This is a genomic window from Geodermatophilus ruber (assembly GCF_900114385.1).
Taxonomy (GTDB): domain Bacteria; phylum Actinomycetota; class Actinomycetes; order Mycobacteriales; family Geodermatophilaceae; genus Geodermatophilus; species Geodermatophilus ruber.
Genome location: NZ_FOSW01000006.1, coordinates 55895 through 113135, shown reverse-complemented (window position 1 = coordinate 113135; position 57241 = coordinate 55895). Strand labels below are relative to the sequence as shown.

53 protein-coding genes and 1 riboswitch (1 of these 54 only partly in view) are annotated in these 57241 nt (G+C 74.0%); of the genes, 36 read left to right on the top strand and 17 right to left on the bottom strand.

Translation table 11 applies throughout. The features are described 5' to 3' along the window. The 9 genes from BMZ50_RS11540 to BMZ50_RS11500 all read left to right on the top strand — a co-directional run. Positions 1-1778: the 3' portion of an ATP-dependent Clp protease ATP-binding subunit gene (locus BMZ50_RS11540; RefSeq protein ID WP_091324441.1), read on the top strand. The gene continues 742 nt to the left of window position 1, outside the view; only the last 1778 of its 2520 coding nucleotides appear in the window; its start codon lies off the left edge, out of view; it ends in the stop codon at positions 1776-1778. 103 nt (positions 1779-1881) lie between these two features. After that, on the top strand, positions 1882-2715 hold the full coding sequence (locus BMZ50_RS11535) for a helix-turn-helix transcriptional regulator (protein ID WP_091324439.1): 834 nt from the start codon (positions 1882-1884) through the stop codon (positions 2713-2715). Beyond that, positions 2712-4154: a Fe-S cluster assembly protein SufB gene (gene sufB / locus BMZ50_RS11530; RefSeq protein ID WP_091324438.1), complete on the top strand. Its 1443-nt coding sequence runs from the start codon at positions 2712-2714 to the stop codon at positions 4152-4154. The genes BMZ50_RS11535 and sufB overlap by 4 nt, the downstream gene beginning before the upstream one ends. Continuing rightward, a complete protein-coding gene (sufD, locus tag BMZ50_RS11525) occupies positions 4154-5371 on the top strand; it encodes a Fe-S cluster assembly protein SufD (RefSeq protein ID WP_218146212.1) in 1218 nt (405 codons plus the stop codon). The genes sufB and sufD overlap by 1 nt, the downstream gene beginning before the upstream one ends. A gap of 2 nt (positions 5372-5373) precedes the next feature. Then, entirely contained in the window at positions 5374-5727 is a 354-nt protein-coding gene (locus tag BMZ50_RS11520; protein WP_091324436.1) for a Rieske (2Fe-2S) protein, read from the top strand. A gap of 15 nt (positions 5728-5742) precedes the next feature. Continuing rightward, positions 5743-6516, top strand: a complete 774-nt coding sequence (sufC, locus tag BMZ50_RS11515; RefSeq protein WP_091324435.1) for a Fe-S cluster assembly ATPase SufC — start codon at positions 5743-5745, stop codon at positions 6514-6516. Continuing rightward, a complete protein-coding gene (locus tag BMZ50_RS11510) occupies positions 6513-7850 on the top strand; it encodes a cysteine desulfurase (protein WP_091324433.1) in 1338 nt (445 codons plus the stop codon). The genes sufC and BMZ50_RS11510 overlap by 4 nt, the downstream gene beginning before the upstream one ends. 2 nt (positions 7851-7852) lie before the next feature. After that, positions 7853-8335: a Fe-S cluster assembly sulfur transfer protein SufU gene (sufU, locus tag BMZ50_RS11505; protein WP_091324430.1), complete on the top strand. Its 483-nt coding sequence runs from the start codon at positions 7853-7855 to the stop codon at positions 8333-8335. Continuing rightward, positions 8332-8718 (top strand): metal-sulfur cluster assembly factor, encoded by a 387-nt coding sequence (locus tag BMZ50_RS11500; protein WP_091324428.1) that lies wholly within the window; start codon positions 8332-8334, stop codon positions 8716-8718. Before sufU ends, BMZ50_RS11500 begins: the two co-directional genes overlap by 4 nt. Before the next feature lie 71 nt (positions 8719-8789). On the opposite strand, the gene BMZ50_RS11495 is transcribed toward BMZ50_RS11500, so the two are convergent. Together BMZ50_RS11495 and BMZ50_RS11490 are read right to left on the bottom strand one after the other, a co-directional pair. Further along, positions 8790-10556: an SCO7613 C-terminal domain-containing membrane protein gene (locus BMZ50_RS11495; protein WP_143087158.1), complete on the bottom strand. Its 1767-nt coding sequence runs from the start codon at positions 10554-10556 to the stop codon at positions 8790-8792. Between the two features lie 66 nt (positions 10557-10622). Next, the gene (locus BMZ50_RS11490; RefSeq protein ID WP_091324422.1) at positions 10623-12731 is read right to left on the bottom strand and encodes an SCO7613 C-terminal domain-containing membrane protein; all 2109 of its coding nucleotides are present in this window, start codon (positions 12729-12731) and stop codon (positions 10623-10625) included. Between the two features lie 125 nt (positions 12732-12856). Here BMZ50_RS11490 and BMZ50_RS11485 point away from each other — a divergent pair, with 125 nt between their 5' ends. The 6 genes from BMZ50_RS11485 (at position 12857) to BMZ50_RS11460 (ending at position 18925) form a co-directional block, all read left to right on the top strand. Further along, positions 12857-14458 (top strand): ABC-F family ATP-binding cassette domain-containing protein, encoded by a 1602-nt coding sequence (locus BMZ50_RS11485; RefSeq protein WP_091324419.1) that lies wholly within the window; start codon positions 12857-12859, stop codon positions 14456-14458. Between the two features lie 198 nt (positions 14459-14656). Next, the gene (locus tag BMZ50_RS11480) at positions 14657-14884 is read left to right on the top strand and encodes a helix-turn-helix domain-containing protein (protein WP_091324416.1); all 228 of its coding nucleotides are present in this window, start codon (positions 14657-14659) and stop codon (positions 14882-14884) included. Between the two features lie 23 nt (positions 14885-14907). Continuing rightward, complete coding sequence (locus BMZ50_RS11475) at positions 14908-15657, top strand: enoyl-CoA hydratase/isomerase family protein (RefSeq protein WP_245753576.1); 750 nt, start codon at positions 14908-14910, stop codon at positions 15655-15657. Between the two features lie 63 nt (positions 15658-15720). Next, the gene (locus BMZ50_RS11470) at positions 15721-17613 is read left to right on the top strand and encodes an ABC transporter ATP-binding protein (RefSeq protein WP_091324411.1); all 1893 of its coding nucleotides are present in this window, start codon (positions 15721-15723) and stop codon (positions 17611-17613) included. Positions 17614-17630: 17 nt separating this feature from the next. Beyond that, complete coding sequence (locus tag BMZ50_RS11465; protein ID WP_091324409.1) at positions 17631-18095, top strand: SgcJ/EcaC family oxidoreductase; 465 nt, start codon at positions 17631-17633, stop codon at positions 18093-18095. Further along, positions 18092-18925, top strand: coding sequence for a sulfurtransferase (locus BMZ50_RS11460; protein ID WP_091324405.1), 834 nt, complete (start codon positions 18092-18094; stop codon positions 18923-18925). The genes BMZ50_RS11465 and BMZ50_RS11460 overlap by 4 nt, the downstream gene beginning before the upstream one ends. A gap of 43 nt (positions 18926-18968) precedes the next feature. Here BMZ50_RS11460 and BMZ50_RS11455 read toward each other — a convergent pair whose 3' ends face one another. The 4 genes from BMZ50_RS11455 to BMZ50_RS11440 form a co-directional block, all read right to left on the bottom strand. Further along, on the bottom strand, positions 18969-19283 hold the full coding sequence (locus tag BMZ50_RS11455; RefSeq protein ID WP_091324402.1) for a DMT family transporter: 315 nt from the start codon (positions 19281-19283) through the stop codon (positions 18969-18971). Positions 19284-19293: 10 nt separating this feature from the next. Then, positions 19294-19361, bottom strand: a riboswitch (guanidine-III (ykkC-III) riboswitch). Positions 19362-19436: 75 nt separating this feature from the next. After that, positions 19437-20144: a sirohydrochlorin chelatase gene (locus BMZ50_RS11450; RefSeq protein ID WP_091324399.1), complete on the bottom strand. Its 708-nt coding sequence runs from the start codon at positions 20142-20144 to the stop codon at positions 19437-19439. Then, positions 20144-20890, bottom strand: a complete 747-nt coding sequence (locus tag BMZ50_RS11445; RefSeq protein WP_091324397.1) for an SDR family oxidoreductase — start codon at positions 20888-20890, stop codon at positions 20144-20146. Before BMZ50_RS11445 ends, BMZ50_RS11450 begins: the two co-directional genes overlap by 1 nt. A 6-nt stretch (positions 20891-20896) precedes the next feature. Further along, positions 20897-23725 (bottom strand): aconitate hydratase, encoded by a 2829-nt coding sequence (locus BMZ50_RS11440; protein ID WP_091324394.1) that lies wholly within the window; start codon positions 23723-23725, stop codon positions 20897-20899. Positions 23726-23971: 246 nt separating this feature from the next. Here BMZ50_RS11440 and BMZ50_RS11435 point away from each other — a divergent pair, with 246 nt between their 5' ends. From BMZ50_RS11435 to BMZ50_RS11405, 7 genes are all read left to right on the top strand, one after another. Beyond that, on the top strand, positions 23972-24994 hold the full coding sequence (locus BMZ50_RS11435) for a phosphatase PAP2 family protein (protein WP_177212757.1): 1023 nt from the start codon (positions 23972-23974) through the stop codon (positions 24992-24994). After that, a complete protein-coding gene (locus BMZ50_RS11430) occupies positions 24991-25740 on the top strand; it encodes an SIR2 family NAD-dependent protein deacylase (protein ID WP_091324393.1) in 750 nt (249 codons plus the stop codon). The genes BMZ50_RS11435 and BMZ50_RS11430 overlap by 4 nt, the downstream gene beginning before the upstream one ends. 127 nt (positions 25741-25867) lie before the next feature. After that, positions 25868-27403 (top strand): AMP-binding protein, encoded by a 1536-nt coding sequence (locus tag BMZ50_RS11425; RefSeq protein ID WP_091324390.1) that lies wholly within the window; start codon positions 25868-25870, stop codon positions 27401-27403. Positions 27404-27540: 137 nt separating this feature from the next. Beyond that, positions 27541-28962, top strand: coding sequence for a C40 family peptidase (locus BMZ50_RS11420; RefSeq protein ID WP_245753574.1), 1422 nt, complete (start codon positions 27541-27543; stop codon positions 28960-28962). Positions 28963-29393: 431 nt separating this feature from the next. Continuing rightward, positions 29394-30620, top strand: a complete 1227-nt coding sequence (locus BMZ50_RS11415) for an AAA family ATPase (RefSeq protein ID WP_177212756.1) — start codon at positions 29394-29396, stop codon at positions 30618-30620. Continuing rightward, positions 30617-31636 (top strand): DUF58 domain-containing protein, encoded by a 1020-nt coding sequence (locus BMZ50_RS11410; protein WP_091324388.1) that lies wholly within the window; start codon positions 30617-30619, stop codon positions 31634-31636. The genes BMZ50_RS11415 and BMZ50_RS11410 overlap by 4 nt, the downstream gene beginning before the upstream one ends. Continuing rightward, positions 31633-32589 (top strand): VWA domain-containing protein, encoded by a 957-nt coding sequence (locus tag BMZ50_RS11405; protein ID WP_091324386.1) that lies wholly within the window; start codon positions 31633-31635, stop codon positions 32587-32589. Before BMZ50_RS11410 ends, BMZ50_RS11405 begins: the two co-directional genes overlap by 4 nt. Positions 32590-32638: 49 nt before the next feature. Here the strand turns inward: BMZ50_RS11405 and BMZ50_RS11400 are convergent, their stop codons facing one another. From BMZ50_RS11400 to BMZ50_RS11390, 3 genes are all read right to left on the bottom strand, one after another. Continuing rightward, positions 32639-34120 carry a glycosyltransferase family 2 protein gene (locus tag BMZ50_RS11400; protein WP_091324384.1) on the bottom strand — a complete coding sequence of 494 codons (1482 nt, stop codon included), beginning with the start codon at positions 34118-34120 and terminating at the stop codon, positions 32639-32641. Continuing rightward, positions 34117-34665: a hypothetical protein gene (locus tag BMZ50_RS11395; RefSeq protein WP_091324381.1), complete on the bottom strand. Its 549-nt coding sequence runs from the start codon at positions 34663-34665 to the stop codon at positions 34117-34119. The genes BMZ50_RS11400 and BMZ50_RS11395 overlap by 4 nt, the downstream gene beginning before the upstream one ends. Positions 34666-34973: 308 nt before the next feature. Beyond that, positions 34974-35945: a quinone oxidoreductase family protein gene (locus BMZ50_RS11390; RefSeq protein ID WP_091324378.1), complete on the bottom strand. Its 972-nt coding sequence runs from the start codon at positions 35943-35945 to the stop codon at positions 34974-34976. Between the two features lie 334 nt (positions 35946-36279). Here BMZ50_RS11390 and BMZ50_RS11385 point away from each other — a divergent pair, with 334 nt between their 5' ends. Next, on the top strand, positions 36280-36972 hold the full coding sequence (locus tag BMZ50_RS11385; RefSeq protein ID WP_143087156.1) for an alternative oxidase: 693 nt from the start codon (positions 36280-36282) through the stop codon (positions 36970-36972). A gap of 238 nt (positions 36973-37210) precedes the next feature. Here BMZ50_RS11385 and BMZ50_RS11380 read toward each other — a convergent pair whose 3' ends face one another. Continuing rightward, complete coding sequence (locus BMZ50_RS11380; RefSeq protein ID WP_245753573.1) at positions 37211-38026, bottom strand: type 1 glutamine amidotransferase domain-containing protein; 816 nt, start codon at positions 38024-38026, stop codon at positions 37211-37213. Between the two features lie 236 nt (positions 38027-38262). Here BMZ50_RS11380 and fabG point away from each other — a divergent pair, with 236 nt between their 5' ends. Genes fabG through BMZ50_RS11365 form a run of 3 tightly spaced genes read left to right on the top strand, consistent with a single transcriptional unit; the run spans position 38263 to position 40876 of the window. Then, complete coding sequence (gene fabG / locus BMZ50_RS11375; protein ID WP_091324370.1) at positions 38263-38967, top strand: 3-oxoacyl-[acyl-carrier-protein] reductase; 705 nt, start codon at positions 38263-38265, stop codon at positions 38965-38967. Further along, complete coding sequence (fabI, locus tag BMZ50_RS11370) at positions 38967-39734, top strand: enoyl-ACP reductase FabI (protein WP_091324368.1); 768 nt, start codon at positions 38967-38969, stop codon at positions 39732-39734. The genes fabG and fabI overlap by 1 nt, the downstream gene beginning before the upstream one ends. Positions 39735-39748: 14 nt before the next feature. Beyond that, entirely contained in the window at positions 39749-40876 is a 1128-nt protein-coding gene (locus tag BMZ50_RS11365; protein ID WP_091324366.1) for a ferrochelatase, read from the top strand. 39 nt (positions 40877-40915) lie between these two features. On the opposite strand, the gene BMZ50_RS11360 is transcribed toward BMZ50_RS11365, so the two are convergent. Next, positions 40916-41656, bottom strand: a complete 741-nt coding sequence (locus BMZ50_RS11360) for a hypothetical protein (protein ID WP_091324364.1) — start codon at positions 41654-41656, stop codon at positions 40916-40918. Between the two features lie 83 nt (positions 41657-41739). On the opposite strand from BMZ50_RS11360, the gene BMZ50_RS11355 reads away from it, so the two are divergent. Beyond that, positions 41740-42183 carry an NfeD family protein gene (locus BMZ50_RS11355; protein WP_091324361.1) on the top strand — a complete coding sequence of 148 codons (444 nt, stop codon included), beginning with the start codon at positions 41740-41742 and terminating at the stop codon, positions 42181-42183. A gap of 49 nt (positions 42184-42232) precedes the next feature. Beyond that, positions 42233-43444, top strand: coding sequence for an SPFH domain-containing protein (locus BMZ50_RS11350; RefSeq protein WP_091324359.1), 1212 nt, complete (start codon positions 42233-42235; stop codon positions 43442-43444). Positions 43445-43549: 105 nt separating this feature from the next. Here the strand turns inward: BMZ50_RS11350 and BMZ50_RS11345 are convergent, their stop codons facing one another. Both BMZ50_RS11345 and BMZ50_RS11340 read right to left on the bottom strand, forming a co-directional pair. Then, a complete protein-coding gene (locus tag BMZ50_RS11345) occupies positions 43550-44521 on the bottom strand; it encodes an RNA polymerase sigma factor SigF (RefSeq protein ID WP_091324356.1) in 972 nt (323 codons plus the stop codon). After that, entirely contained in the window at positions 44518-45015 is a 498-nt protein-coding gene (locus BMZ50_RS11340) for an ATP-binding protein (protein ID WP_091324353.1), read from the bottom strand. The genes BMZ50_RS11345 and BMZ50_RS11340 overlap by 4 nt, the downstream gene beginning before the upstream one ends. Before the next feature lie 398 nt (positions 45016-45413). On the opposite strand from BMZ50_RS11340, the gene BMZ50_RS11335 reads away from it, so the two are divergent. Then, positions 45414-46421 (top strand): DNA topoisomerase IB, encoded by a 1008-nt coding sequence (locus BMZ50_RS11335; RefSeq protein ID WP_245753571.1) that lies wholly within the window; start codon positions 45414-45416, stop codon positions 46419-46421. Positions 46422-46499: 78 nt separating this feature from the next. Here the strand turns inward: BMZ50_RS11335 and BMZ50_RS11330 are convergent, their stop codons facing one another. Beyond that, positions 46500-46898, bottom strand: coding sequence for an STAS domain-containing protein (locus BMZ50_RS11330; RefSeq protein ID WP_091324351.1), 399 nt, complete (start codon positions 46896-46898; stop codon positions 46500-46502). A 332-nt stretch (positions 46899-47230) separates the two neighbouring features. Here BMZ50_RS11330 and BMZ50_RS11325 point away from each other — a divergent pair, with 332 nt between their 5' ends. Beyond that, a complete protein-coding gene (locus tag BMZ50_RS11325) occupies positions 47231-48157 on the top strand; it encodes a hypothetical protein (RefSeq protein WP_091324349.1) in 927 nt (308 codons plus the stop codon). Between the two features lie 34 nt (positions 48158-48191). Here BMZ50_RS11325 and BMZ50_RS11320 read toward each other — a convergent pair whose 3' ends face one another. Then, positions 48192-48620, bottom strand: coding sequence for a hypothetical protein (locus BMZ50_RS11320; protein ID WP_091324347.1), 429 nt, complete (start codon positions 48618-48620; stop codon positions 48192-48194). Positions 48621-48785: 165 nt separating this feature from the next. Between BMZ50_RS11320 and BMZ50_RS11315 the strand changes: the two genes are divergently transcribed. The 6 genes from BMZ50_RS11315 (at position 48786) to BMZ50_RS11290 (ending at position 54814) form a co-directional block, all read left to right on the top strand. Beyond that, on the top strand, positions 48786-49361 hold the full coding sequence (locus BMZ50_RS11315; RefSeq protein ID WP_091324346.1) for a DUF1360 domain-containing protein: 576 nt from the start codon (positions 48786-48788) through the stop codon (positions 49359-49361). A gap of 129 nt (positions 49362-49490) precedes the next feature. Further along, positions 49491-50501, top strand: a complete 1011-nt coding sequence (ku, locus tag BMZ50_RS11310) for a non-homologous end joining protein Ku (protein ID WP_091324344.1) — start codon at positions 49491-49493, stop codon at positions 50499-50501. A gap of 1 nt (position 50502) precedes the next feature. Continuing rightward, positions 50503-51471 (top strand): non-homologous end-joining DNA ligase, encoded by a 969-nt coding sequence (ligD, locus tag BMZ50_RS11305; RefSeq protein WP_245753570.1) that lies wholly within the window; start codon positions 50503-50505, stop codon positions 51469-51471. Positions 51472-51478: 7 nt separating this feature from the next. Next, complete coding sequence (gene ligD, locus BMZ50_RS11300) at positions 51479-52399, top strand: non-homologous end-joining DNA ligase (RefSeq protein ID WP_091324342.1); 921 nt, start codon at positions 51479-51481, stop codon at positions 52397-52399. Between the two features lie 85 nt (positions 52400-52484). After that, positions 52485-53381 carry a formyltetrahydrofolate deformylase gene (gene purU / locus BMZ50_RS11295; RefSeq protein WP_218146211.1) on the top strand — a complete coding sequence of 299 codons (897 nt, stop codon included), beginning with the start codon at positions 52485-52487 and terminating at the stop codon, positions 53379-53381. A gap of 155 nt (positions 53382-53536) precedes the next feature. Beyond that, on the top strand, positions 53537-54814 hold the full coding sequence (locus tag BMZ50_RS11290) for an MFS transporter (RefSeq protein WP_091324340.1): 1278 nt from the start codon (positions 53537-53539) through the stop codon (positions 54812-54814). Between the two features lie 12 nt (positions 54815-54826). On the opposite strand, the gene BMZ50_RS11285 is transcribed toward BMZ50_RS11290, so the two are convergent. After that, positions 54827-55777: a proteasome assembly chaperone family protein gene (locus BMZ50_RS11285; RefSeq protein WP_091324338.1), complete on the bottom strand. Its 951-nt coding sequence runs from the start codon at positions 55775-55777 to the stop codon at positions 54827-54829. Positions 55778-55854: 77 nt separating this feature from the next. Further along, positions 55855-57165 carry an AI-2E family transporter gene (locus BMZ50_RS11280; protein WP_091324335.1) on the bottom strand — a complete coding sequence of 437 codons (1311 nt, stop codon included), beginning with the start codon at positions 57163-57165 and terminating at the stop codon, positions 55855-55857. Positions 57166-57241 lie beyond the last annotated feature (76 nt).

Here is a 57241-nt window from a genome sequence, read left to right as displayed (position 1 = left end):
CGCAGATCGCCGACGACGACGTCCCCGAGACGCTGCGCGGCCGGCGGGTGGTGGAGATCGACCTGACCGGCCTGGTCGCCGGCACCCGTTACCGCGGTGACTTCGAGGAGCGCCTCAAGAAGGTCATCGAGGAGATCAGGGAGCACTCCGACGAGCTGCTCGTCTTCATCGACGAGCTGCACACCGTCGTCGGGGCGGGTAGCTCCGAGGGATCGGCCGGCGCGGGGAACATGCTCAAGCCGGCCCTCGCCCGCGGCGAGCTGCACATCGTCGGCGCCACGACGCTGGAGGAGTACCGCCGCAACATCGAGAAGGACGCGGCGCTGGAGCGGCGGTTCCAGCCGGTCCTGATCTCCGAGCCGAGCGTCGAGGAGACCGTCGAGATCCTCCGGGGGCTGCGCGACCGCTACGAGGCCCACCACGAGGTGCGGTTCACCGACGAGGCGCTCGTGGCGGCGGCAGAGCTGTCGGACCGCTACATCACCGACCGGTACCTGCCCGACAAGGCGATCGACCTCATCGACCAGGCCGGGGCGCGGGTGCGGCGGCGGGTCAAGACCCCACCGACCGGCCTGCGGGGCCTCGAGTACGAGGTCTCCCGGTTGCACCGGGAGAAGGACCAGGCGGTGGCAGCGGAGCAGTACGCGCGCGCCTCCCAGCTCAAGGAGCAGCTCACCGTGGCGCAGCAGCGCCTGGACGAGGCCCGTGGGAGCGGGGAGACCGTCGTCCCGGAGGTCGGGGTGGAGGACATCGCCGAGGTCGTGTCGCGGGCCACCGGCATCCCGGTCAGCCAGCTCACCGAGGAGGAGATGGAGCGCCTGCTGCACCTGGAGCAGCACCTGCACGAGCGGGTGATCGGGCAGGACGAGGCGGTCGAGGTGGTGGCCGAGGCGGTGCGCCGTTCCCGGGTGGGCCTGGGGGATCCGAACCGGCCGATCGGCAGCTTCCTGTTCCTCGGCCCGACAGGTGTGGGGAAGACCGAGCTGGCGCGGGCGCTGGCCGCCGCCCTGTTCGGCTCCGAGGACCGGATGATCCGGCTGGACATGAGCGAGTTCCAGGAGCGGCACACGGTCAGCCGGCTCGTCGGCTCGCCGCCCGGCTACGTCGGGTACGAGGACGCCGGGCAGCTCACCGAGGCGGTGCGCCGCCGCCCCTACTCGGTGCTGCTCCTCGACGAGATCGAGAAGGCCCATCCCGATCTCTTCAACACCTTGCTGCAGGTGCTCGACGACGGTCGGCTCACCGACTCCCAGGGCCGCACCGTCGACTTCCGGAACACCGTCCTGATCATGACCAGCAACCTCGGCTCGGAGCTGATCGTCGGGCGCCGGGAGCCTCTGGGCTTCACCGGCAGCGGCGTGCAGCAGCAGGACACGCTGCGCGAGCAGCTCATGCGGCGGCTGCGGGAGTCGTTCCGGCCGGAGTTCCTCAACCGGATCGACGAGATCGTCGTCTTCCAGCGACTGGAGGCCGAGCAGCTCCGGCAGATCACGGACCTGCTGCTCGACCGGACGCGCCGCCGGATGACGAACCAGGGGCTGCAGGTCGAGTTCACCCCTGAGGCGGTGGACTGGCTGGCCGAGCACGGCTATCAACCGGAGTTCGGCGCGCGGCCGCTGCGCCGGCTGATCCAGCGCGAGGTCGAGAACCCGATCTCCCGGTTGCTGCTGGAGGGGCGGGTGCAGCAGGGTCAGCGGGTGCGCGTCACCGTCCGGGACGACGCCCTGGCCTTCGACGTGGTCGAGGAGCGGGAGCCGGCGGCCTCCGGCCAGACCTGAACCGGCCGGAGCCCGGTCCGGGGGCGGTGACGCAGATCATGGGCCAGGCGCGGCTTAGGTCACCCTTGCTTGCGAGGTCGCCGAAATAGGACACACTTGTGTTGTGGAAAGCCTCGCGGTGCACCTGCGCCCGTCGGTCGCGGCCGACGACGGGCGCACGCGTGCCCGCGTCACCGCACTCCTCCTCGAGCACGGGGCGCAGACCGCCGCCGAGCTCGCCACGCGGCTGGGCGTCTCGCCGGCCGCCGTCCGCCGGCACCTCGACGCGCTGGTGGCCGCCGGCCGGGTCGAGGAGTGGCACGCGCCGGGTACCCGGCGCGGTCGCGGCCGCCCGGCCCGCCTGTTCCACCTGACCGACGCCGGCCGCTCGGCGTTCCCGCACGCCTACGACGACCTCGCGCTGACCGCGCTGCGCCACGTCGCCGCGCACGGCGGCCCCGAGGCGGTGCGGGAGGTGGCCGAGCAGCAGCTCTCCGGCCTGGAACAGCGCTGCTCGACCGCGGTGGAGCGAGCCACGAGCGACGGCGCGGGGGCCCCGGTCGACCGGGCTCAGGTACTGGCCGCGGCGCTGACGGCCGAGGGCTACGCTGCCTCGGCCTCGGCCATCTCCAGTGGTGGGCAGCTCTGCCAGCACCACTGCCCGGTGGCGCACGTGGCGGCGGAGTTCCCGCAGCTGTGCGAGGCCGAGACCGAGGTGATCGGCCGGCTCGTGGGCACCCACGTGCAGCGGCTGGCCACGATCGCCCACGGCGACGGCGTCTGCACCACACACATCCCCGGCCCCGTGCCGGCGGATGCAGGCGGCCGGGACCACACGCGTACGGGGAACAGATCCGCCCCCGCGCGCCCTGTACCAGGTGAGCAGGGAGCGCGGACTCCGCGCACCGCACAGTCCACCAGCTTCACCCCCACGAATCGGGAGAGGACGCCCGCATGACCAGCACCCAGCAGCCGGTGACCAGCGCGCCGCTGACGCAGGACGAGCAGATCGATCAGCTCGGCCGCTACCAGTACGGCTGGGCTGACGCCGACGTTGCCGGTGCCTCCGCCCGCCGCGGCCTCTCCGAGGACGTGGTCCGCGACATCTCGCGCCGCAAGAACGAGCCCGAGTGGATGCTCGAGCGGCGGCTCAAGGCCCTGAAGCTCTTCGACCGGAAGCCCATGCCCGACTGGGGCTCGGACCTCTCCGGCATCGACTTCCAGAACATCAAGTACTTCGTGCGCTCCACCGAGGCCCAGGCGACCTCGTGGGAGGAGCTGCCCGAGGACATCAAGAACACCTACGACAAGCTGGGCATCCCGGAGGCCGAGAAGCAGCGGCTGGTCGCGGGTGTCGCCGCCCAGTACGAGTCCGAGGTCGTCTACCACAAGATCCGTGAGGACCTCGAGGAGCAGGGCGTCGTCTTCCTCGACACCGACACGGCGCTGAGGGAGCACGAGGACCTCTTCAAGGAGTACTTCGGCTCGGTCATCCCGTCCGGCGACAACAAGTTCGCCGCGCTGAACACCGCCACCTGGTCGGGTGGCTCGTTCATCTACGTGCCGAAGGGCGTGCACGTGGAGATCCCGCTGCAGGCCTACTTCCGGATCAACACCGAGAACATGGGCCAGTTCGAGCGGACGCTGATCATCGTCGACGAGGGCGCCTACGTGCACTACGTCGAGGGCTGCACCGCGCCGATCTACAAGTCGGACTCGCTGCACTCCGCGGTCGTCGAGATCATCGTCAAGAAGAACGCCCGCTGCCGGTACACGACCATCCAGAACTGGTCGAACAACGTCTACAACCTGGTCACCAAGCGGGCGATCGCCCACGAGGGCGCGACCATGGAGTGGGTCGACGGCAACCTCGGCTCCAAGGTGACGATGAAGTACCCCGCGGTCTGGATGACCGGCGAGCACGCCAAGGGCGAGGTGCTCTCGATCGCCTTCGCCGGCGAGGGCCAGCACCAGGACGCCGGCGCCAAGATGGTGCACGCCGCCCCGAACACCTCCTCGACCATCGTGAGCAAGTCGGTGGCCCGCGGCGGCGGCCGCACCTCCTACCGCGGCCTGGTCCAGATCGACGAGGGCGCCCACGGCTCCAAGTCGACGGTGAAGTGCGACGCGCTGCTGGTCGACACGATCAGCCGGTCGGACACCTACCCCTACGTCGACGTCCGCGAGGACGACGTGGCCATGGGGCACGAGGCGACCGTCTCCCGGGTCAGCGAGGACCAGCTGTTCTACCTGATGAGCCGCGGCCTGTCCGAGGACGAGGCGATGGCGATGGTGGTGCGCGGCTTCGTGGAGCCGATCGCCCGCGAGCTGCCCATGGAGTACGCCCTCGAGCTGAACCGCCTGATCGAGCTGCAGATGGAAGGTGCCGTCGGCTGATGTCAGCCCCTGCAAACACCAGCACCACGTCCGAGGGCCTTCCCGCGGGCGCCCACTCGCACGGCGGGCCGGTGCCGACCGGTTCGCCGGCCGAGCGGTTCACCTCGACCGACCCCGACGCCTTCGGCGAGCCCACCGGCCGGGAGGAGGAGTGGCGCTTCACCCCGATGCGCCGCGTCCGCCCGCTGCTGAAGGGTGCGCCGTCGGACGCCTCCCTGCAGTGGGACACCGACCTGCCCGAGGGGGTCGAGCTGACCCGCGTCGAGGCCGACGACCCACTGCTCAAGGGCCTGCCCGAGCCGGTCGACCGGTTGGCCGCGCTCACCCGGCAGCGCAGCGGCGGCGCCGCCGTCATCCGCGTGCCGGCCGAGGCGCAGCTGGACCGCCCGGTCACCCTGCGGCTGTCGGGCACCGGCTCCGACGACGTCGTCTGGGGTCAGCTGGTCGTCGAGGTCGGCGCCTTCGCCGAGGCGACGGTCGTCCTCGACCACGCCGGCCTGGCCCGCTACTCCGGCGGCGTGGCCGTGCTCGCCGGCGACGGCGCGCAGGTCACCGTGGTGTCGGTCCAGGACTGGGCCCCGGGCGCGGTGCACGGCGGGCAGTTCGACGCCGTCGTCGGCCGGGACGCGACCGTCAAGCAGGTCGTGGTCACCCTCGGCGGCGACCTGGTCCGGCTGGTCAGCAACGTGCAGTACGCCGGCCCCGGCGGCACCGCCGAGCTGTACGGCGTCTACTTCGCCGACGAGACCCAGCACCAGGAGCACCGGCTCTGGGTCGACCACGCGGTGCCCAACTGCACCAGCAACGTGCTCTACAAGGGCGCGCTGCAGGGCGAGGACGCGCACACCGTGTGGATCGGCGACGTCCGCATCCGCCCGGCGGCCACCGGCACCGACACCTACGAGCTCAACCGCAACCTGGTGCTCACCGACGGCGCCCGCGCCGACTCGGTGCCCAACCTGGAGATCGAGACCGGCGAGATCGTCGGCGCCGGCCACGCCAGCGCCACCGGCCGGTTCGACGACGAGCAGCTGTTCTACCTCTGCTCGCGCGGCATCGACGCCGAGACCGCCCGCCGCCTGGTGGTGCGCGGCTTCTTCGCCGACGTCGTCCAGCACATCGGCGTCCCGGCGCTGCAGGACCGCCTGATGGGCTCGATCGAGGCCCGCCTCGGTGCCCTGCCGGGCCTGGACGAACAGCCGGTCGAGGTGGCCTGATCATGGCCTTCGAGCGGGTCTGCGCGCTGTCCGACGTCCCCGAGCCGGGCGCGCTGCGGGTGGAGCTGGACGACGTCGACATCGCCGTCGTCCGGTTCGAGGGCGAGATCTACGCGCTCGAGGACGTCTGCTCGCACGCCGAGGTCCCCCTGTCCGAGGGCGAGGTCGAGGAGTTCAAGGGCGCCCCGACCATCGAGTGCTGGCTGCACGGGTCGTGTTTCGACCTGCGCAGCGGCGCACCCATCAACCCGCCGGCCACCGAGCCGGTCCCCGTCTACCCGGTCCGCGTGGAGGGGGAGGACGTGTACGTCGACGTGTCGGTCGACGACAGCCTCCCCGCCGCGGCCAGCAACTGAGGAGCGAGAAGAAGAGTGTCCGTGCTGGAGATCCGCGACCTGCACGTGAGCGTCGGCGAGGGTGACGACGCCAAGGAGATCCTCCGTGGCGTCGACCTGACCGTCCGCTCCGGCGAGACGCACGCGATCATGGGCCCCAACGGGTCGGGCAAGTCCACCCTGGCCTACTCGATCGCCGGCCACCCCAAGTACACGATCACCGGTGGCACGGTGACCCTCGACGGCGAGGACGTCCTCGCGATGAGCGTCGACGAGCGGGCCCGCGCCGGCCTGTTCCTGGCGATGCAGTACCCGGTCGAGGTCCCCGGCGTCTCGGTGTCGAACTTCCTGCGCACCGCCGCCACCGCCGTGAAGGGCGAGGCGCCCAAGCTGCGCAGCTGGGTCAAGGACGTCAAGACCGAGATGGCCGGTCTGGAGATGGACCCGGCGTTCGCCGAGCGCAACGTCAACGAGGGCTTCTCCGGCGGTGAGAAGAAGCGCCACGAGATCCTGCAGATGCGGCTGCTCAAGCCGCGGGTGGCGATCCTCGACGAGACCGACTCCGGCCTGGACGTCGACGCGCTGCGGATCGTCTCCGAGGGCGTCAACCGCACCCGCGCCGACGGTGACGTCGGGGTGCTGCTGATCACCCACTACACGCGGATCCTGCGCTACATCAAGCCGGACTTCGTGCACGTCTTCGTCAACGGCCGGATCGTCGAGGAGGGCGGCCCGGAGCTGGCCGAGAAGCTGGAGAACGAGGGCTACGCCTCGTACGTGAAGGGCTCCACGGAGGTCGCATCCGCATGACCGCCACCGTCTCGCGTCCCGGAGCCGGGGCGCAGAGGACGCCCCTGCCTCTGGACGTCGAGGCGATCCGGGCGGACTTCCCGATCCTGTCGCGCACCGTCCGCGACGGGAAGCCACTGGTCTACCTGGACTCCGGGGCCACCTCGCAGAAGCCCCGCGCGGTGCTCGACGCCGAGCGGGACTTCTACGAGACCTGCAACGCCGCCGTCCACCGCGGAGCCCACCAGCTCGCCGAGGAGGCCACCGACCGCTACGAGCACGCCCGGCGGACCATCGGTGCGTTCATCGGCGCCCCCGAGCGGGAGATCGTCTTCACCAAGAACACCACCGAGGGCATCAACCTGGTGGCCTACGCGCTCTCCAACGCCGCGACGGCGAAGGAGGAGCAGTTCCGCCGCTACGCCGTCGGCCAGGGTGACGAGATCGTGGTCACCGAGATGGAGCACCACGCCAACCTGGTGCCCTGGCAGCAGCTGTGCGAACGGACCGGCGCCACGCTGCGCTGGCTCGGGCTGACCGACGACGGCCGGCTGGACCTCTCCGACCTCCACACCGTGGTCAACGAGCGGACCAAGCTGGTCGCCGTCACCCAGCAGTCCAACCTGCTGGGCACGGTGAACCCGCTCGAGCCGATCGTGGCCCGCGCCCGCGAGGTCGGCGCGCTCGTGCTGGTCGACGGCGCCCAGTCGGTGCCGCACCAGCCGGTGGACGTGACCGAGCTCGGCGCGGACTTCCTGGTGTTCTCGGGGCACAAGATGCTCGGCCCCTCGGGCATCGGCGTCCTGTGGGGCCGCTACGAGGTGCTCGACGCGCTGCCGCCGTTCCTCACCGGCGGCTCGATGATCGAGGTGGTCCGCATGGAGGGCAGCACCTTCATGCCGCCGCCGCAGCGGTTCGAGGCCGGCGTGCCGATGACCGCGCAGGCGATCGGGCTGGCCGCGGCCGTCGAGTACCTGCAGGCCCTCGGCATGGACGCGGTCGAGGAGCACGAGAAGGCGCTCACCGCCTACGCGCTGGAGAGGCTCGCCGAGATCCCCGGCGTCACGGTGATCGGCCCGCCGGACACCGTCGCCCGCGGGGGAGCGGTCTCCTTCACCGTCGAGGGCATCCACCCGCACGACGTCGGCCAGGTCCTCGACGACCGCGGCGTGCAGGTCCGGGTGGGCCACCACTGCGCCTGGCCGGTCATCCGCCGCTTCGGCGTCCCGGCCACGACCCGGGCGACCTTCTACGTGCACACCGGGTACGACGACATCGACGCACTGGCCGACGGCGTCCGTGCGGCCCAGCAGTTCTTCGGGGTGGCCCCGCAGGACCCGGCGGAGGTGAACTGAGCTTGCAGCTGCAGTCGATGTACCAGGAGATCATCCTGGACCACTACCGGAACCCGCACGGCCGCGGGCTGCGCGAGCCGTTCGAGGCCGAGGTGCACCATGTCAACCCGACCTGCGGGGACGAGGTGACCCTGCGGGTGCACCTGGACGGTGACACGCTCGCCGACGTGTCCTACGAGGGCATGGGCTGCTCGATCAGCCAGGCGTCGGTCTCGGCGATGTACGACCTGGTGATCGGGAAGACGGTCCCGGAGGCGCTGGCCGTCGGTGAGGACTTCATGACCCTCATGCAGTCCAAGGGGGACACCACCGTCGCCGACAAGCTCGAGGACTCCCTCGAGGACGCCGTCGCCTTCGCCGGGGTGTCGAAGTACCCCGCACGCATCAAGTGCGCACTGATGAGCTGGATGGCCCTGAAGGACGCCAGCGCCCGGGCTCTGTCGGTCGCCCACCCCACCACCCCGACCGGAGGAAGCACCGCATGAGCGAGACGACCGAGAACGCCACCGGCCACGGGACCTCGGCCGAGCTGCCGGCGTACAAGTCGGCCCTCCTCGAGGACGTCGAGGAGGCCATGCGCGACGTCGTCGACCCCGAGCTCGGCGTGAACGTCGTCGACCTCGGTCTGGTCTACGGCATCGACGTGGACGACAACAACGTCGCGGTCCTGGACATGACGCTGACCTCGGCGGCCTGCCCGCTGACCGACGTCATCGAGGACCAGGCCCGCCAGGCGCTGACCGGCGGCCCCGGCCCCGGCCTGGTCGACGACATCCGGATCAACTGGGTCTGGATGCCGCCGTGGGGCCCGGACAAGATCACCGACGACGGTCGCGAGCAGCTGCGGGCCCTGGGCTTCCGCGTCTGATCCCGGCCTCCTGACGGCCCGCGTCCCCGCCCGGGGACGCGGGCCGTCGTCGTCCCACCCCCGCGGCTGGGTCAGCGCATCTCGGCGAGGCGGGCGCCGAAGCCGGCGACCGGACGGCGCTCCCGCCGGGCGCCCACCGCCACGAGCGCGGCGCCCACGAGCAGCGCGCCGGTGACCGGCGCCGGCAGCGCGACCAGCGCCAGCCCCGCGGCCAGCGCGAGCGCGGTACCGGCGCCGACCACCAGCGGAGCGCGCACCGCCCGCCACGCCGCAAGGCTCATCACCCCGGCCGCGACCAGCAGCACCAGCACCGGCCGGACGCTGCCCGGCGCGGCCACCGCTGCGACCACCGAGGGCACGGCGGCGACCAGCAGGCCCGGCCCCCACGCGGGCCAGGAGGGCCCGCTGACCAGCCGCGGGCCGGCGGCGATCAGCACCCCCAGCGCGGCCGGCAGCGTCCAGACCTCGGGGACCGACCAGCCGGCGAGTGCGGTGGTCGTCCAGGCGGCCAGCACCAGCTGGGCGGCCCCGGCCCGGAGGGCGAACGCGCCGTGCCCCGCCGCGCGGGCCCACACGCAGGTGAGCGTGCCCTGGACGGCCAGCAGTGCGGCCAGCGGCCCCCGGGCGCCGGCGGCGACGAGCACGGCGACCGCCAGGGCCGCGCACACCGCTCCCACGGCGAGGGTGGGCCGGCGGGCGGACCGCTCCAGCACCCACGCAGCACCGAGGGCGGCGGCGTACAGGACGCCGAGCGCCCCGGCCGCCGCGGCGGGGCTCAGCACCTCTGCCGGCACCGCGACCAGCGCGGCGCCGGCCAGGCAGCCGACCGCGGTCGGCACGGCCGCCGGCCGCTCGTCGGGCCGCAGGACGGCCACCAGCTGGCATGGCAGCGCGGTGAGCACGAGCAGCAGCGCCAGCGCCGGCCACCGGCCCCCGGCGACCAGCTGCCCGACGCTCAGCGCGACCAGCGTGCCGCCGGCCGCGGCGGCCGCCGGCAGCAGCAGACCGCGCGGCCAGCCGGTCAGCCGCGCCGCCGCCCACGCGGTCAGCAGCACCCCGGCGTACCCGGCGAGGACGACGCCGCCCGGCCCGGGGGCGGACAGCGCGCCGCCGGCCCCGGCCGCGGCGACCGCGCCGGCCAGCGCCGGGACGGTGACCGGGGGGCCGAGCAGCGGCTCGAGGTCCCGCGCCAGCCGGGCGACGAGCAGCCCCGCGGCCGCCACCACCGTGAAGGCGGCGCACGCCCAGCGGTCGGGTGCGGCCCCGGTCCAGGCGGTCGCCACACCGCCGAGGGCCCCGGCGGCCCACCACGGCGCCGTGGTGACCAGCGCGGCGCGGGCCACCAGCCGCCGTCCGGTCAGCGCGACGCCGAGCCCGACGAGCGCGACGGTCAGCAGCGCGAGGGTCCGCGGGACGCCGGCGGGCCCGGCGTCCAGGGCGCGCAGCGCGGCCAGCTGCCCCACGGCCCAGGCGGCCAGCGGCCAGCTCACCGGGCGGGGCAGCAGCCGGGAGAGCAGGAGGAACACCCCTCCCAGCGCCAGCGGTGGGAGGACCGAGCCGCCCAGCAGTGAGGTCTCGGCAGCGGCGCCCAGCACGGCGAGCGCGACGGCGGCGGCGGCCAGGATCTCCTCGGTGCTGCGCAGCCGGAGCCGGGATGCCCACGCCGAGGCGCCCGCCGCAGCGGCGGCCAGCGCGAGCAGCAGGATCCGCGCCGAGCCGCCGCCGAACACCGCGGCCGCCGTCGCCCCGGCGCAGACCACGAGCACCGCGCCGACAACGAGCAGCAGCTGGGCCGGGCGGGCGCGGTAGGGGAGCGGCGGCACCGGCGCAGAGCCCACGACGTCCCCCTCCCGCGTCCGTGCGTGCGGTCCACGCTAGGGGGACCACACCCGGCCCGCCCGCCGTCAGCGCATCTGCACCACCCAGGCGAACGCCTCGCGGGCCTGCTGACGCCGGCGCTCGTAGGTCGCGCCCGCCAGCAGCAGCGCCAGCCCCACGACGGCGAGCGTCAGCCAGCGCGGGACCAGCGGGGCGTACGGCGACAGCCGCCCCACGACGACGAAGGCCAGCGCCGCGGCGCCCACCACGAACGGCGCCTGGCGGTGGGTGAGCGCGCCGGCCACGGTCACCGCCGCTGCGGCCACGACGACGAGCAGCAGGCGCAGCGCGGACGGCTCGGCGACCGCGACCAGCGCCGAGGGCACCAGGGCGGTCCCGGCGGCCGGCCCCTCCGCCGCCCACGACCGGGGGCCGGCCCGCAGCTGGGGGACGGCGACGAGCAGCAGCCCCGCCGCGGCCGGCAGCGTGTAGGCCTCCGGCGTCTCCACCGCGGCACCGGCCGCCGCGACCCAGCTCGCGACCACCAGGTCGGCGACCGCGAGCGCCGCGACATCGCGGCGGTGGGCGACCAGCGCGTAGCCCCCGGCCGCGGCGCCGGCCAGGCCCAGCTGCAGGGCCGTCTGCCCCCACGCCCCGCTCTCGGCCGTCGTCAGCGCCGCGACCAGCGTGGCCAGGGCGGCCGCCCCGGCGGCGGCCCGTTCCTCGGGGGTGGCGGCCCGGACGGCGGCCAGCGCGAACCCGGCCACGGCCACCAGCACGCCGAGCAGCCCGGCGACGGCGGTGCCCAACCAGCCCTCCTCCCGGGCGAGCAGCACCGCCCCGGCCGGGCACAGCAGCGCGGCGACCACGGCCCGCGGGCGCAGGCCGGGCAGCCGGACCGCGGCCAGCGCCGCGGGCACGGTGCCCGCGAGCACGACGAGGGCCAGCACGCCGTACCGGCCCTCCAGCGCCAGCAGGCTTCCACCGAGCAGGGTGAGCACCCCGCCGCCGGGAAGCAGCGCGGCCGGCGCCACCGGCCGGCGCACGACGACGACCGCCGCAGTGAGCAGGACGACGCCCGTCGCCGCGGCCGCGGTCCAGCCGGCGACGTCGTAGCGGGCCAGTGACCCGGCCAGCGCGACGGCGGGCACCGCGGCACCGGCCCCCGCGGCCGGCACGGCCCCCGGTAGCCGCTGCGCCAGCCGCGGCTCCCGCCGCAGCAGCGGCACGACCGCCCCCGCCCCGCCGAGCAGCGCGGTGACGGTCCACGCGTCGACCGTCGTGCCGGCCCAGGCGACGGCCGCGCCGCCGAGCGCCGCGATCACCCCGGCCAGCCCCGCCAGCACCTGGGCGACCGGCGCCAGGACCGGCCGCAGCCGGACCAGCACGATCACGTCGAGCAGCGCGGTGCCGAGGGCGGCGGCGACCGCGGCCGCCTCGGCACCCGCGGGCACCAGCAGCAGCGGCACCGGCTGGGCGGCCAGCAGGGCGGCCAGCGGCCACGTGACCGTGCTGCGGGTCAGCCGGCCGAGGGCCAGCGCGGCGCCCGCGACGGTGAGGCACGAGACCGCCGTCCACAGCCGCGGCGGCACGCCGTCGAGGCCCCAGAGCCCGAGTGCGTGCGCCGCGCCGAGGTCGACGGCCAGCAGCGCTGCCCCGGCCCCGGCCAGCGCCTCCTCGGTGGCCCGCAGGCCGCGACGGGCCGTCCACGCCGAGGCGCCGCAGGCCGTCGCCGTGACGGTGCCCATCACCGCCGCCTGGAAGACCAGGCCGAGCCGGGTCCAGGCCACCGCGACGAAGGCGAGAGCGGCGGCCACCACGAGCAGCGCGCCCAGGCCCAGGAGCACCTGCTGCGGGCTGACCCGGCTCGCCGGTGACGGCGGGACGGCGGGCAGCGGTTCCTCGATCGAGAGCCGCCGCGCCGGGGCGGGCGGCTGCGGCGCCGGGGCGACCGGTCCGGGGACCGGGGAGGGCGGCGGCGCCGGGGGAGCCGCGGCGGCCCGCAGCGTGGCCACCAGCCGGTCGCGGTCGCGGGCCAGCTCGTCGATGGTCGCGCCGATGCGGGCCACCACACGCGCCGCCTCGCCGGCGGCCGGCAGGCCGCACGACGGGCAGGGCGCCGGCCCCGCACCGGTGCTCGGCGCGCCGCACACCGGGCACGGCGGTGCCCAGGCCGGACCGTTCGGCGAGGTCATGCGGGGATCGTGGCGTGCCGCGCGCCCGCGCGGGAGGGCCGGGAGCGCGCCTGTGGACAACCGTGCTGCCCATGTCACCCGGCCATTCGGGGAAGCGGGCGGGAAGACCGCCTATCCTGGGATCAGTGATCACGACGACCGGTCTCGAGCTGCGCGCCGGTGCCCGCATCCTCATCAGCGAGGCCACGCTGCGCGTTCAGCCCGGGGACCGCATCGGCCTGGTCGGCCGCAACGGCGCCGGCAAGACGACGACCCTCACCACCCTCGCCGGGGAGCGGCTGCCGCACGCCGGCACCGTGGAGGTCTCCGGGGAGATCGGCTACCTGCCGCAGGACCCGCGCAGCGGCGACCTGGACATCACCGCCAGCGACCGGGTGCTCTCGGGACGCGGGCTGGACGAGCTGCGGGCCCAGATGACCAAGGCGCAGGTGGCCATGGCCGAGCCCGCCGACGACGCGGAGCGCGACCGCGCGGTCCGCCGGTACGGCCGCCTCGAGGACCAGTTCGCCGCCCTCGGCGGGTACGCGGCCGAGAGCGAGGCGGCGCGCATCTGCACGGCGCTGGGCCTGCCCGACCGCGTGCTCGCGCAGCCGCTGCGCACCCTCTCCGGCGGCCAGCGCCGCCGCGTGGAGCTCGCCCGCATCCTCTTCTCCGACGCCGAGACGCTGCTGCTCGACGAGCCCACCAACCACCTCGACGCGGATTCCATCAGCTGGCTCAAGGGCTTCCTGGCCGCGCACAAGGGCGGGCTGATCGTGATCAGCCACGACGTCGAGCTGCTCGACGCCGTCGTCAACAAGGTGTGGCACCTCGACGCGAACCGGGCCACCGTCGACGTCTACAACCTCGGCTGGAAGCCCTACCTGGCCCAGCGCGAGACCGACGAGCGCCGGCGCAAGCAGGAGCGGGCCAACACCGAGCGCAAGATCGACGCGCTCAGCGCGCAGGCGGACAAGATGCGGGCCAAGGCCACCAAGGCCAAGGCCGCGCAGAGCATGGACAAGCGCGCCCAGCGGCTGGCCGCCGGGCTCGAGGCCGTGCGGGTCTCCGACCGCGTGGCCAAGCTGCGCTTCCCGACCCCCACCCCGTGCGGGAAGACCCCGCTGACCGCCGAGGGGCTGTCCAAGAGCTACGGCTCGCTGGAGGTCTTCACCGACGTCGACCTCGCCGTCGACCGCGGCACGCGGGTCGTCGTCCTCGGGCTCAACGGCGCGGGGAAGACCACGCTGCTGCGCATGCTGGCCGGCACCGAGACTCCGGACACCGGCGAGGTCAAGGCCGGGCACGGCCTGCGGATCGGCTACTACGCGCAGGAGCACGAGACCCTCGACCTGGACCGCTCGCTGCTCGAGGTGATGCGCTCGGCCGCCCCGGACAGCACCGACACCGAGCTGCGGCGCATCCTGGGCGCGTTCCTGTTCTCCGGCGACACCGTCGACCAGCGGGCCGGCACGCTCTCCGGCGGCGAGAAGACCCGCCTGGCCATGGCCACCCTGGTGATCTCGGGGGCCAACGTGCTGCTGCTCGACGAGCCCACCAACAACCTCGACCCGGCGAGCCGCGAGCAGGTGCTCGAGGCGCTGCGCACCTACACCGGGGCGATCGTCCTGGTGACCCACGACGAGGGCGCGGTGCGGGCCCTGAACCCGGACAAGGTCATCCTGCTGCCCGACGGCACCGAGGACGCCTGGAGCGAGGACCTCGCCGACCTGGTCGAGCTGGCCTGACACCTCGTCGTCCTCCGGACGTCACCGCGGTCGGTTGCCGTCCCGCCGGGGACGTCGTCGCTCTTCACGTGGCCGGAGTCGCGGGCCTGGGTGATCATGGGTCGCGGGATGCCGAGGTCACCCGGACCCGGCGCCATGGGGACGAGCAGCCTCGGCGGATCACCCCGGTCCGCGGACGGCCGCTGACGGAGGGGAGTCATGGCCGACTCGAACACTGCGGACCTCGGCAAGGGCAAGCGCATCACCGGGGGCGACCGGAGCTCCCTGGCCGACGAGCTGCGCAAGCGGTACGACGGCGGGGAGAGCATCCGCTCGCTGGCGACCTCCACCAACCGGTCCTACGGCTTCGTCCACCGTCTCCTGTCGGAGTCCGGGGCGACCCTCCGCAGCCGCGGGGGTGCCAACCGGAATAGTAAGAAGGCGTGACCGGAGGAGAAGCAGACGGCTGGGTGAGGGCGGACCGTGCGGGGGCCGTCCTCACCGTCACGCTGGACCGCCCCGACCAGCTCAACGCGCAGACGGCGGCCACCTGGCAGGCGCTGGCCGCCGTCGGGGACTCCCTCGACGACGAGGTCCGGGTGGTGGTGCTGCGCGGGGCCGGCCGGTCCTTCTCCGCCGGCCTGGACCGGGGCCACCTCACGCCCGGGCATCCGCTCGCCGCCGGCTTCGCCGAGCTGGTCGCGCTGCCCGCCGAGGAGGCCCAGGAGCGCATCCGCGGCTACCAGGCCGGCTTCCGGTGGCTGCGCTCGCCCGGCATCGTGTCGATCGCGGCCGTGCAGGGGCACGCGATCGGCGCGGGCGCGCAGCTGGCGCTCGCCTGTGACCTGCGGGTCCTCACCGACGACGCGCAGCTGCGGCTGCCCGAGGTCACCCTCGGCCTGGTGCCCGACCTCACCGGCACCAGCACGCTGGTCGAGCTGGTCGGCTACGCCCGCGCGCTGGAGCTGTGCCTGACCGGGCGTCCCGTCGACGCCGCCGAGGCCCGGGCCATGGGCCTGGCCAACGCCGTCGTCCCGCGGGACGAGCTCGACGCCGCCGTCGCCGGGTTCGTCTCGGCCGTGTGCGCGCCGCCGGCCGGCGCCAGCCGGGAGACCGCGGCGCTGATCCGCTCCGCCGTGCACAACGGCGCGGTGGCCCAGGACGCCGCCGAGCGCGCCGCGCAGGTCCGGCGGCTGCACGATCTCGTCGGAGGACGCTGAGACACTGCCCCCGGAACAGGCCGACCACCCGCGGTGTTGGCCGCTCGAAAGGAGGTGGTGGACATGAACGGCTCCATGACCTCCATGGCAGCGATGCGTTCCTTCCGCCGGGACCCCTCGGTGACCGCGCGCGAGCTGCCCAGGGGCACGGTGCGCCGCATCCTCGGCGTGGCCCGCCCCTACCGGCGGGACCTCACGTTCTTCGTGCTGCTCGTGATCGGCTCCTCGGTCATCGGGGTGCTCACCCCGCTGCTGGCCGGGCAGATCATCAACCGGATCGCCGGTCTGGACGGGACGGCGGGCGACATCGTCCGGATCGCGCTGGTCATCGCCGGGCTGGCGGTGCTCGACGCCGGCATCTCGCTGGCCACCCGGTGGTTCTCCGCCCGCATCGGCGAGGGCGTGATCTACGACCTGCGCAGCCGGGTCTTCGAGCACGTCCAGCGGATGCCGGTGGCCTTCTTCACCCGCACCCAGACCGGCGCGCTGGTGAGCCGGCTCAACAACGACGTCATCGGCGCCCAGCAGGCGTTCACCTCGACCCTGTCCGGCGTGCTGTCCAACGTCATCGGGCTGGTGCTCACCGCCGCGGTGATGTTCTCGCTGTCCTGGCAGATCACCGCCCTCTCGCTGGTGCTGGTGCCGGTCTTCGTGCTGCCCGCGCGGCGGATCGGCCGGCGGCTGCAGGAGATCACCCGGGAGTCCTACGGGCTCAACGCGTCGATGAACGCGACGATGACCGAGCGGTTCAACGTCGCCGGGGCGCTGCTGGTCAAGCTGTTCGGCCGCCCCGCGGTCGAGGCCGAGGGGTTCCGCGGCCGGGCGGCCCGGGTGCGCGACATCGGCGTCCTGTCGGCGATGTACGGGCGCACCTTCTTCACCGCGCTGACCCTGGTCGCGGCGCTGGCGACGGCCCTGGTCTACGGCATGGGCGGCTGGCTGGCCTTCACCGGGTCGCTCAGCCCCGGTGACGTCGTCGCCCTGGCGCTGCTGCTCTCGCGGCTGTACGGCCCGCTGACGGCGCTGTCCAACGTCCGGGTCGACGTCATGAGCGCGATGGTCAGCTTCGACCGGGTCTTCGAGGTGCTCGACCTCCCGCCGATGATCCGCGAGGCCGACGACGCGGTGCCGGTCCCGGCCGGGGACCGGTCGATCGAGTTCGAGCACGTGTCGTTCAGCTACCCGGCGGCCGCCGAGGTCTCCCTGCCCTCCCTGGAGGAGGTCTCCCTGCCCGAGCACGGCGGGCCCACGGCGGTGCTGCACGACGTCTCCTTCCGCGTCGAACCCGGCCAGCTGGTCGCGCTGGTCGGGCACTCGGGCGCGGGCAAGTCGACGATCGCCCACCTGGTGCCACGGCTCTACGACGTCACCGGCGGCGCCGTGCGCGTCGGTGGGGTGGACGTCCGGCGGGTCACGCTCGACTCGCTGCGCGACGCGATCGGCGTGGTCAGCCAGGACGCCCACCTGTTCCACGACACGATCGGCGCCAACCTGCGTTACGCGCGGCCGGAGGCGACGGACGAGGAGCTGTGGGCGGCCCTCGCCGGGGCCCGGATCGCCGGCCTGGTGCGCTCGCTGCCCGACGGCCTGGACACCGTCGTCGGGGACCGGGGGTACCGGCTCTCCGGCGGTGAGAAGCAGCGGTTGGCGATCGCCCGGGTGCTGCTCAAGGCGCCGGGGATCGTCATCCTCGACGAGGCGACGGCGCACCTGGACAGCGAGTCGGAGGTGGCGGTGCAGCACGCGCTGGACACCGCCCTCACCGGCCGGACCTCGCTGGTCATCGCCCACCGGCTGTCCACCATCCGCAGCGCCGACCGGATCCTCGTGGTCGACGACGGTCGCATCATGGAGTCGGGCACGCACGAAGAGTTGCTGGCGCTCGGGGGGCGCTACGCCGACCTGTACCGCACCCAGTTCGCCGACGGCGAGCATCGAACGGTCGGCGCGGCCTGACCACTAGCGTCACTCCCGTGACAGCCGTACACCCCGCCGAGGACCGGATCACCGCGCTCTACACCCAGTTCATCGACGGCTGGAACAGGCGGAGCGGCGCAGCGGTCGCTGCCGGGTTCGCCGACGACGGGGACATCATCGGGTTCGACGGCACCCACCACCGCGGCCGGCTGTCGATCGCGGCCGATCTGCGGCAGGTCTTCGGCAGCCACCAGACGCCCTCCTACGTGGCCCTCGTCCGCTCCGTGCGGCCGGTCGCCCCGGGGGCGGCGATGCTGCTGGCCCACGCGGGGATGATCCCGCCGGGCGGCAGCGACCTGGACCCCGACCTGCACACGGTGCACACGATGGTCGCGGTCGACGAGGGCAGCGAACGCTGGCGGATCGCCCTGCTCCAGGCCACCCCGGCGGCCTGGCACGGCCGGACGGCGGCCCGCGACGCCCTCACCCGGGAACTGCGCGGGCTGCTGGCCCCGTCATGAGCGTGCTGGTGCCGGCGGGGGAGCTGCTCGGGCGTCCTGACCGGGGCGTGCTGCTCGACGTCCGCTGGGCCCTCGGGGACCCACACGGCCACGACCGCTACCTCGCCGGTCACCTGCCCGGGGCGGTCTACGTCGACCTCGACACCGAGCTGAGCGATCCGCCGTCGGCCGCGGAGGGCCGGCACCCGCTGCCGTCGTTACAGCGGCTGCAGTCCGCGGCGCGGCGGTGGGGGTTGCGCGACGGTGATCCGGTGGTGGTCTACGACGACGCCGGGGGATCGGCGGCGGCACGGGCCTGGTGGCTGCTGCGCTGGGCCGGGCTGGAGGACGTCCGGCTGCTGGACGGCGGGCTGGCGGCCTGGCGCCGCGCCGGCGGCCCGATCGAGTCCGGGCACGTGCAGCCCGCGCCGGGCGACGTCACCCTCACCGGCGGGGGCATGCCGGTCGTCTCGATCGACGAGGCGGCCGCGCTGCCGACCTCCGGCGGCGCCCTGCTGGACGCCCGGGCCGGCGAGCGGTACCGCGGGGAGGTCGAGCCGGTCGATCCGCGGGCGGGCCACGTGCCGGGTGCGGTGAGTGCACCGGCGACGGACACCCTGGCCGGCGACGGCACGTTCCTTCCAGCCGCTGTACTCCGTGAGCGGTTCGCCGAGCTGGGGGCGCGGCCGGGACAGCCGGTCGCCGCCTACTGCGGCTCCGGGGTCGCGGCCGCCCACGCAGTGGCGGCGCTGGCGGTGGCCGGGATCGAGGCGGCGCTGTGGCCGGGGTCGTGGTCGCAGTGGGCGAACGACCCCGCCCGCCCGGCGGCCACCGGCCCCGAACCGGGCTGACCGGCCCGGCGGCCGGGTCAGCGGGGAGCGGGGAGGCCCCGGCTCAGTGCAGCAGCTTGAGCCCGACCACGCAGCCGATGATGCCGGCCAGGAGCAGCACCTTCACCGCGGTCACCGCCTCCTGGCCGGAGACCATGGCGATGACCACGGTGAGCACCGCGCCGATGCCGACCCACACGGCGTAGGCCGTCCCCACCGGCAGCTCGCGCATCGCGTAGGCCAGCCCGGCCATGCTCAGCACGAGCCCGACGGCGAAGACGATCGAGGGGGTCAACCGGCTGAAACCCTCCGAGCGGCCGAGCGCGGTGGCCCAGACGGCCTCCAGCACACCCGACAGCACCAGGACAACCCAGGCCACGACGCCTCCACGGGCGCCGTCTTGTCGCTCACCGGGTACGGCACCGCTCGTCCGGGGGCCGGTCGGGGCCCGCACTCATGCTCTCACCACCGGCGCAGGCGGCTTCCCCGGGCAGGCCGTGGCCACGGCGCAGGGCGGGTCGGGCGGGCGGGGTCAGGCGGGCGGGGGTGGGGCGAGGGCCGCGTCGTAGCGGTCGAGCAGCACGGCGGCGATCCGCTGGTCGGGCAGCAGCGGGGCGGTGACCGCGTCGGCGCCGGCCGCGGCCAGTTTGTCGTGGAAGTGCCCCGGCGCCAGCAGGTAGGCGGCCAGCACGACCCGGTCCGCGCCCGCCCGGCGGGCCGCGGCGACCGCGTCGGGCACCGCCGGCCGCGCCGCCGAGCCGTAGCCGATCGTCACCGGCCCGGCCCAGCGCTGCTGCAGCAGGGCCGCGGTGCGCTCCACGTCGGCGACCGACCGGCGATCGCTGGAGCCGGCGGCGGCCAGGACGACCGCCGTCCGCGGGGCGCCGGGGTCGGCGCCGGCATCGAGCAGCCGGTCGTGCAGGACGTCGACCAGCCGCGGGTCGGGCCCCAGCGGCCGCGCGGCGCGGGCACCGGGCGCCGACTCCACGGCCCGCGCGATGTCGACGTGCACGTGGTAGCCCCCGGACAACAGGAGGGGCACGACGACGGCGGGCCGGCCCTCCGCGGTGAGCCCGGCCACGACGTCGGCCACGGTGGGGGGCTGGACGTCGACGAAGGCCGCCGTCGTCACCAGGCCGGGCCGTTGCGCCCGCGCGGCGAGCGCCAGCTCGGCGACGAGCCGCCGCCCGGTGGCGTTGCGGGTGCCGTGCGCGCAGGCGACCAGCACCGGTGCGGTCATCAGGGAGACCGCAGCATGCCGCCGTCCACCGGGACCATCGTCCCGGTCACGAACGACGCGGCGGGGGAGAGGAGGAAGGCCGCGACCTTGCCGAACTCCTCCGGGCGGCCGACGCGGCGCAGCGGGATATCGGCGGCCACCCGGGAGAGCCCCTCGGTGCCGTACACCCTGGTGGTCCGGTCGGTGGCGATCGTGCCGGGCAGCAGCCCGAGCACCCGGATGCCGCGGGGCCCCAGCTCGTCGGCCAGGGCCTTCGCCGTCATCGCCAGCCCCGGACGCAGCCCGTTGGAGATCGCCAGGTGCGGGATCGGCTGGCGGACCGACGTGGAGAGCACGAGGGCGATGGCAGCGCCCTCGCCCAGGTGCGGGACCAGGCACCTGACCACCCGCAACGTGCCCAGGAAGACGCTCTCGAAGGCGGCCCGCCAGTCCTCCTCCCCGGTCTCGAGCACGGTGCCGGCCGGCGGGCCGCCCACCGAGATCAGCGCGCCGTCGACCCGGCCGAGCCGCTCCCGGGCGCCGTCCACCAGCCGCTCGGCGGCGCCGGGATCGGCCAGGTCGCCGGCCAGCCCGTGCGCCGCCGGCGCCCCGCCGAGCGCGGCGACGGCGGCGGCCACGGAGTCCTGCGAGCGCGAGCTGACCAGCACCCGCGCCCCGTCGTCGACCAGGGCCCGGGCGGTCGCGAAACCCAGCCCTCGGCTCGCGCCGGTGAGCAGGTAACCGCGACCGCCCAGACCCAGGTCCATCCGGGATCAGGCGCTGCGCAGCGAGCGCAGGACGTACTGCATGATCCCGCCGTTGCGGTAGTAGTTCGCCTCGCCGGGGGTGTCGATGCGGACGCGGGCGTCGAACTCCACGTCGCCGGCCTTGACCTTCACCGTCCGGGGCGTGCGCCCCTCGTTGAGCTCGGTGATCCCGGTGATCGTGAACTCCTCGTCGCCGGTCAGGCCCAGCGACTCGCGGTTCTGGCCCTCCGGGTACTGCAGCGGCAGCACGCCCATGCCGATCAGGTTCGACCGGTGGATGCGCTCGTAGCTCTCGGCGATGACCGCCTTGACGCCCAGCAGCGCGGTGCCCTTGGCCGCCCAGTCGCGCGACGAGCCCGAGCCGTACTCCTTGCCGGCCAGGACGACCAGCGGGATGCCGGCCTCCTGGTAGGCCTGCGAGGCGTCGTAGATCGTCGTCGTCTCGCCGGTCAGGTGGTTCTTGGTGACGCCGCCCTCGGTGCCCGGCACCAGCTGGTTGCGCAGCCGGATGTTGGCGAAGGTGCCGCGGATCATCACCTCGTGGTTCCCGCGCCGGGAGCCGTAGGAGTTGAAGTCGCGGCGGTCCACGCCGTGCTCGCGCAGGTACTTGCCCGCGGGGCTGTCGGCCTTGATCGAACCGGCCGGGGAGATGTGGTCGGTGGTCACCGAGTCACCGAGCACCGCGAGGGTGCGGGCGCCGGTGATGTCCTCGACCGGGGCCGGCTCGGCCGGCATCCCCTCGAAGTACGGGGGACGCCGGACGTAGGTGCTCTGCTCGTCCCACTCGAAGGTGTCGCCCTCGGGGGTGGGCAGCGCCTGCCACTGCTCGGTGCCGGCGAAGACGTCCTCGTAGCTGCGACCGAACTGCTCCGCCGAGACGGCGTGGTCGATGACCCGCTGGACCTCCTGCGGCGAGGGCCAGATGTCGCGCAGGAAGACGTCGTTGCCCTCGGTGTCCTGCCCCAGCGGCTCGGTGGTGATGTCGATGTCCATCGAGCCGGCCAGCGCGTAGGCGATGACCAGCGGCGGGCTGGCCAGGTAGTTCATCTTGACGTCGGGGTTGATCCGGCCCTCGAAGTTGCGGTTGCCCGAGAGCACCGAGACGACGGCGAGGTCGGCCTCGTTGACCGCGGCCGACACCGGCTCCGGGAGCGGGCCCGAGTTGCCGATGCAGGTCGTGCAGCCGTAGCCGACGAGGTAGAAGCCGAGCTTCTCCAGGTACGGGGTGAGCTCGGCCTTCTCGTAGTAGTCCATGACGACCTTCGACCCGGGGGCCAGCGTCGTCTTCACCCACGGCTTGCTGGTCAGGCCACGCTCGACGGCGTTCTTCGCCAGCAGCGCCGCACCGATCATCACCTGCGGGTTCGAGGTGTTGGTGCAGGAGGTGATGGCCGCGATGGTCACGTGGCCGTGGTCCACGTAGGTCTCCGTCCCGTCCTCCAGGACCACCTTGGTGGGCTTGGACGGCCGGTCGGCGGCCGCGGTGGGGAGGGTGACGTGGTGGGGCCTTCCGGCCTCGCCGTTGCCGTGGGTCTCCGCGATCGGGTCGGAGGCCGGGAAGGTCTCCTCCAGCGCCTCGTCGATCTGGGACTCGGTGTCACGGGGGGCGTCGTCCGGGTCCTGCTGCATCTGGTCGACCGGGGCGTAGGTCGGCAGCGCCTCGCGGAAGGACGCCTTGGCGTCGCTCAGCGACACGCGGTCCTGCGGGCGCTTCGGGCCGGCGATGGAGGGGACGACCGTGGACAGGTCGAGCTCCAGGTACTCGGAGAACGCCGGCTCGCGTGACGGGTCGTGCCAGAGGCCCTGCTCCTTGGCGTAGGCCTCGACCAGCTTCACCTGCTCCTCGGAGCGGCCGGTGAGCTTCAGATAGGTGATGGTCTCCTCGTCGATGGGGAACATCGCCGCGGTGGAGCCGAACTCCGGGCTCATGTTGCCGATCGTGGCGCGGTTGGCCAGCGGCACGGCGGAGACGCCGGCGCCGTAGAACTCGACGAACTTCCCGACGACGCCGTGCGCGCGCAGCATCTCGGTGATGGTGAGGACCAGGTCGGTCGCGGTGGCGCCGTCGGGCAGCTCACCGGTCAGCTTGAAGCCGACCACGCGGGGGATGAGCATCGAGACGGGCTGGCCGAGCATCGCGGCCTCGGCCTCGATGCCGCCGACGCCCCAGCCCAGCACGCCCAGGCCGTTGACCATCGTGGTGTGCGAGTCGGTGCCGACGCAGGTGTCGGGGTAGGCGACGGTGCGGTCGCCCTCCTGGCGCGGGAAGACCACGCGGGCCAGGTGCTCGATGTTGACCTGGTGCACGATGCCGGTGCCCGGGGGGACGACCTTGAAGTCGTCGAACGCGCCCTGGCCCCAGCGCAGGAACTGGTAGCGCTCGCCGTTGCGCTCGTACTCGATCTCGACGTTGCGCTCGAAGGACTCCGGCGTGCCGAAGACGTCGGCGATGACGGAGTGGTCGATGACCAGCTCGGCCGGGGCCAGCGGGTTGATCTTCTGCGGGTCGCCGCCGAGCTCGGCCATGGCCTCGCGCATGGTGGCGAGGTCGACGATGCAGGGGACGCCGGTGAAGTCCTGCATGACCACGCGGGCCGGGGAGAACTGGATCTCCTGGTCGGGCTCGGCGTTCGGGTCCCAGTTGGCGATCGCCCGGATGTGGTCGGCGGTGATGTCCGCGCCGTCCTCGGTGCGCAGCAGGTTCTCGAGGAGGACCTTCAGGCTGAAGGGCAGCTTCTCGGCGCCCTGCACCGCGTCGAGCCGGTAGATGTCGTAGTCGGTGCCGTCGACGCTCAGCGTCGACCGGGCTCCGAAGCTGTCCTTGCTGGCTGCCACTGCTGCGCCTACCCCTCGCTGGATCGCTGCGGCCTCTTGACCACCCCCGATCATCCCAGCCCGGCAGCGGCAGCACGCGGTGAGGCGACCCTGACCTTCGCCCGTGACCCCGCTCACTGGTCCTGGCGACGGGCGCGGGGCCGGCCTCGTCCCAACCGCCCCGGGCGCACCAGGGATGACGCCACCGGGTGAACGGAACGGTGAGTCGCTGGTCGGGGGCCCGTCCGCGCCCTAGCGTCCCCCGCCATGACCGCGGTCGACCCCACGGCGCCGACCACGGCGATCCCAGCCACCCCCATGGCGGTCGAGGGGGCGGGGAACCCGAGCCCGCGCAGCCGGCACCTGCGGCGACTGCTCTGGGCCGGGCTGGCCCTGGCCTTCGCCACCACCTGCCTGGTCACGGGGCTCCCCACCGACCGCGTCGTCCTGCTGGGCTGGGTGCTGGCCGGGCTGGCGGTGCACGCCGTCGCCGGGGGGCTCCGCTCGGTCTACCGGCTGCTCGCCGACTGGCTGCCCCTGGTGGCCCTGCTGCTCGTCTACGACGTGAGCCGGGGACTGGCGGACGGGCTGGGGGTGCCCGTGCACATCACGGAGCCCGCGGCGGTCGACCGGTGGCTCGCCGGCGGCGCCCTCCCGACGGTCGTGCTGCAGCAGCACTGGGCCGCCACCTGGTGGGAGGCGTTCGCGGCGCTGGTCTACGGCAGCCACTTCGTCGTCACCCCGCTGGTGCTCGCGGTGCTGTGGGTGCGGGACCGGGCACGCTGGCTGCGGTTCGCCCGGCTGGTCGTCGCCCTCTCCGCCGCCGGGTTGGTCACCTACGTCCTCTACCCGGCCGCGCCCCCGTGGCTGGCCGCCCGCGACGGGGTCATCGAGCCGGTCGAGCGGCTCAGCGGCGTGGGCTGGGAGGCGCTCGGCCTGCCCCGGGCCGGCGCGCTGCTGGCCGCCGGCCAGGGGCAGGTCAACCAGGTGGCGGCGGTGCCCTCCCTGCACACGGCGTTCGCGGTGCTGACCTGCCTGGTGCTCTTCCCGGCCGCGCGGCGGGTCTGGCAGCGCGCCGCGCTGGTCGCCTACGCGGTGCTGATGCCGCTGGTCCTGGTGTGGGCCGGGGAGCACTACGTGATCGACACGGTGCTGGGGGCGCTCTACGCCGGCGGGGTCGTCCTCGTGGCGGCCCGGGCCGGGCCGGTGCTGGCCGGGGTCGCGCGCCGGGTGCGGCCGGGAGCGCGGGACCCGGAGAGCGCGCCCGCCACACCTACCGTGGAGGGGTGAGCGCCGTCCCCCGGCCGCTGCCGGACTGGCTGACCGCCGCCCGCCGGATCACCGTGCTGACCGGCGCCGGCATCTCCACCGACAGCGGCATCCCCGATTTCCGCGGGCCGCAGGGTGTGTGGACCCGCGACCCCGAGGCGGAGGAGCTCTCGACGCTGCAGTACTACGTCGCCGACCCCGAGATCCGCCGCCGGGCCTGGCAGGCACGGCGGGCGCACCCGTGGGGCGCGCGGCCCAACGCGGCGCACCGTGCGCTGGTCGACCTCGAGCGCCGGGGCCGGCTGCGCGCGCTGGTGACCCAGAACATCGACGGGCTGCACCAGCAGGCGGGGTCCGCGCCGGAGCTGGTCCACGAGCTGCACGGCACGGTGCACGAGGTGGCCTGCCTGTCCTGCGGCGACCGGACGACGATGGCCGCCGCGCTCGCCCGGGTGGACGCCGGGGAACCCGATCCCGCCTGCCAGGCCTGCGGCGGCATCCTCAAGTCGGCGACGATCAGCTTCGGTCAGGCGCTGGACCCCGCGGTCATCGACGCGGCCGCGACCGCCGCCGTCGACTGCGACGTCTTCCTCGCCGCCGGCACCTCGCTCACCGTGCACCCGGCCGCCGGCCTGACCGACCTCGCCGCCGGCGCCGGGGCGCGGGTCGTGGTGGTCAATGCCGACCCCACCCCCTACGACCGGCTGGCCGACCTGGTCGTCCGGGAGCCGATCGGCACCTCGCTGCCCCGCCTGCTGGCCTCCTGACGGCGGGGCCCGGGCCGCGCTCCGCTCGTCGCGTCCCGGGGCGGCCGATAGCGTGACGGGGACCACGTCGAGCGGCTGTCGGGCACCCCGCGCGGGCAGCCGGTGACCCGAGGACCTTGGAGCCGTCATGAACGTGCCCCTGACCACCAGCGACTTCCTCGACCGCGCCGAGCTCGTCTACGGAGACCGGATCGGCATCGTCGACGAACCCACGCAGCCCGCGCCGTCGCTCGGCGAGGTCTCCTACCGGGAGGTCGCCCGCCGCGGCCGCGCCCTGCAAGCCGGGCTGGACGCGCTCGGCGTGGGGGAGGGCGAGCGGGTCGCGATCGTGAGCCACAACGCCGGCCGGCTGCTGGAGTGCCTGCTCGCCCTGCCGTCGTCCGGGCGGGTCGCCGTCCCGATCAACTTCCGGCTCTCGCCGGAGGAGGTGAGCTACATCGTCGGCCACTGCGGCGCGCGGGTGCTGCTGGTCGACCCGGAGCTGGAGGCCGCGCTCAAGGGCGTGGACGCCGAGCACCGGTTCACCACCGGTGAGGAGTACGAGCAGCTGCTGCGGTACGACACCGAACCGGTGCCGTGGTCGCAGCCGGACGAGAACGCCACCGCCACCATCAACTACACCAGCGGGACCACGGCCCGGCCCAAGGGCGTGCAGATGACCCACCGCAACGAGTGGGTCAACGCGGTGACGTTCGGCATGCACATGCAGGTCAGCGACCGCGACGTCTACCTGCACACGCTGCCCATGTTCCACTGCAACGGCTGGGGGCTGCCCTACACGATGGCCGGCGTCGGCGCCCGCCAGGTGGTGCTGCGCAAGGTCGACGGCGCGGAGATCCTCCGCCGGGTCGAGCAGCACGGGGTCACCGTGATGGCCGGCGCGCCGGCGGTGTGGAACGCCGTGCTGGACGCCGCGGCCGACTGGGATGGCGAGATCCCGGGCCGGGACCGGGTGCGGATCATCGTCGCGGGCGCCCCGCCGCCCTCGCGCACCATCGCCCGGGTCGAGGCCCAGCTCGGCTGGGAGTTCAACCAGATCTACGGGCTCACCGAGACCGCGCCGCTGCTCACCATCAACCGGCCCCGCGCCGAGTACGACGACCTCGAGCCGGAGGAGCGGGCCAAGCGGCTGTCCCGGGCCGGCGTGCCGGGCCTCGGCACCCGGCTGCGGGTCAGCGACAGCGGCGAGGTGCTGGCCCGGGGCAATACCGTGCTGACCGGCTACTGGCAGAACCCCGACGCCTCGGCCGAGGCGCTGGACGGCGGCTGGTTCCACACCGGCGACGGCGGCTCGATCGACGAGGGTGGCTTCCTCACCATCTCCGACCGCAAGAAGGACGTGATCATCACCGGCGGCGAGAACGTCTCCTCGATCGAGGTGGAGGACGCCGTCTTCAGCCACCCGGCGGTCGCGGAGGTCGCGGTCATCGGCGTCCCCGACGACAAGTGGGGCGAGATGGTGACCGCGATCGTGGTCCTCACCGAGGGGCAGACGGCGACGCCGGAGGAGATCATCGCCCACTGCCGGGCCCGGATCGCCCACTACAAGGCGCCCAAGCGGGTGGAGTTCCGGGACCAGATCGCCCGCACCGCCACCGGCAAGATCCAGAAGTTCAAGCTGCGCGAGGACTTCTGGTCGGCCTCGGACCGCCAGGTGCACTGAGAGGCACCCTTCCCGGCCTCGGGAAGGGGCCATGCCGGGCTCACCCGGAAGGGGGAGGGCCCGCTCAATCCACCGGCCGATCCCGTCGATCCCCGTCACAGTGAGCGCCCGTCAGGGCGCGGGCAGTGACGGGTCGCGTGGCGACGTCCCCTCGGGACGTCGCCGCGCGCGGGGAGGTCGGATTCGTGGACAGCGGTGCGGGCGGGCGGCACATCCATGCCCGGGGGCCGGTGCCCCGGTGGGTCCTCCGGGCCGTCGGGGCGGCGATCGCGACGCTGGTCGCCGCCGTTGCCGTCCCGGGGATGGCCGCCGCCGCCCCCACCGGGGCCGAGGTCGTCGACGCGCGGGCCGCCCGGGACGCCGCGGCCGCCCAGGTCGGCGCGATCGGCGCCCAGCTCGCGCAGGCCGAGGCCGCGTCCGCGGCCGCGCACCAGACCGCGCAGATCGCGCTGCAGGAGTACGAGGAGCGCCAGGCCGGCCTCCAGACGGCGCGCGCCGAGGCGGACGTGGCCGCCGCGGCGGCGACCCAGGCCGAGGCGGACCTCGCCGGCGGCCGCGCCGAGGTCGCCGCCTTCGCGCGGTCCAGCTACATGCAGGGCAGCACCGCACCCGGGGCCGCCGCGCTGGTCAGTGCCCACGGCCCGGCGCAGCTCATCGAGCGCGCCGCCCTGCTGGAGGCGGCCGGCCGGCACCGGGTCGACGTCGTCGACCGGCTGACCGTGCTCGAGCAGCAGGCCGCGGCCGCCGCAGCCGCAGCGACTGCGGCGGTCGAGGCCGCCGCCGCGCTCGAGGCGGAGGCCGCCGGGGCGCTCGCGCAGGCGCGCGAGCAGGAGCTCGCCGCCCGTGCCCAGGCCGCGGACCTCGCCGTCCAGCGGGGCGCCTGGGAGGCCGAGCTCGCCGCCGCCCAGCAGACCCTGTACGGGCTCGAGGGCGCCCAGCGGGCGGCCGCCGCCGCTGCCGCCGCGGCCGCGGCGGCAGCGTCCCGCCCGCCGGCCGGCCGGTCCGGCAGCTCGGCCGGGGCCACCAACTCCCCGGCCGGGACCTCCTCTTCCCCGGCCGGGACCTCCACCCCCCGGGGGGCGTCGTCGGGCAGCGTCGCGGGTGGGTCCGCCGGCCCCGGCACGACCGCGGGCGCGCCGTCCGGGTCGGCGGTGCAGACCGCGATCGCCGCCGCGCAGTCGCAGCGCGGCCTGCCCTACAGCTGGGGCGGCGGCGGCAGCTCCGGCCCCACCGCGGGCCTGGACCCCGACCAGCACATCGTGGGCTTCGACTGCTCCGGGCTGACCGAGTACGCCTACGCGCGGGCCGGCATCGCCATCGGCGGCACCAGCCGGGACCAGTACTGGCGCTTCCGCGGCGCGACCGTCGCCGCCGACCGGCTCCAGCCGGGCGACCTGGTGTTCTGGGCCTCCGGTCCGGAGTACACGTCGATCTACCACGTGGCGCTCTACCTGGGCGGCGGCCAGATGATCGAGGCGCCGCAGAGCGGCGACCTCGTGAAGGTCTCGTCCATGCGCTTCGGCGCGGACTACTTCGGCGCGGTGCGACCCACGGGCTGAGCCGGGGATTTCACCCTCGGGGCGGCCGGTCGGCGCCGGCAGGAAAAGGCGTCGGGCAGCCACGGGGGGAGCTGCCCGACGCGGTATGGAGGCTATCAGCCACGCCGCCCTCGGGGGCAGGGGTCTGCATGCGCCGCGCGGTGCCCGGGCGCGTCGCCGCGGCGCACGGTCCCGCCCGGGTGCGCCGCCCGCGACGCACGGTCCCGCCGCGGTGCGCCGCCCGCGACGCACCGCCCTCCTCCGACGCCGAGCACAGCCCCCGCACAGGAACGTGTAGGACACTGGCGCAGGGACGGGCGCTCCGCCCGGCACCGGCCTCCCGGAGGCCGCGGAACGGCACGACCAGGGAGCCTTGTGAGCGAGCCTGCGAGCGAACCGATGAGCCCAGCACCGTTGGGCACGCGGGCGACGAGCACCAGCGAGGAGGCCGCGTGACCAGCGCCGCCAGCACGCCCGTCGAGACCAGCGCCGCGCAGCCGGTGCCGCCGTCGGTCGACGCGGCCCGCCTGGAGCGGGTCCTGTTCGAGATCAAGCGCGTGATCGTCGGCCAGGACCGCCTCGTCGAGCGGATGCTGGTGTCGCTGCTGGCCCGCGGGCACGTGCTGCTCGAGGGCGTGCCCGGCGTGGCCAAGACCCTCGCCGTGGAGACGCTGGCCACCGTCGTGGGCGGGAAGTTCGCCCGTCTCCAGTTCACCCCCGACCTGGTGCCGGCCGACATCATCGGCACCCGCATCTACAAGGCCGGGCAGGACGCCTTCGACACCGAGCTCGGCCCGGTCTTCGCCAACTTCGTCCTCACCGACGAGATCAACCGCGCGCCGGCCAAGGTCCAGTCGGCGCTGCTGGAGGTCATGGCCGAGCGGCAGGTCTCCATCGGCGGGGTCACCCACCCGCTGCCCGACCCCTTCCTCGTGCTGGCCACCCAGAACCCCATCGAGTCCGAGGGCGTCTACCCGCTGCCCGAGGCCCAGCGCGACCGCTTCCTCATGAAGGTGCTCGTCGACTATCCGACCCCGGAGGAGGAGCGGGAGATCATCTACCGGATGGGCGCGATCCCGCCGGTGGCCGAGACGGTGCTCGGCCCCGAGGACCTCCGCCGCATGCAGCACACCACCTCGCAGGTGTTCGTCCACCACGCCCTGGTCGACTACGTCGTCCGCCTCGTCGTGGCCACCCGCGCCCCGCGCGAGCACGGCATGGACGACGTCGCCTCGTGGGTGTCCTACGGCGCCAGCCCCCGCGCCTCCCTCGGCCTGATCGCGGCCAGCCGGGCGCTGGCCCTGGTCCGCGGCCGGGACTACGTGCTGCCGCAGGACGTGCTCGACATCGCCGTCGACGTGCTCCGCCACCGGCTGGTGCTCTCCTACGACGCGCTCGCCGACGGGGTGCCGGCCGATCACGTGGTCAAGCGCATCCTGCAGACCGTGCCGCTGCCGCAGGTCACGCCGCGGCAGCGGGCCGACGGCTTCGGCCCGAGTGCTCCCGGCGGGCCCAGCGTCCCGTCCTTCGGACCGCAGGCCGGCCCGCAGTTCGGGCCGCCGGCCTACGGCCAGCCGGGCCCGGGCCCGCAGGGGCCGGTGCCCTCGGGCCACCCCGGCGCGGGGCCGCAGGGTGAGCCCGCCGCGAACGGCTACGCCCGCGGGCCCCAGCAGGCGTGATCCTCCGCCGCCGCTCGGCCGCCGCCGGGCAGCCCGCCGCGGCGCCGCCCGAGCACGCCCCGACCCCCGGCTCCGGGATCGACCCGGGCGCCGGCGACGGTGCGCCGCCGGCTTTCGCCGAGGGGCCGGCCGACGTCCTCCTGCAGCGGCTGGAGCTGACGGTCCGCCGCCGGCTCGACGGGCTGCTGCAGGGTGACCACCTCGGGCTCGTCCCCGGCTCAGGCACGGAGGCCGGCGACTCGCGCACCTACCACCCCGGCGACGACGTCCGGCGGATGGACTGGCCGGTGACCGCCCGCACCCAGGTGCCGCACGTGCGCCAGACGATCGCCGACCGCGAGCTGGAGACCTGGGCGGTCGTGGACCTCTCGGCCAGCCTCGACTTCGGCACCGCCGCCTGCCAGAAGCGAGACCTGGCGATCGCCGGGCTGGCCGCGGTCAGCCATCTCACCGTCCGCGGCGGCAACCGGCTGGGCGCCGTCGTCACCACCGGCGAGCGGGTCGACCGCTACCCGGCCATGGCCGGGCGGCTGGCCGCCGACCGGCTGCTGCGGTCCGTCGTCGCCACCCCGCGGGCGGCCGGGGGACGGCGGGGTGATCTCGCCATGGCCCTCGAGAGCCTGCGCCGGCCACCGCGCCGCCGCGGCCTGGTGGTCGTCGTCTCCGACTTCCTGGGCGACAGCGACTGGGAGCGCCCGCTGCGCGGGTTGGCCGGGCGGCACGAGCTGCTCGCCATCGAGGTCGTCGACCCCCGGGAGCTGGAGCTGCCCGACGTCGGGCTGCTGACCGTCGTCGATCCCGAGTCCGGCCAGACCCTCGAGGTGCCGACCGGCGACGCGGAGTTCCGCGCCCGCTTCGCTGCCGGGGCGGCCGCCCAGCGGCAGGCCGTCGCCCGGGCGCTGCGCCGCGCCGGCGCCGGGCACCTGCAGCTGCGCACGGACCGCGACTGGCTGATGGACGTCGTCCGCTACGTCGCCGAGCGCCGGCGCGCCGGCAGCCAGGGAGCCGTTCGATGACCTTCCAGGCCCCGCTGTGGCTGCTCGGCCTCCTCGCCGTCGTGGCGCTGGTCGTGCTGTACGTGGTGCTCCAGCTGCGGCGGCGGGCCTACGCGGCGCGCTTCACCAACGTCGCCCTGCTGGGCAGCATCGTCCCCAAGCGGCCGGGGTGGCGGCGGCACGTGGCCTTCGGGCTGGTCGCGCTGGCGCTCGGAGCGCTGATCATCTCGCTGGCGGTGCCGAGCACCGAGGTGCGGGTGCCGCGGGAACGGGCGACGGTGGTCATGGCCGTCGACATCTCGCTGTCGATGCAGGCCACCGACATCGAGCCCAGCCGCTTCGAGGCGATGCAGAAGGCGGCCAAGGAGTTCGTCGACGTCCTGCCCGAGCGGATCAACCTGGGCCTGGTCTCCTTCGCCGGCACCGCCACCACGCTGGTGACCCCGACGACCGACCGCGGCCAGGTGCGCAGCGCGATCGACAACCTGGACCTGGCCGAGTCGACGGCGATCGGCGAGGCGGTGTTCACCTCGCTGACCGCGATCGAGAACTTCCAGGCGTCGCTGGACAGCAGCGAGGAGGACCTGCCACCGGCGCGGATCGTGCTGCTGTCCGACGGCTACAACACCGTCGGCCGCGACGACACCCAGGCGGTCAACGCCGCCGTCGACGCCCGCATCCCGGTCTCGACCATCGCCTTCGGCACCGACTACGGCACCCTCGACCTCGACGGCGAGCGGGTGCCGGTGCCGGTGGACCGGGCGACGCTGGAGGAGATCGCCGACAAGACCGGGGGCAGCTACAGCGAGGCGGCCAGCGCCGCGGAGCTCGAGCAGGTCTACGAGGACCTGGGCAGCCAGATCGGCTACACCACCGAGCCCCGCGACGTCAGCTACTGGTTCGTCCGCGGCGGGGTGCTGTTCGCCCTGCTCGGCGTCGTCCTGAGCCTGCTCTGGACCAACCGCCTGCTGTGAGCGGAGTGGATTCGTGCGCGTCACGCGCACGAATCCACTCCGCTCCGGGTCAGACCGTGAAGCCGCGCTGGCGGCGGAGCAGCTTCTTCAGCATGAAGAGGGTCTGCAGCACGGTGATCAGGTAGAGCACCGGCCAGCCCACCGACAGGATCGCCGACTGCACCCCGATGCTCTGCTGGCTCCAGGCGAAGATCAGCACGAGGAAGGTCGCCATGGCACAGATCGCCGGGAAGACGTAGGCCGATCCCCGGCCCCGCTCCGCGGCGGCCTGCGCGGCCCAGTTGTCCTTCTCCACACGGGCGAAGAACTGCACCCACGCCGTCATGAAGTGGCCCATGCGGACCCACATGTACATCTCGGCGGGGAAGAACAGGAGGGCATAGAAGATGTCCGACGCGCTCTTGTCGTGCATCGACGCGGCGATCCGCAGGTTGAGCAGCGTGGCCACCACCGGTGGGATCAGCCAGATCGGGTTGAAGACGAAGGCGTCGATCGACAGCGCCGCGGCCAGCAGGAGCAGGAAGGCCATGCGGGTGGTGATGTTGAAGAACATCGAGACGTTCTCGTACCAGCGCAGCCGCAGGTTCGGGTGCAGCGGCTGGCCCTTGGTGTCCCCGCGCTGACCGGGCCAGAGCAGGTCGATGCCGCCGAAGTTCCACTTCACCTGCTGGCCGTGCAGCGCCCGCAGGGTGGTCATCGGGCCCACGAAGGCCCGCGCCCGGGCGCTGATCTTCGTGCTGAACCCGGCGTCCTTGATCTGCAGGGAGAGCTTGGAGTCCTCGACCTCGGAGTCGCGGACCCAGGGCGCGGCCTGGTGGTTGCGGTACATGATCGACTCCAGGGCCCGCATGCTGAACAGGCTGCACTGGCCACCGAGCACGGCCATGTTCCGGCCGCGCACCAGGTTGTCCATGTTGAACCCGGCGAACTGGGCCCGCTGGCCGGCGACCAGGTAGCGGGCCATCGCGCCCTTCACCCGGGACTTGTCGAAGGTGTAGATGGCCGACAGCCCGCCGATGCGCGGGTCGCTGACCATCTCCTTCTCCAGCCACTCGAGGCAGCGCCGCTCGAGGGTCGTGTCGCCGTCGACGCCGAGGACGTAGTCGTGTCCGCGGCTGACGAAGTAGCCGAAGTTGAGCGCGCCGACCTTCTTGTCGGGGTTCTCCCCGATGTCGTGCACGTGCACGCGGGTGGTGAACGGCTCGCTCTTGATCATCCGCAGGTGCTCGCCGCTGAACTGCTCGGCGATCTCCACGGTGTCGTCGTCGGTGTTGTTGACGATCACGTGGATCGCGTCCGGCGGCCGGGTCTGCCCCAGCAGCGAGGTGAGGACGTCGGCGATCGTCGACTCCTCGTTGTAGGCGGGGATGATGCAGCTGATCGTCGCGTGCCGGCGCTCGTCGGTGGCCTGACCCCCGCCGAACTCGGCGGGGACGAGGGAGCTGATGTCCGGGACGTCCTGCACGCCGCGGGGCAGGAGGTGCACGCGGTCGGTCGCCCGCCGCATGCCGTGCAGAACGACTTGCGTCACTGGGGGTCCTCCTGGAGGAGCGGGAGCTCGAGGGTGTCGAGCACCGTCTGGCGGTAGAAGCGCTCGGACCCCGGCTCGGTCTCGACCAGAAGGTCGAACTGCACGTACAGGGTCACCGAGGTCGCGTCGGTCGACGACTCCGGCAGGCTCAACGCGGTCGTGTAGCTGAATGGCGGGGTGAGCGCGAACTCCCCGCGGTCCTCGGCCACGACGGTGCGGGAGGCGCCGTCGTCGGCCGTCGTCACGAAGCGGGTGACGGTGATGACCGTGGCATTCTCGCCGCCCTCGACGTGCGCGGAGAGCTGGACGGTCTTGGCATCCTCCGCCGTCCAGGTGCTGGCCTCCTGGGCGGTCCAGTAGTCGATGACCACCGAACGGTCGCCGGCGGCGAGCGAGTGGGTGACCGAGCCGCTGTCGAGCTCCCCGGCCGGGCGCGCCGGAGAGACGGCCGCGGCCTCCGCGGTCTCGGTGACCACCTCCTCGGTGGCCTCCTCGGTGGACGTGGCCTCGTCGTGGGCGGCGTCCATGGTGATCCCCGGGCTCATGCCGAGGTCCGCCCAGGAGCAGCCGGTGAGACCGGTGACTGCGGCGATGGAGACCCCGACGGCGACTGCGCCGGATCTGAGTGTGCGTCGTGGCACGACTTCCCCCGTGTTCGATCGGATGACCGCACGGGAGGACGACTCCGGACGCGCTCCCCCGACTGCGACCGTCACCCAACGTAGCGATCACCCGCGGGCATCGGGGGTCCGTCACCGGAAGGGGCGAACGCAACACCCGTACAGGGTGAGACCGCCGTCACGCTTCGCTACGGGGCCGGGGGATGAGGGCGTTCCGCGGAAAGCCTCTCGCCTCAGCGGGTGGGGTCGAGGACGAGCTTGCCGGTGGTGCGGCGGGCGCGCAGGTCCTGGTGCGCCTCGCGGACGGCGGTGAGCGGGTAGCGGCCGCCGATCACCGGGCGTAGCGCCCCCTCGGCGACCAGCGGCAGCAGCTCGCCCAGCGCGGCGTCCATCATCTCCGGTCGGCGCATGCAGTGGGCCAGCCAGAACCCGATCACCGCGCGGCTCGTGGCCATCAGGGAGGTCGGGTTCACCGGCTGCGGCGGCGTCCGGCTCGCCATGCCGTAGGTGACCAGCCGGCCGAACGGTGCCAGCGCCGCCAGCGAGCCGTCGAACACGTGCCCGCCGGTCATCTCCAGCACGACATCGACCGGCCGGCCGCCGTTGGCCTCGCGCAGGGCCGCGGTGAAGCCCGTGGGGTCGTCGTCGGCCAGGGCGGGGTCGACCGAGACGTCGGCGCCGAGCTCCTCGGTGAGCGCCCGCTTCTCCGGACTGGAGGCGGTGGCGATCACCCGCCCGGCGCCCCAGCGCCGGGCCAGCTGGATGGCCAGCGAGCCCACCCCGCCCGCGCCTGCGATGACGACGACGGTCTCCCCGGCCACCAGGTGGGCGCTGGTGCGCAGCAGGTGCCACGCGGTGGCGCCCTGCAGGACGACGGCGAGCGCCTGCTCGTCGGTGACACCGTCGGGCACCGCCCAGGTGAGGAAGTCGTGCGCGACGACCTTCTCGGCGTAGCCGCCGCCGTCGAGCAGCCCGACCACCCGCTGCCCGCCGCCGGACGGGGTGCCGACGAACTCCGCGCCCGGGGTGAGCGGGAGGGTCTGCGCCGAGAGGTAGGAGTTCTCGATCTGGTGGGTGTCGGCGAAGTTGATGCCGGCGGTGGAGACGTCGTAGAGCTTCTGGCCGTCGCCCGGCTCGGGCTCGGGCAGGTCGACGACGTCGAGTACCTCGGGCCCGCCGAAGCGGGTGATCTGCACGGCACGCATGCAGGTCAGGCTAGGGGCCGGTCCACGATCCGCACCAAGGAGCCGGGTCAACTCGTCCTGTCGGGCGGAGGCGAGGGAGCCCCGAATGCGGCCGAACCACTTCGCCCGGCCGGCTGTCTCCCCGCAGCGGGCTGAACGTCGGTCTGGAGCCCGCCCCGTAGCTCCCTTCCGTCGCGGCGCCGTCCGGCCGCCGAGATCGGTTGTTCTACCGAGTGCGTCGATCAGCCGGCCGGGACATGTTGGTGGAGGCGGCCGCCACGGACGGAGCGGCGCATCACCGCCACTGCGTCAGGCTCCGCGGTGGCACAACCGCGGAGCCTGCTAGGGGGCGGCCGTGTCGGAGCCCATACCCGCCGAAGCCCGCCCGCACGGCGCCATGCGATCGCTCACCCCCGCGCAGCGCCGTCAGTGGCAGGAGAACACCCTCCACTCGCCCCGCCTCCGGTACGGCATCCCGGCCCGGCTGCTGTTCCGGCTGGAGGACGTCGTCTTCGGCCGGGGGCGCAGCGTGCCGAAATTCCGCGCCCTGGAGATCATCAACCGGGTTGCCTACCAGGCCTGGGAACAGGCTGCCTACTACCTCGCCGGCAAGCTGCAGGAGCGCAGCGCCCGCGCCCGCCAGTTGCACGACACCGTCGAGGTCGACCGGGCGGAGCAGGACAACGAGAAGTGGCACGTGCTGATCCTCGATGAGCTCGAGGCCGCCGAGGGAGGACAGGAGAGCTGGTTGCGCTTCCGGCTCCTTCCGCAGCTGATCGCCTTCGCCGTGTACCAGCAGTTCTGGCTGATGCGCGTGTTCAGGCCGTCCTGGGCCTACCGGTTCAACGCAGACATCGAAGACCACGCCGAGCACGAGTACGCCCAGTTCGTCGCCGAGCACCCGGAGTGGGACGACAGGCCGTTCCAGTCCCTGGCCGCTCCTGAGTACGGCACGTACGACTCCCTCGCGGACGTTCTCCGTCAGATCGGTGACGACGAAGGGGTGCACAAGCGGATCAGCCTCGACCGCCTGACCCGCGCACGGTGACGCCCCGCCGCCCCGAAGGCGTCCCCCGCCTCGATCCGCGGACCTCCCAGCCGCGGCGGTGGCCGGCACGGGCTACGCGGTCAGCCGGACGATCTCGTTCAGCGCGGCGATGCGTGCCCGCATGGCCGGCGAACCCGGCCGGCTCGTGCCCCGCGACCGGCGGCTGATCGACCTGGTGGCTCTCAGGCCTCCGCCACCGGCGACGGCATCACTCGGCACGAGCTGGCGCCCGCGTCTGTCAGCTCTGCGCAGCCGGGCCACGCAGGGCGCGCTGGGCGGCAGCGGCCAAGCCGATGCCCACCACGGCGGCGGCTGACGGCTTCGGCGACCACCGCAGCGCGGCGACGGCCCAGCCGACGGGTGCGTCGCGCGGCGGATCCGATTGACGACGCGGTGCTGTCGTCGCCGGCTCCGGCGCGGTCTTGGCGAAGGCATCGAGCATTCCGGGGACGAAGGCCGCCATGTCCTGGGGCCCTCTGCTGGTGGTGAGGTTCCGGTCCCGGACGAGTTCCTGATCGAGCCAGGTGGCGCCGGCGTTGACCAGATCGTCGCGGATCCCGGGCCAGGAGGTGACGGTCCGTCCGTCCAGGAGTCCCGCCGAGGCGAGTACCCACGGCCCATGGCAGAGGGTGGCGATGGGCTTGTCGGTCGCGGCGAACGCGCGAACGAACGCCCGTGCCGGGGCGGACTGCCGGAGCAGGTCGGGATTGATGAACCCGCCGGGTAGCAGCAGGCCGTCGTAGTCGCCCGGATCGGCTTCGCTGATCTCCTTGTCCACGCGGACCCGGCTGGCCGGCATGTGCAGATTCACGCCGCGGATCCGTCCGCGCCGTAGGGACACGACGTCGACCCTGGCGCCGGCTGCCTTCAGGGCGCGCATCGGAATGGTCAGCTCGACCTTCTCGAAGCCGTCGGCCGCCAGGGTGGCGATCGTGCGGCCCTTGAGCCGGCGTCTGGTGGGCATGTCGTCCCCCTGTCGCTCGATGGCGCCGCAGAGATGGCGGAACTCCCTGGCAGCGGAGGCCTCGGTCAGGGGCGCCCAAGAGCTGTTCATGCCTGGCAGGCTGCTCAGCGGTGAGTGGGGTACCCACACCCGCCAGCCGGACACGTCCCCGGGCGAACCGAAGCGTGACCAGCTCGTCGCCCGGCTCGTCCGTCCTCACTCGACAGGCATGCCGCGTCAGCGCGCTTCACCACGGTTGCAGCGGGCGAACCGGACGCAGCCGGGTGTGACCTGGGCCCACCGGATAGGTTCGACGCCGACACAGGCGGTCGGTAGGGGAGTGGTCCGTGGGCAGATCAGTGCTGGTGACCGGTGGCAACCGAGGCATCGGGCTGGCGATCGCCCGCTCCTTCGCCGAGCAGGGCGACAGGGTGGCGGTGACCCACCGCGGCAGCGGCGCACCCGACGGGCTGTTCGGCGTGCACTGCGACGTCACCGACGCGAAGGCCGTCGACCGGGCGTTCGGCGAGGTGGAGGAGCACCAGGGGCCGGTGGAGGTGCTGGTGAGCAACGCCGGCATCACCCGCGACGGGCTGCTCATGCGGATGAAGGAGGAGGACTTCACCGACGTCCTCGACGCCAACCTCACCGCCGCCTACCGGGTGGCCAAGCGGGCCTCGGCGAAGATGGTGCGGGCCCGCTCGGGCCGGATGATCTTCATCTCCTCGGTCGTGGGGCTGCTCGGCTCGGCCGGGCAGACCAACTACGCCGCGAGCAAGGCCGGCCTGGTGGGCCTGGCCCGCTCGATCGCCCGCGAGCTGGGCAGCCGCGGCATCACCGCCAACGTGGTGGCGCCCGGTTTCGTCGAGACCGACATGACCGCGGAGCTGCCGGAGAAGCGGCAGCAGGAGATCCTCGGGCAGGTGCCGCTGGGCCGCTACGCCTCGGCGGAGGAGATCGCCGGTGTCGTGCGCTTCCTGGCGAGCGACGCGGCCGGCTACATCACCGGGGCGGTCGTCCCGGTCGACGGCGGACTGGGGATGGGGCACTGATGGGCATTCTCGAGAGCAAGACGGTCCTGGTCACCGGGGTCCTCACCGAGGCGTCGATCGCGTTCGCGACCGCTCGCATCGCGCAGGAGCAGGGCGCCACCGTCGTCCTGTCGAACTTCGGCCGCGCCCTGTCGCTGTGCCAGCGGATCGCCAAGCGGCTGCCGCAGGAGGCGCCCGTCGTCGAGCTGGACGTGACGAACACCGAGCACCTGGCCACGCTGGCCGACCGGCTGCGCGAGCACGTCGACACCCTCGACGGCGTCGTGCACTCCATCGGTTTCGCGCCGCAGGAGGCGATGGGCGACGGCTTCCCCGAGGTGGCGTGGGAGCACGCGGCGACGGCGTTCCAGGTGTCCACCTGGTCGATGGCCTCGCTCACCCAGGCCTGCCGCCCGCTGTTCAAGGAGCAGTCGTCGGTCGTCGGGCTCACCTTCGACGCCACCGTCGCCTGGCCCGTCTACGGCTGGATGGGCGCGGCCAAGGCGGCGCTGGAGTCCACCTCCCGCTACCTCGCCCGCGAGCTCGGCCCCGAGGGCGTGCGGGTCAACCTGGTCGCCGCGGGGCCGCTGCGCAGCATGGCGATGAAGTCGATCCCGGGGAGCAAGCAGTTCGAGCAGGCGTGGGAGACCCGCGCCCCGCTCGGCTGGTCGGTCACCGACACCGAGCCCGCCGGCAAGGCCGTCGTCGCCCTGCTGTCGGACTGGTTCCCCGCCACGACCGGCGAGATCGTCCATGTCGACGGTGGCTTCCACGCCGTGGGCGTGTAGGGCGAGAGCCGGTCATGCCGTTGGCGTCCGACGTCGACATCCACGCGGGTCAGCGCCCCGACGAGGAGCCCTCGCTGGCGGTGCGCAACAATGGCGGCGTCCCGCCGTCGGCCGAGCCCGCCCCGCCGGGACGGCGGGAGGCGCTCCTGGTGCTCTCCTTCGGCGGGCCGGAGGGCCCCGAGGACGTGCTGCCGTTCCTGGAGAACGTCACCCGCGGCCGCGGCATCCCGCGCGAGCGGCTCGCGGCGGTCGCCGAGCACTACCACCACTTCGGCGGGGTCAGCCCGATCAACGACCAGAACAAGGCGCTGATCGCCGCGATCGAGGCGGATCTGGCCGCGGCCGGGGTGGACCTGCCCGTGTACTGGGGCAACCGCAACTGGGCGCCCTACGTCGAGGACACCTGGCGGCAGATGGCCGAGGACGGCATCGAGCACGCCTACGTCTTCGCCACCTCCGCCTACGCCTCGGCGTCGGGCTGCCGGCAGTACCACGAGGACGTGGCCCGGGCCCGCGCCGCGTTCGGCCCCGGAGCGCCGACCGCGGAGAAGCTGCCGCACTACTACGACGCCCCCGGTTTCCTGCGGGCCAACGCCGAGGCGCTCGCCGCGGCGCTGGCGTCGCTGCCCGAGGATGTCCGTGACACCGCCCGGCTGGTCGCCACCGCGCACAGCATCCCGGTCGCGATGGCCGAGGTGGCCGGTCCGCCGGGCCACGCCTACGAGGCCGAGCTGACGGTCGCCGCGCAGAAGGTCGTCGACGCCACCGTCCCGGGCCGGCGCTTCGACCTGGTGTGGCAGAGCCGCAGCGGCCCGCCGTCGATGCCGTGGCTGGAGCCCGACGTCAACGACCACCTGCGGGCGCTGGCCGCGGCGGGGGAGCGGGCCGTCGTGCTCTTCCCGATCGGGTTCGTCAGCGACCACCTCGAGGTGATCTGGGACCTCGACCACGAGGCGCGGCAGACCGCCGAGGAGCTGGGCCTGGCGTTCGCCCGGGCCGGCACGGCGGGCACCCACCCCGCGTTCGTCGCCGCGGTCCGCGAGCTGGTGCAGGAGCGCCGCGCCGGCGGCCCGCCGAGGCTGGGCACCGCCTGCCCGGCGAGCTGTTGCCACGTCGCGCGGCCGGCCCGTCCGACGGCCTGAGGACGCGGCCCGCCCCTGCTCGCTCGGACAGTGGTCAGGTCAGGAGCGCGGCTCCCCGTTGAACGCGGCGGTGACCGCCTCGCGGACCGCGTCGGACAGCGGGCGCAGCGCCTCGTCGCGGGCGGCGGCCTGCCGGTGGTTGACCGCCCCGCCCGGGGCGTCGGTCAGGGCCAGGTCGAGCACCTTCGCCAGCCGCTGCGCCCGGGCGAGCAGCGAGAGCGCGAGCGGGTCGGCATCGGCCGGCAGCCCCGTCGCACGGCCGGGCCTCGCCAGCCCGGCGAGCAGGGCCGGCACCTCGGGGTGCCAGCGGGCGAGGTCCAGCTCGGCCAGGGTGCGGGCCGCGTCCCCGACGGCGAGGTCGAGCGCCCCGGACACCGCGCGCAGCCTCCCCTCCACCGGCGGGGGCACCGGCGGGGCGCCGTCCAGCACGACCGCCGTCCACTGCACCACCTCGGGCCCGAGGGGCTCCGGCACCAGGGCCAGCCGCTCGCCCACGGCCAGCTGCCCGGCCTCCAGCGCCAGCTCGGTCAGCCCCGGTACGCGCGGGATCCCGCGCACGTCGCCGGGCACGGGCAGCACCAGCCGGAACCGGTGCTCCCCGAGGCCGCGCAGCGCGGTCAGCGCCCAGCCCAGCGGCACCGCCTCGGTGGTGCCGGGCAGGCCCACCACCCGGTGGGCGGTGTCGCCGAGCAGGGCGTCCAGCGCCTCGTCGTAGGAGCTGCGGCCGGTGAGCCAGGCGGTCGCCCAGGCGGCGAACCGGCCAGCGGGGAAGTCGTGCACCCAGCGAGGCTATGCCGCCGTCCCGGGCGGATGACGATGTGGCGAGCCATCACCGAGCGGTCCGGGTCTGCCAGAGTGGAGGGGTGGACGCCTGGCTGCTGTGGCTGATTGCGTCGGGCCTGTTCACCGCCGGGGAGATGGCGGGCCTGGATCTCGTGCTGCTCATGTTCGCCGGCGGCGCGCTGGGCGGGATGACCGTCGCGCTGCTCGGTGGACCCGTGGCGCTGCAGCTGGCCGCGTTCGCCGTCGTCTCGGCGCTGCTGCTGTTCCTCGTCCGCCCGCTCGCCAAGCGCCACCTCACCCAGCGGACGCCCGAGCAGGTCGACGGCGTCGCCACGGTCATCGGCCGGACGGCGCAGGTGACCCGCGCCGTCGACGGGCACGGCGGCCGCATCCGGCTGGGCGCCGACGAGTGGAGCGCCCGCAGCCAGTTCGACGCCGACCGGTTCCCCGTGGGCGCCACCGTGCGCATCCTCCACGTCGACGGGGCCACGGCCGTCGTCGGCGATGCGCTCGAGCTGCAGTGACCCACCCCCGGCCCGTCCGGGCCCGCTTCTCCAACGAAAGGGAAAACCCGTGGAGCCCGCACTGATCGCCCTCATCGTGATCGCCCTGCTGGTGGTGATCGTCCTGGCGAAGAGCCTGACGATCGTCCCGCAGGCGCAGGCCAAGGTGGTCGAGCGGCTGGGGCGGTACAGCCGCACGCTCTCCCCGGGGCTGTCGCTCCTGGTGCCCTTCGTGGACCGGGTGCGGGCCACCATCGACCTGCGTGAGCAGGTCATCTCGTTCCCGCCGCAGCCGGTGATCACCGCCGACAACCTGCAGGTGGGCATCGACACCGTCGTCTACTTCCAGGTGACCGACCCGCGGCTGGCCGTCTACGGCATCGCGAACTACATCACCGGCATGGAGCAGCTGACCACCACGACCCTGCGCAACGTGGTGGGCGGGCTGAACCTCGAGGGCGCCCTGACCGGGCGGGACGGCATCAACAGTCAGCTGCGCGAGGTCCTCGACGGCACCACCGGCCCGTGGGGGCTGCGGGTGGCGCGGGTGGAGATCAAGGCGATCGACCCGCCGCCGTCCATCCAGGACTCGATGGAGAAGCAGATGCGCGCCGACCGCGACAAGCGCGCCATCATCCTGCAGGCCGAGGGTGCGCGGCAGTCGGCGATCACCACCGCCGAGGGCGAGAAGGCCTCGGCGATCCTCTCCGCCGAGGGTCGCAAGCAGGCGGCCATCCTGGAGGCCGAGGCCGAGCGGCAGAGCCGGATCCTGCGCGCCGAGGGTGAGCGGGCCGCGCTGTTCCTGCAGGCCCAGGGCCAGGCCAAGTCGATCGAGACGGTGTTCCAGGCGATCCACGACGGCAAGCCCGACCAGGGGCTGCTGGCCTACCAGTACCTGCAGACGCTGCCGCAGATCGCGCAGGGCGACGCGAACAAGATGTGGATCGTCCCGAGCGAGTTCAGCAAGGCGTTGGAGGGCCTGGCCAACCTGGGCGGGGCCGGTGAGGGCCGGTCGTGGATGGACGTCGGGTCGTCCCCGGACGGCGGGACGGGCGCGCCGGCGGCCCGCCCCACCGCGGAGATGGACACCAGCGGGTGGTTCGAGTCGGCGCTGCCGCCGGCGGCCGACCAGCCGGAGGCGAAGATCGAGCTGACCAGCATCGCGGACATCGCGCCGAGCGTCCCGACGCCGGAGATGCCGGCCACCCCGTCGCTGCACCAGGCGGCCGAGGAGGTGGCCGGCCAGGCGGAGGACGGCGGGGCCGAGCCACCCGCCCGCTGACGAGACACCTGGTTGCGGGAGTCCCCGACCGGGGCCTGGGCAGCGGCTCAGCCCGGTCGGGGACGGCACCCGGTGGCGGTGTCGACCGGTAGGCCGACGAGGGATTCAGTCCTTGAGCAGTCCTTCGCGGAGCTTGGCCAGCGTCTGGGACAGCAGCCGCGAGACGTGCATCTGCGAGATGCCGATGTCGGCGGCGATCTGCGACTGGGTCATGTTGCCGAAGAACCGCAGGATCAGGATGCGACGCTCGCGGGCCGGGATGGTGGCCAGCAGCGGCTGCAGCGACTCGCGGTACTCCACGCCCTCCAGCGCGGCGTCCTCCTCGCCGAGCGTGGCGGCCAGGGTGGGGGAGTCGTCCTCGCCCGAGAGCCGCTCGTCGAGGGAGCTCGACCGGTAGGCGTTGGCCACGGCCAGGCCCTCGAGCACCTCCGCGCGCGGGATGCCCAGGTGCTCGGCCAGCTCCGACGGCGTCGGCGCGCGGCCGTTCTTCTGCGCCAGCTCGCCCACGGCGGCGTTGAGCGACAGGTGCAGCTCCTGCAGCCGCCGCGGCACCCGTACCGACCAGCCCTGGTCGCGGAAGTGCCGCTTGATCTCCCCGGTGATCGTGGGCACCGCGAAGGACAGGAACTCCACGCCCCGGTTCGGGTCGAACCGGTCGATGGCCGCGATCAGGCCGAGCGTGCCGACCTGCAGCAGGTCGTCGAACGGCTCACCGCGGTTGCTGAACCGGCGGGCGAAGTGCCGTACCAGCGGCAGGTGCTCCTCGACGAGGATCTCGCGAAGCCGCTCGCGGCGCGGGTCGTCCTTCTCCAGGGTCGCCAGCTCGGCGAACAGCGGGGCGGTGCGCTCGGCCCGCCGCCGGTTGTCCGACACGGGGGCGGCCTCGGCGTCGGGTTCGGGGGCCTCGTCGGCCGCGGGGCGCGGGCTGGGTGCGCGCGGGGTGACGGCAGGGACCTCGACCGGCTGCTCGTCCGGCGCGAGCTCCCCCTGCGCCCCGTGGGGGGCGGGCGGGGACTGGTCGTGGCGCAGGGTGTCCTCCTCGACGGTGGTCGGCTTCGGGGCGGACGCCCGGGTCACCGAGCGACCGAGATGTTCTGGCCCGCCCCGCCGAGCAACTGGTCCGGGTGCTGTCCCGGGAGGAACTTGTCCATCGAGATGAGCGCGACCGGACCGGACGTGCCGTCCCCGGCCGGAACGGAGGCCTGGGTGGCCGGGCCGGCCTCGACGTTGTCGACCAGGGTGTGCAGCACCGCCCAGCCGAAACCGTCGCGAGGAACGTCGGTGCCCTCGGTGGTCGGCACCCACGCGTCGATGTGCAGGCCGGCCCGCGTCGTCTCGAACACGACGGTCAGCGGGTGGTCGTCCGCGACGATCGAGGCCAGCGTGGCGCAGGCCTCGTCAACCGCCAGGCGCAGGTCCTCCACCGCGTCGAGGTCGTAGTCCATCCGGATGGCCAGGTCGCCGGCCATGGCCCGCACCGCGGGCAGCTGGGTGGGGGTGGTGGGCAGCCGCAGCTCCAGTCGTTCGGCGCGCCGGCCGTCGTGTGCGAGGGCACCCCTCGAATCCGCCATCCGTCGTTCGCTCCTCATCGTCGCCGCCTCCCGCCGCGGGTCGCGGGCACGAGGTCGTCATCCATCCTGCCCGACCGTTCGCCCGAGAGCGCGGGCGCGGGGGGTGGGAATCCTGAGGTGCCGATATAGCCCGGCAGCCGGGCGGTAAACCCCCACGTCGGGCCTGGGAGCGCGCGGTTGCCGAGCCCTGGGGCGTGTTGTTCCCTGGCGCCGGATGAACGCCAGCCGGGGAGAGCCTGCCGCCGGAGTCCCGTCCCGAGGAGGACGCGGGCACCCGGGAGCAGGTGCAGCGCTCGGTGCTGCCGCCGTTCCTCCCGCTGCTGCCCGACGCCGGCCTGGTCGGGCTGCGCTGACCGGCGGCCTGTTTGAGGAACGGATCCGGTGCCCATCCTCCGGGCGTGAGACTCCGCCGCAGCGACGTGCACGGCCCCGGCTGGGGGCGCCGCCGCGCCGGCCGCGGGTTCGCCCACTACGACGAGGACGGCGTCCTGATCAAGGACGACCGGCTGGACCGGGTCAAGGCCCTGGCCATCCCCCCGGCGTGGCAGGACGTCTGGATCTGCCCCTGGCCGAACGGGCACATCCAGGCCACCGGCGTGGACGCCGCGGGCCGGCGGCAGTACCGCTATCACGACGCCTGGCGCGCCCGCCGGGACGCGGAGAAGCACGAGCGGGTGCTGGAGATCGCCGCCCAGCTGCCAGACGTGCGCGACGCGGTCCTCGCCGCGATCGACACCGACGGGCTCACCCGCGACCGGGTGCTCGCCACCGCGGTCCGCCTGCTGGACCTGGGCTACTTCCGCGTCGGCAGCGAGCAGTACGCGGAGGACAACGGCACCTACGGCCTGGCCACGCTGCGGCGGGACCACGTGCACGTGCGCGGGGAGCGCACCTTCTTCTCCTACACCGCCAAGGGCGGCCTCGAACGCGAGGTCGAGGTGAAGGACCGGCCGACGGCCGCCGTCGTCCGGAAGCTGCTCGCCCGGCCCGCCGACGCGGGGGAGGACCTGCTGGCCTACCGGCTGGAGAACGGCACCTGGCACGACGTCACCAGCGACGAGATCAACGGGTACCTCAAGGAGATCAGCGATGCCGAGGTGACCGCGAAGGACTTCCGCACCTGGAGCGCCACGGTGCTCATGGCCGCGAGGCTCGCCGAGGCGCCGCAGCCGCGGACCGGGACCGCCCGGAAGAGGACGGTCAGCGCCGCCTACAAGGCCGTCGCCGAGCAGCTGGGCAACACGCCGGCGGTGTGCCGGGCCAGCTACGTCGACCCGCGGGTGGTGGACCGGTTCGAGCAGGGGGAGACGGTCGCGGACGCGCTGGCGGAGGCGGCCAGGGCCACCGACGACCGCGCGCGGCAGGAGGTCGTGGAGGCCGCCGTCTGCGCGATGCTCACCGGCTGACGGGCACGCACGGAGAAGGCCCCGCCACGTGGCGGGGCCTTCTCCGTGCGTCGGTGTCCGGGCGCACCCGGACGCAGGTCAGCGAGCGGTGCCGTCCACGATCGTGAACAGGTCGATCAGACCGGTGACCTCGAGCGGGCGGGTGACCGCCCGGGTGGTGGCGATCAGCCGGAGGTCGACCTCGCGGGAGCGGGCCGACTTCTGCGTCTCCACCAGGACGGCCAGCCCGGCGGAGCCGAGGAACTGGACGCCGGAGAGGTCGATCACGAGCTCCTTCGGTTGCTGCTCGAGCTGGGTGTCGAGCGACGACCGCAGGACGGGGGCGGTGAACGTGTCCACTTCGCCGACGACCGTCACCGTGACCGCGCCGTCCTGACCGGTGGAGGTCGAGAGCGTGATCACGTCGTCGAAGGGTGCCTCCGTGCCCTCGGTCGACACGTCGGGCTGCCCTTCGGCAGGCAGGTCGGATGTGGTCACGGGCTGAGCTCCTCTCAACGGCAGTGCCCGTCGGCACGACCGCTCGGTCAATCTACCGCTGCGGGATCGTGCGGTGCGGGCGGCCCCGCGCACGTCGTCCGTGCCCGGGCCCGGTCCGCGCGATCCGGAACGGCGACGGCTGCCTGCTCAACCGCCGCCCCAACGTAGACAACGGCTCTCCCGCACGCCACCCCGCCCCGGAGGGCGTTTCCCGGTGCCGTGGGCGTGGAGAGCTGACTCGCACCACCGCGTGCCGTTACGGTCCGCACCGCAGTGCACACCGCGGTGCACACCGCGGCCGACGCCGGTCCCGACGTCCTCCCGGAGGCCCCGTGAACCACTCCCCGCTCGTGGCGCGCCGGCCCGCGCTGGTCGTGCCGGCGGCGGGCACCCCCGCCCTCACCACGGTCGGGACCCGCCTCGGCCGGCCGCTGATGACCTGGCACCCGGCCTGGGTGCCGGTCCTCGAGGCGTTCGCGGCGGCCGACCCGCCGCAGCCGCGGTGGGAGTCGCTGGAGTGGTACCGCAACGAGTCCTTCGGCGCCCCGCCGGACGAGACCGTCGACCTCGACGCGCTGCCGGCCGATGTCGCCGCCGCGGTCCGGGCGATGGGCGCATCGCTGTGGCAGGTGCGGGTCGTCCCGGACGGGGGCCTGGCGCACCTGACCGGCATGACCCAACCGGTCGGCCGGCACATCAGCGCCCTCCTCGCGGCGCTGAAGGGGGCGGTCGTCGAGGCCTCGGCGCACCACACCACGGGCATGAAGGCGCCCATCGGCATGGGGTCGGGCAGTGAGGACGGCTCCTTCCCGCTGCACGCCGACATCTTTCCGGGGCGCTACCTGCTCAACGTCTTCCACCAGCCGGCGCCGGACCAGCAGGGCGCCTCGCTGCTGATGTCGGTGGCGGAGTGGGGGGAGCTGGCCGCGGTCGCGTTCGGCCCGGAGTGGGCGGCGCGGAGCCTGCGGCTGGTCCGCCGCGAGGTCCCGTGGGACATGGAGGCCTACGAGGAGGTGTTCGGCTACCACGACCGGCCGGACGACTCGGGCCTCATCGCCGCGAGCGACGCCGCGGCCACGCGGATCCTGTACGGGCCCGGCGAGGGCTACCTGGTCGACGACGCGGAGTGGCTGCACGGCCGGACCGTGGTCCGCAAGAGCGAGCACACCTACGACCGGGTGCACCGCCTCACCTTCGACACCGCCGGCTCGTTCGCGCAGCGGATGGCGCTGGAGGACAGACCGGAGAACACCGCCTGAGGCGGTGGCCGGCCGCGGGGCCGGCCACCGCAGGTCAGTCGCGGGGATGGACGGCGGCCTCCTCCGGGCCCTCACCGCCGGTCGCCTGCTCGGCGGTCGCCTCGACGTCGTCGGCGGTCCGGTTGGTGCCGGAGTCCGTGTCCGGGGCGGTGTCGAGGTCCTGCTCCAGCTGCATCTGGGGGCGGTCGGGGTCCTCGGCGGGCCGGATGTCGGGGAACACGTCGGGCACCTCGCGGCCCAGACGGATGTCCAGCGGTTCGCCCTGGGACTGCTCGAAGGCGGTGGTGCCGTAGTCGACGCTGGCCCCGGGCTCGTCGCGCCCGGGGTCGGGGGCGAACTGGGGGTCCTCCGTCCGATGCAGGGTGGGTGAGTCGTCGTTGATGATGTCGGGGATCCCCTCCTCCTCGGGGAAGACGTCGCGGGCGGTCTCGCCCTCGCTCCGGCGGCGCTCGAACTGCGTCATGGGTTCCTCCTGTGCGGTGAGCCGCGTGCTCGCGATGCGGCCGGGACGCCGGCCGCGGACTGCCTCCCGCCTACCCGCCGCTCCCGGGCCCATGCGTGAGGGTTCTCCCAGCATCGGTGCGGGCCGCGCGGTAGGGCGCCGGGAAGGGTGGGTAGCGCGCTCACCATGGCAATCGCACAGGAGGTGCAGCGGCTCGCGGCCCCGGCCCGCCGCTGGGCCCGCACCCAGAAGCGCGAGTACTCGCGGGGGGAGGCCCGCCCCCTCGGCGGGGATCTCGGGGCCATGGGCGTGTACCTGGGCCTGGTGTCGGCCGGCGTGGCCGCGGTGCGGGCCTCGGGCCGGGAGCTGCCGAAGCGGATCCCACCGGGGGACGTCGCGCTGCTGGCCGTGGCCACGTTCCGGCTGTCCCGGCGGATCGCGAAGGACCCGGTGACCAGCCCGCTCCGGGCCCCCTTCACCGCGTTCCAGGGGCCGTCGGGGCACGCCGAGGTCGCCGAGGAGGTCCGCGAGCACGGCGGGGTGAAGCACGCCGTCGGTGAGCTGCTCACCTGCCCGTTCTGCCTGGCGCAGTGGGTGGCCACCGCGCTGGTGCTGGGCTACGCGACCGCGCCGCGCGCGACCCGGATGGCGGCGCTGACGATGACCCTGGTCGCCGGTTCCGACGTCCTGCAGTTCGCCTACGACGCCCTCCAGAACGGGGTGGGACACGCGCCCGGTGAGCAGTCGGCCGGGGTGCGGTGAGGTCCTCCGTCCGGAGGAGAGAGGGGGCGCTCGGCCTGCCGCGGTGCGCGGAGCGCACCTATCCTGCGATCTTGACCGCCCGGCCTTCCCCGCCCGCGGTCCCGGACGGGTCTCTCGGAGGAGTGCGGCATGCGGTCGATCTGGCGCGGCGCGGTGTCCTTCGGTCTGGTCAGCATCGGGGTGAAGCTCTACACCGCCACCGAGGACCACGACATCCGGTTCCACCAGGTGCACGCCACCGACGGCGGCCGGGTGAAGTACAAGCGGGTCTGCTCGATCGACGGTGAGGAGGTCGAGTACAGCGAGATCGCCAAGGGCTACGAGCTGCCCGACGGCCAGCTGGTCATCCTCACCGACGAGGACTTCGAGGAGCTGCCGCTGACCTCCCGGCGGGAGATCGAGGTGCTGGAGTTCGTCGACCAGGACCAGATCGACCCGATCCACTTCGAGAAGACCTACTTCCTCGAGCCCGACGCGTCAGCGACCCGGCCCTACGTGCTGCTGCGCGACGCCCTGGAGAACGCCGGCCGGGTGGCGATCACCAAGATCGCGATCCGGCAGCGGGAGTCGCTGGCCGCGCTGCGGGTCCGCGACGGCGTGCTGGTGCTGCACACGATGCGCTGGCCGGACGAGATCCGGACGCCGGACTTCGGTTTCCTCGACGAGGACGTCGCGGTGCGGCCGCAGGAGCTGCAGATGGCAGAGGCGCTCATCTCCTCGATGACCGGCGAGTTCGACCCCGCCGCGTTCACCGACGACTACCGCGAGGCGATGGCGGCGCTGCTGGAGGCCAAGCAGACCGGCGGTGAGGTGCAGCCGCTGCCCGAGACGGCGGACTCCGGTGCCGCGGTCGTCGACCTGATGAGCGCGCTGCGCCGCAGCGTCGAGCAGGCCCGCGGCGGCGCGCCCGAGGCGGAGAGCACGCCGCGGAAGGCGCCGGCCAGGAAGGCCACCGCGGCGAAGAAGACGGCAGCCCCGAAGGCGACGGCAACGACGGCGACGGCAGCCCCGAAGGCGACGAAGGCGGCGGCGACCAGGACGACGCCCGCGAAGAAGACGACGGCGAAGAAGACGACGGCCGCCAAGAAGTCGACCGCCACGGGGAAGCAGCCGGCCAAGCGCGCCCGCCGCACCGCCTGACGTGCCCGCGCCGGTCCCGGTGCCCGCGCCGATGCTCGCCACCCCCGGCGACCTGCCGCCGGCCGCGCAGGACGGGCGGTGGGGCTACGAGTTCAAGTGGGACGGCGTCCGCGCGGTCGCCGCCGTCCACGACGGAGCCCTCACCCTCTGGGCGCGCAGCGGCACCGACATCTCCGTCCGCTACCCCGAGCTGGCCCGCCTGCCCGACGCGCTGGCCGGGCACGACGCCGTCCTGGACGGCGAGGTGGTGGCCCTCGACGACCGCGGCCGGCCCGACTTCGGTGCCCTGCAGACCCGGATGCACCGCACCGGCCCGGAGGTGCGCCGGCTGGCCGCCGCCGCGCCGGTCACCTACCTCGTCTTCGACCTGCTGGCCTGGGACGGGGAGGACCTGCTGCACGCGCCGTACGCGGAGCGCCGGCGCCGGCTGGACGCGCTCGGGCCCGGCGGGCACCGCTGGGTCACCACCCCCTGGTTCCGCGGCGGGGGTGCCGACGTGCACGCCGCGAGCCGGGAGAACGGGCTCGAGGGAGTGGTCGCCAAGCGGCTGGACTCGCCCTACCGCCCCGGCTCGCGCGGCCCGGAGTGGCTCAAGGTCAAGAACGTCCGCACCCAGTCGGTGGTCGTCGGTGGCTGGCGGCCGGGCCTGGGACGCCGGGCCGGGGGAGTGGGGTCGCTGCTGGTCGGCGTGCACGACGACGCGGGTCGGCTGGTCTACGCCGGTCACGTGGGCACCGGGTTCACCGCGCAGGCGCTGCGGGATCTGGCCGAGTTGTTCACGCCGAGGCCGACCTGTCCGTTCGAGGGCCGCCTCGCCCGGGAGGTGATCCGCGACGCCCGCTGGGTCGAGCCCGACCTGGTGGGCGAGGTGGCCTTCGCCGTCTGGACCGCCGACGGTCGGCTGCGGCACCCCTCGTGGCGCGGATTGCGCGACGACATCGCCGCGGAGGACGTGGTGGAGGAGTGGTGAGGACACGGTGAGCCGGCAGCTGGTGCGCGTGGACGGGCGGCAGCTGTACGTCTCCAACCTGGAGAAGGTGCTGTTCCCCGAGGTCTCCTTCACCAAGGCGCAGGTCATCGACTACTACGTCCGGATCGCCCGGGCGCTGCTGCCGCACCTGTCCGGGCGGCCGGTCACCTTCACCCGCTGGCCCGAGGGCGTGGAGGGGCCGGCGTTCTTCGAGAAGAACAGCGCCCGGCACGCCCCGGACTGGGTGCGCCGGGTGACCGTGCCCAGCCCGGGCAGCTCCCGGGGCCGGGAGACCCTCGACATGGTGATCCTGGAGACCGTCGCCGACCTGGCCTGGGCGGCGAACCTGGCCGCGCTGGAGCTGCACGTGCCCCAGTGGCAGGTGGGGAGCCGGCTGCAGCCGGCGCTGCCCGACCTGCTGGTGCTGGACCTCGACCCCGGCCCGGACGCCGGCATCCGGGAGTGCTGCGGGGTCGCCGAGCGGTTGCGCGAGCGGCTGGTCGACGACGGTCTGGACCCGGTCGTGAAGACGTCGGGGTCCAAGGGCATGCAGGTGTACGCGCCGATCCGGGTGAGCGACCGCGAGCACCCGAGCCGGTACGCGAAGAAGCTGGCGCAGGAGCTGTCCGCCGAGACGCCGGACCGGGTCGTGTGGCGGATGGAGAAGGTGCTGCGGCCGGGCAAGGTGCTCGTCGACTGGAGCCAGAACAACCCGGCCAAGACCACCGTCGCGCCCTACTCGTTGCGAGCCCGCCCGGATGCCCCGGTGTCCACGCCGATCGGCTGGGACGAGGTGGAGGCGGTGCTCGACGGCGCCGATCCGGGCGCGTTGCGCTTCCGCACCGAGGACGTCCTCGCCCGCGTCGAGGAGTACGGCGACCTGTTCGACATCGCCGGCGCGCGGCGCGCCGTCCTGCCGCCGGCCTGAACACGGACCCCTCCTCCCCACCCCTCGCGCGCTCGGGGCGGTGCCCTGGAGGGGGCCGTCCCCGGGCCTGGCATCCTCGCTTCTCGTGTCCGTTGCTGAACTGCCCACCATCGGTCCCCGCGACGACCGGCTGGCCGACGTCGGACGCCTCGTCGTCCGCTGCCCCGACCGCCCCGGCATCGTGGCCGCGGTCAGCGGCCTGATGGCCGCGGTCGGCGCGAACATCACCGACTCCCAGCAGCACTCCTCGGACCCCAGCGGGGGCACGTTCTTCCTCCGGCTGGAGTTCTTCCTCGCCGACCTCGCCGGGAGGTGGGCCGAGCTGGAGCAGCGGCTGGCGGCGCTGGCGGGCGAGTTCGGGATGACCTGGCGGCTGACCGAGGCCGCGCACCGGCCGCGGCTGGCGGTGTTCGTCAGCAGGACCGACCACGTGCTGCAGGAGCTGATCTACCGGGTGCGCTCCGGGGACCTGCGGGCCGAGCTCGCCGCCGTCGTCTCCAACCACCCCGATCTGGAGCCGGTCGCCCGCGCGGCGGGCATCCCCTTCCACCACGTGGCGGTCACCGCCGACACCAAGGCCGAGGCGGAGGCCGCGGCGCTGGCGCTGATCGGCGACGTCGACCTGGTGGTGCTGGCCCGCTACATGCAGATCGTCTCGGCCGACTTCTGCGCCCGGTTCCCGGAGCGGCTGATCAACATCCACCACAGCTTCCTGCCGGCGTTCGTCGGCGCGAACCCCTACCAGGCGGCGCACGACCGCGGCGTGAAGCTGATCGGGGCGACCGCGCACTACGTGACGCCGGAGCTGGACGCGGGTCCGATCATCGAGCAGGAGGTCGCCCGCATCGACCACCGGGCCACGGTGGAGGACATGCGCCGCATCGGCCGGTACGTGGAGCGGCAGGTGCTCGCCCAGGCCGTCACCTGGCACGTCGAGGACCGGGTGATCGTGGACGGCGCGAAGACCATCGTCTTCGCGTGAGCGGAGCTCGGGCGTCGGTCATCGCGTGAGCGGGGCCGTGACGTCGGGCGGGTGACATCCCGCCCCACCCCACCCCGCTGAGGCCCGGCTCACACGCCTACCGTCGCCCCGATCCGACCGAAGGCGCACCAGGGGGAGATGTGGGCACCACTGCCATGAGGGAGTCGTCGGGCGGGCGGACCGCCGCCCGCGCGGCCGGCTGGGTCGCGCCGCTGTGCTGGATCGCCGTGCTGCTCGACGGGTTCGACCTCGTCGTGGTGCCGACGACGCTCAGCGGCCTGCAGCAGGAGTGGGGGCTGACCGCCGGCGGCGCGAGCGCGCTGATCACCGTCGGGCTGGTCGGCATGATGGCCGGCGCGCTGAGCATCGGCGCGCTCACCGACCTGTTCGGCCGCCGCAGGGCGTTGATCGGCGCGGTGATCTCCTTCTCGGTGCTCACCCTGCTGTGCGCCGCGGCGCCGAACCCGTATGTCTTCGGCGCGCTGCGCTTCCTCGCCGGCCTGGGCCTCGGCGGCTGCCTGCCGACGGCGATCGCCCTGGTGAACGAGTTCAGCCGCGGTACCCGCGCCGGCCGGGCGACCACCACGATGATGACCGGCTACCACGTGGGCGCGGTGGCCACCGCCGCGTCGGGCATCCTCGTCGTGGCGCCGATCGGCTGGCGCTGGATGTACGTCGTCGGCGCGCTGCCCGCGCTCGTGCTGGTCCCGCTCATGCTGCGGCACCTGCCCGAGTCGGCCGCCTGGCTGCTCGCCCACGGCCGGCGCGCGGAGGCCGAGGTGGTCGCCGGCCGGTACGGGCTCGAACTGGAGGCGCCGGGCGCGGGTGCGGCGCCCGCGACAGGTGCCGCGGCGGCCCTCCGCACCCTGTTCGGAGGCGGCTACCTGCGCAACACCGTGGCGATCGCGGTGACCTCGTTCATGGGGCTGCTGCTGGTCTACGGGCTGAACAACTGGCTGCCCGGGATCATGCGCGAGGCCGGGTACGACCTGGGCGCGCAGCTGGCCTTCCTCACCGTGCTCAACCTGGGCGCCGTCGTCGGCCTGCTGATCGCCGGCGCGGTCGCCGACCGGATCGGGGTGCGCCCGGCCGGCATCGTCTGGTTCGCCGGTGCCGCGCTGCTGCTGGCCCTGCTCTCGGTCCGGCTGCCGATCGCGGGCATCTACCTGATGGTCTTCCTGACCGGCTGCTTCGTGTTCAGCGCGCAGGTGCTGGTGTACGCGTTCGTCAGCGCCAACCACCCGCCGCAGGTGCGCGCGACGGCGCTGGGCTGGTCGGCCGGAGCCGGCCGCGTCGGCGCGATCGTCGGCCCGCTGCTCGCGGGCCTGCTGGTCAGCGCCGGCCTGGCCTTCCCGTGGGGCTTCTACCTGTTCGCCGCCGTCGGGCTGCTGGGCGCGGTCGGCATCAGCGCCGCGCGGCCGCGGCGGGCCTGAGGCCGGGAGCGGTCACTCGTTGCGGCGGCGGTCTCGCTCGGCGAGGAACCGCTCGAACTCCGCCCCCAGCTCCTCGCCGCTGGGCACCTCGCCGGCGCCGCCGAGCAGGTCGGTGCCCTCGCGGGCGGCGGTGAACCGGTCGTACTGCTCCTCCAGCGCGGCCACCACGGCGGTGTTCTCCGGTGAGCGGGCCAGCTGCTCGTCCACCTCGGTGCGGTGGGACTCGGCGGCCTCGCGCAGCGTCTCGGTCGGCAGGTGCAGCCCGGTGAGCGCGGAGAGGTGCTCGAGCAGGCTCAGCGAGGCGGCCGGAAAGGTGGCCTGCGCCAGGTAGTGCGGCACGTGCGCGGCCACGCCGAACGCGTCGACCCCGGCCTCGCCCAGCCGCAGCTCCAGCAGCGCGGCGACGCTGCCCGGGATCTGCAGCTCCCCCCAGTAGACGGGGTAGGACTCGATGAGCTGGCGGCGCGTGGCGTGCGCGGTGACGGTGACCGGGCGGGTGTGCGGCACCGGCATGGGGATGGCCTGCAGGGCGGCCACCGACGTGACTCCCAGGCTCTCGACCAGCATGCTCACCGCCGCGACGAACCGCTCCCAGGCGAAGTCCGGCTCGGCGCCGTGCAGCAGCAGGAACGGCTCCCCGGCGTCGTCCTCCAGGGCGTAGAGCAGGATCTCCGGCGCGACGAAGGACTCGTAGCGGTCGCCGTGGAAGGTCATCCGCGGCCGGTGCCCCCGGTAGTCGACGAGGCTGTCGGCGTCGAACCGCGCGATCACCTCGTGGGGGAGGCTCGCCAGCAGGTGCGCGCCGGCGAGCGCCCCGGCGCGGGCGGCGTCGAACTCGCCGGCCAGGTCGTGCACCAGCACCAGTCCGCGGCGTTGCGCAGGCCCGGCGGCCTGCGCCTCGCGCGCGAGGAACGGCTCGGCCTCGGGGAGCAGCTCGACGAGCTCCTCCGGTTGCTGCGCCACGGTCGTGCCTCCTCGGTCCGGGATCGTTCGTGCTGTCCAGCTGCAGGGGGTGCGGCGGCATTCCCGCTGTCACCCGGTCAGGGCTCGCTGTCCCCCTCGGGGCCCCGGGCGGCCGCCCGGGCCTGCACCTGTTCGTGCTCGACGGCGGCCCCGTCCTCGTCGCCGGTGATCCGCGGCCGGGTGCCGTCCTCGGCCACCTCCGGTGACCGCCCGTCGAGCTGGTCGCGGACATACCGGTAGACCACGGCGATCAGCGCCGCCACCGGCACGCCGAGGAAGGCCCCGGTGATGCCGGCCAGGCTGCTCCCGGCGGTGACCGCCAGGATCACCACGGCCGCGTGCAGGTTGAACCCGCGGCCCTGGATGATCGGCTGCAGCACGTTGCCCTCGAGCTGCTGCACCAGCACGACGACGCCGAGGACGATCAACGCCACGGTGAAGCCCTCGTCGACCAGCGCCACCAGGACGGCGAAGGCACCGGCGACGAAGGCACCGATGATCGGGATGAACGCGCCGAAGAAGGTGAGCACGGCCAGCGGGATCACCAGCGGGACGTCGAGGATCCACAGCCCGAGGCCGATGAAGAAGGCGTCGATGAAGCCGACGAGGGCCTGCTGGCGGATGAACTCCGACAGCGTCGACCAGGTCTTGTAGGACAGCGCCGCCACGTGCCGGGCCGCGCGCGGGCCGGTCTGCGCCGACAGCCAGGGCACGAAGCGCGGCCCGTCCTTGATGAAGAAGAAGCACAGGACCAGGGCCAGCAGCAGGTTGATCAGGCTGTTGCCGACGGCGGAGACGCCGGTCAGCGCGTAGCCCGCGATGTTCTGGGCGTTGCCCTGGATGGAGTTGATCGTGGAGTCGACGGCGTTGCCGATCTGGTCCTCGCCCAGGTTGAACGGCGGGCCGGCGAGCCACTGCTGGATGTCCTGCAGGCCGGCGGTCGCCTGATCGGCCAGCTCGACGACCTGGTCGGCGACCTGGGGCGCGATGACGGCGATGATGCCGACGATCAGGGCGATGAACGCGAGCAGGACCAGCGCCGCCGCGAGAGCGGGGGGCCACCCGTGCCTGCGCAGGAACCGGGTCGGGGGCCAGAGCACGGTCGCGATGAGCAGCCCGAGCACGATCGGCAGCAGGATGGCCCACAGCCGGCCGAGCACGTAGCCGAGGACGACCACGGCGGCCACGATGAGCAGGAACTGGGCCGAGCCGATGGCCACCTTGCGGGCGGCCGCCTGGAGCCGGGGGCCGCGGCCGGCGGTCGGGGCCGGCGCCTGGGTGGCCGCGGGCAGAGCCGGGTCGCGGCGCTCGTCGGCCGCCGGGCCGGCCGGCTCCGGGCGCGCCGGAGCCGGGGTGGCGCTCGTGCGACCGGGTGGGCGGAGCCTCATGGGTCGATCACAACACACCGGACCGCTCCGGGCCGGGCAGAAAACGATCATCGCTCCCCACGTCGTAGCGTCGGCG

Coding starts and splice junctions, on each gene's coding strand:
- fabI (WP_091324368.1), top strand. CDS start 38,967: ATGGGCATTCTCGAGAGCAAGACGGTCCTGGTCACCGGGGTCCTCACC.
- BMZ50_RS11435 (WP_177212757.1), top strand. CDS start 23,972: ATGACCGCGGTCGACCCCACGGCGCCGACCACGGCGATCCCAGCCACC.
- BMZ50_RS11425 (WP_091324390.1), top strand. CDS start 25,868: ATGAACGTGCCCCTGACCACCAGCGACTTCCTCGACCGCGCCGAGCTC.
- BMZ50_RS11390 (WP_091324378.1), bottom strand. CDS start 35,945: ATGCGTGCCGTGCAGATCACCCGCTTCGGCGGGCCCGAGGTACTCGAC.
- BMZ50_RS11450 (WP_091324399.1), bottom strand. CDS start 20,144: ATGACCGCACCGGTGCTGGTCGCCTGCGCGCACGGCACCCGCAACGCC.
- BMZ50_RS11395 (WP_091324381.1), bottom strand. CDS start 34,665: ATGAGCCCGGGGATCACCATGGACGCCGCCCACGACGAGGCCACGTCC.
- BMZ50_RS11340 (WP_091324353.1), bottom strand. CDS start 45,015: ATGGCGGATTCGAGGGGTGCCCTCGCACACGACGGCCGGCGCGCCGAA.
- sufB (WP_091324438.1), top strand. CDS start 2,712: ATGACCAGCACCCAGCAGCCGGTGACCAGCGCGCCGCTGACGCAGGAC.
- BMZ50_RS11280 (WP_091324335.1), bottom strand. CDS start 57,165: ATGAGGCTCCGCCCACCCGGTCGCACGAGCGCCACCCCGGCTCCGGCG.
- BMZ50_RS11320 (WP_091324347.1), bottom strand. CDS start 48,620: ATGACGCAGTTCGAGCGCCGCCGGAGCGAGGGCGAGACCGCCCGCGAC.
- BMZ50_RS11510 (WP_091324433.1), top strand. CDS start 6,513: ATGACCGCCACCGTCTCGCGTCCCGGAGCCGGGGCGCAGAGGACGCCC.
- BMZ50_RS11520 (WP_091324436.1), top strand. CDS start 5,374: ATGGCCTTCGAGCGGGTCTGCGCGCTGTCCGACGTCCCCGAGCCGGGC.
- ku (WP_091324344.1), top strand. CDS start 49,491: ATGCGGTCGATCTGGCGCGGCGCGGTGTCCTTCGGTCTGGTCAGCATC.
- BMZ50_RS11490 (WP_091324422.1), bottom strand. CDS start 12,731: ATGACCTCGCCGAACGGTCCGGCCTGGGCACCGCCGTGCCCGGTGTGC.
- BMZ50_RS11405 (WP_091324386.1), top strand. CDS start 31,633: ATGACCTTCCAGGCCCCGCTGTGGCTGCTCGGCCTCCTCGCCGTCGTG.
- BMZ50_RS11290 (WP_091324340.1), top strand. CDS start 53,537: ATGAGGGAGTCGTCGGGCGGGCGGACCGCCGCCCGCGCGGCCGGCTGG.
- sufD (WP_218146212.1), top strand. CDS start 4,154: ATGTCAGCCCCTGCAAACACCAGCACCACGTCCGAGGGCCTTCCCGCG.
- BMZ50_RS11470 (WP_091324411.1), top strand. CDS start 15,721: ATGAACGGCTCCATGACCTCCATGGCAGCGATGCGTTCCTTCCGCCGG.
- BMZ50_RS11460 (WP_091324405.1), top strand. CDS start 18,092: ATGAGCGTGCTGGTGCCGGCGGGGGAGCTGCTCGGGCGTCCTGACCGG.
- BMZ50_RS11500 (WP_091324428.1), top strand. CDS start 8,332: ATGAGCGAGACGACCGAGAACGCCACCGGCCACGGGACCTCGGCCGAG.
- BMZ50_RS11365 (WP_091324366.1), top strand. CDS start 39,749: ATGCCGTTGGCGTCCGACGTCGACATCCACGCGGGTCAGCGCCCCGAC.
- BMZ50_RS11315 (WP_091324346.1), top strand. CDS start 48,786: ATGGCAATCGCACAGGAGGTGCAGCGGCTCGCGGCCCCGGCCCGCCGC.
- BMZ50_RS11480 (WP_091324416.1), top strand. CDS start 14,657: ATGGCCGACTCGAACACTGCGGACCTCGGCAAGGGCAAGCGCATCACC.
- BMZ50_RS11445 (WP_091324397.1), bottom strand. CDS start 20,890: ATGGACCTGGGTCTGGGCGGTCGCGGTTACCTGCTCACCGGCGCGAGC.
- BMZ50_RS11380 (WP_245753573.1), bottom strand. CDS start 38,026: ATGAACAGCTCTTGGGCGCCCCTGACCGAGGCCTCCGCTGCCAGGGAG.